The sequence below is a fragment of the Methylobacterium sp. Leaf94 genome, from assembly GCF_001426045.1.
Lineage (GTDB): Bacteria > Pseudomonadota > Alphaproteobacteria > Rhizobiales > Beijerinckiaceae > Methylobacterium.
Map to the genome: position 1 here is coordinate 1 of NZ_LMRM01000056.1, position 52978 is coordinate 52978.

Genomic DNA, 52978 nt, shown 5'->3' on the forward strand with positions numbered 1-52978 from the left:
GACCGTTGGTGGGCGGACCGACGCGCTGGGCACATCGGTCGCTACCAACCTTGGTGGCAGTTCGACCTACGATCCGGGCACGGGAGCTGTCTCGGCCCCGAGCTATAACGTCTACGGATCACCGCAGACCAACGTCGGCAGCGCCATCACCGCTCTGCAAACCGGCGCGCCGGTGCAGTACTCCACAGCCGCCGGTACCCCCACGCCGCTGGTTCCGAGCAACAACGTCACCTTGGTCGGTTCCGCCCCCGGACCGGTCGCCCTGCACAACGTCGCTGCCGGCCAAATCACGGCTACCTCGACCGATGCGGTGAATGGCGCTCAGCTCTTCGCAACCAATCAGCAAGTCACGGCGAACTCGAACGCAATCTCCAACGGTACCATCGGCGTCGTCCAGCGCACATCTACCGCAAACACGGTGGCCATCACCGCCCTGGGCGGGACCGGAGCCAATCCCGGTGCCGCACAGGTCGTGACGAACGTCGCGGCCGGCGCGATCAACTCGGCCTCGTTGCAGGCAATCAACGGAAGTCAGTTATTCGGCACAGCCGGGTCGGTCGCCTCGGCGCTCGGCGGCGGCAGCGCGGTTAACCCCGACGGGACCATCTCTGCTCCGACCTACACGGTCACAGGGAACACCTACAACAACGTCGGAAGTGCCGTCGCGGCCCTCGACGGCAGCCTAGCCAACGGCCAAGTCGGACCATTCCGCTCGAACAATACAACGGGGGCGGCTCAGCCCATCTCGTCTGGGGCCAACAGCTCAGCCGGTGGCTTCGGTGCTTCGGCAACGGGGCTCTCCTCGACGGCGCTCGGCAACGGATCGTCGGCGACAGGTCTGAACTCAGTTGCTCTCGGCGTTGGTTCTACGGATGGCGGGTTCGCCAACGTGGTCTCGGTGGGGGCGCCAGGAGCCGAACGTCGCATCACCAACGTGACGGCCGGAGTTGCCACTACCGACGCGGTCAACGTTGGACAGCTGAACGGCCTGTCGTCGCGCAGCGTGCAGTACGACACGACGCCGTCGGGGGAGATCAACCGGCAGTCGCTCACGCTCAATGCTGGTGCGGGTCCAGTGACCATCCACAACGTATCGGCGGGGGTCGCGCCGACAGATGCGGTGAATGTTGGTCAGCTGACCGGCGCGACTGCAAACGCAGTTCAGTACTCGATGCAGCCCGATGGCACACGCTCGAACACACTGGCGCTCGTTGGCGGGGATCCGACGGCACCGGTGCGTGTATCGAACGTCGCTCCGGCGGTCGCTGCGACTGATGCCGTCAACCTCGGCCAGCTCAAGTCGGCGCTCGGCAACATCGGCGCGGCCTATAATAACTTGGCTCAGGTCGGCACCTATCAGTTCCAGAGCGCCAAGCGTGCGGCTTTCGCAGGTACGGCGATCGCACTGGCGGCAGCGGGTCTTCGCTACGACGATCGTCCCGGCAAGGTCTCGCTAGCACTCGGCGCAAGTGGCTATCGCGGCGCAGCCGGCGTCGCGATCGGCCTTGGTGGCACCTCCGAGAACGGCTCAATGCGTTACCACGTTGCGGCGAGCTTCTCGCCGAACGAAGCCAAGTCGTCGGCCGGTGTATTCGGTGGCCTCAGCTTCACGCTTAACGACTACTAAGCCCAGACGTAAAGCACTCTGCAGATACTTGACTGAAAAACCTATCCGCCCGACCGGGCCGGAGGCCGTCATGCCCCAACCCGGTCGGGACCCTTCATCTTCACACAAGTACTCACCGGAGCACGTCATGCGCATACAGCTTCACGCCCGGAGCCGACCCATCATCCTAGCGTCTGTCGTCGCAACGGGCGCTGTCCTGGGGCTTTTGGTCGCCAACACAGTCCACTCGCAGTCAGAAGCCGCGCCTCCCGAGGTGAAGACCGAGCAGCGGGCTAGGCCGCAGAACGGTTCCGCCCCCCGCAAGCCGGCCGGCAAGATCGTTGAGAAACCGTTGGTGAAGCGAACCGACGAAGCGCCTCCTGTCGCAGCACGAGAACCGGCGGCGGTGACGGGGAACCTCGCCACAGCGAGTGCGGCTGAGTTCCTAACCGAGACAGCAAAGCACGCCAAAGCCGCGAAGATCGAGCGCTGTGGACCTCTTATTGAACAAGCTGCGCGCGGCAGCATCACGACAAAATCCAGCGCGTTCTCTCTGTGGTCTGAGAAGCAGCCCGACGCGCATATGTTCCAGTCGATCATCGCTCTCGACTTTGAGAACGCGATTGCGCCCAGGGCGGCGGCTGTCCTCGCCGCCGCGCCGGAGACATCAGGGTGTGAAGCGACGTTGGTGCAGATCCACCCTACCCAACGGTCCTGCACGGATATCCAAGCTGATTTGAACCGTAAGAACGCGACCTCGACACAGCTAGCGGGAATGGCGCTAATGCAGGCTGGTGGCGAGCGACAGCTGCTCATTCCGTCCCCGGGGTCAGGCTGCGTGATCGTCGCCGTCAGTCTGGCGCTGCGTCCATGACCTCGCTTCCGAAATCTATTTTCGGAGTGCTCTGCTTCGGCCTAGTCTGCAGCGGCACTGGAACTAGCGCACAGACCTCGGCGCCCAGCTTAGCCACGGCAGCCGTCGACACTACGCTGTATCGCGAAGGGGAAGTGCGACGCCGAAACGAGCGTTTTGGCGCATGGTCGCTTGATTGTGACGAGATTGTTCGACTGCATCGCCGGTTCTGCAGCTTACGCACACTCGCGCTTAGCGCTGGAGGCACGGCAATTGCCAAGCTAACGGTCTCGACTGACGCTAAGGGTAATCCTGCCGCCTTGATAAGCTTGCCTTTAGGCGTCGACCTGTCCCGGCCTGTAGATATTTCCCCAAGTATGAGTTTAGTCTTAGGAAAGCCATCGGCGGCGGTTGAGTTATCGACAAAAGAAATATTCAGACAAGCTAAATCTTTAAGAACTAAAAATTCTAGTATCACTACAAAAATTTTGCAGGCAAAGGTTAGTATTAGCTTGTGTGATCAAACTGGCTGCCATGCTGTATGGTCGTTGAGTGCTGCTGACATCGCAGCTTTACGGGCGGGAGCTGAAATTAGATTGAGTTACGATTTCAATGCAAATTTCAAAGGCATCTTTGAGCTTCCAATAAGTTATAAATTTAAAAGCGAAATCGGAATTATCTCGAGCGATGGGTTTGGTGATGCTATCCAAGCATCACTAAAATGAAATCAACATGCGATATATGAGTACTACATAATGATTCGCTATAAGTTAGAAATAGCAACGCATATCAATAATTCTATCTAAGTTTTACATTCTATTTTCAATGAATAAGCCCGATGTAATACTGGAGTTATGTGCTTATGCTCATTTTAGTTTCTCTTGTAATCATTGGAGGGGTGGCTGCAAAATTTTACGGGTCGAAATTCTTAGTTTTTATTTCAATATCTATTTTCGCTACGCATCTATCCAGTTGGATAATTTATAGCTGGATAGAATTAGCTTCGATCATTACATTATTTTCGCATCTTTGCGCAGTACAAGGTGGGTACCTTATTGGTGGGTATTATTTTCACGGCAGGAGCGTATGACGGCGAAAGGCGACGACGACCGCCTCGTCCTCCGGTGACAGCACCGTCGACCGCGGAACCTTCGGCCCCGTTCGCTGGTTTCCAACCGAGGTCCGCTGCCGCCACTTGGCGACCGTCTTATGGTTGATCCCATAGCGCTTCGAGAACGCTCTCAGGCCAGCTTGACTATGCTGGATCGCTCGACGGACCGCCCCAGTCGTCGTGGCGCTGCCGTGAAGAACCTTACCCATAGCGCGTCCCTCCACTCGGGCGTGAAGATTGCACCATTAAACTCCGGGATCAAACATCTAGCGGGCTACTTGAAAAGTCTTGAGGAGGAGGAAGACCTCCCGCAAGGCGATGTTCGATGTCTTGAGCTGAAACGACCGACATCCTGTCACGGCCGAAGGCCTCATTCTAGCGGGACATTCGATCGGTCTGGGGATAATTGTTCTACCTAGTCAGACTTTTTAAGCAGCCTACTTTGGGTTTTTAATTGCTGTGCTGGATAAAATATTTTTTAAATCATTAAATTTGTTGTTATAAATACAAAATGATCTCACCCTTCAAGTAACATGAGATGGAGAGTAGAAAAAACGACAGCAAGACCGCTGAAATGCCGAGGTTGCGCTTGTTTCTTGGGGTCACTGATTACACATCCGTATACATAATGCGAAGTGCTTAAAATTTGCAAATCCGGCGAATTAATGGCAGACCTGAAGCTTCAGCGACCTTTATATGGCTGAATGGTTCACGCTGCAGGCGAATTTACCCGAAGCATCCAAAATATAAAATAAAAGTGGATGCTATGTCTTGCAAACGCATTACTAAAGAAAAAATTGCCTCCAATGCGGCTGGCGTAGAGTGGGACGATTGTGGATAGCAACTACAGTAAGATGGGTGTGCCTCCAATAAAACTTGCGAGAATAACCCCGTCCCGAAGCCGGGCTGAGCCATTGCGGTCATCTAGAATTTCGGAAGCGAGGTGGGGTCACGATCGGCGCCGGTCGTGACCCCACCCCAACTTCGCATATCATCGGAGTATCGAAGACTTAGAGAGATTTCTGCTAGCGTCAAACTTCAGTGCATGTAGACACCTGGTGCTCCAGGCATGACAGGTCGATGTCGGCGCGCCGCTTAATTGCGATGTCGGTGGAACTGGCAGTCCGGTCGGTGATGGTTTGGCAGCCGCCCGCGACCTCGTGGGCGGGCGTGCCCACGCCAGCGCGGACTAAGATGGTGATCGGACGGCCGTCGCCGACGGGGCTGAGGACGTGCAGCGCCAGGGGCATGCCGACCTCAAGGACGGTGGGCATAACCTACTCGATCTAGGTCAGGGGATCGACGTCGGACAAGGGGGCTCTCGCTGGCTACGAGGCAGTGTCCCCTTCCGCCCGTCACGCGTTCCACGTCACGCGCGGAGGCGCCTCGACGCCGGCCGGGGCCGCTGCCATGGTGCGCCCAACAGGGGGGATGCATGGGCTGGTTCGGGAAGAAGGCGCCGGGGCCGGCGAAGGCCCCGACGCGGTGGACGCCCGAGCTCTGGAACGACGTCGCTTCCGGCGCCGGGGAACGCTTCGACGCCGCGGTGATCATTCGGGCGATGAAGGAGAGCGGCGAGTGGATCTACAGCCAGCGCCGCATGGACCACAACGTCGAGTACCGCGGGACGCTCGAACGGATGCCGGACCATCCGCTCGCCGACGTGCCCGTCGACCTGCGGTTCGACATCGACGCCCATCCCACCGGCTCGCGCCACGGGGACAGCCAGACCCTGGGCATCGTCTACACCGGGGCGTACGGCGACGTGCGGACCGGCTTCCCGCTCCTGAGCGTCCGCATCTGGGGCGACGCGGCCGGCGCCGCGGCCTTCGAGGCCGCCTTCATGCGGGCCCTGGCGGGCGGACACGACGGGCTGCGCGTGTGGCTCTGGGCGGACCGAATTGCGCCCACGAACCCGGAGAGCCCCTCCGGGTTCGCAGCCATCCAGCCCGTGACGCGGATCAAGTTCGACCAGTCCATCCGCCTCGGAGGGCGCGACGCTAGGTGAGCTGACGAAGGAGCAGGTAGAGGGCCAGCCCGAATGCTGAGAGCCCGGCAAGGCCGGTGACGCCGAACGCGATGATCAGGCGCCCCTGCTTGCGGTTGACCTTCATCGGATCGCCCTGTCCGATCGAGACCGTCAATCCGATGCAGAACGCCATGACGGCGAGAATGAACCTGCACGAGAGCAGGAGGATCGATCTGTTGATCACCTACTTCGTGACGATCTCGATGAGCGTCTTGTAGGTCGAGAGGCTTGTCGTGCCGATGCCGATGAGCAGCGCGCTGCCGGCCCGCACGAACGCCGATCCGAGGCGATCCGGAAACCCAACCGCCCGGGTGTAGATGAACTTCTCGTGCTCCAGGGCGAGCGTCTCGATCTTTCGCTTGAGCTCCATCGTCGCCCGCTCTTCAGCCCGCTCCATGGCGCTCACGGTTTGGCTCCAATCGACTTCGACCATTCCTGAAGCCGCGTCAGGTCGGGAGGAACCCAGAGCTCGGACACCGGCAGGCACACGCCGACGAAGAGGCAGATCGCGGACACGATCGCGTGGAACCCGAACCAGGCGGTCGCCCGGCCGGAGACGTCGGCCGACGCCTTCGTCAGGTCGATGTCGCCATGGGACATCGAGGTCGCATCGAGGAAGGCGACGGCCGCGAAGGCCAAGCCGATGAGGAACAGGGTCGTCGAGTAGCCGAGGTTGGGCTTCCCCACCACATCAATCAGTTGCTTGTAGTAGGTGAGCGAGAAGACCAGCGCCGAGGCATTGGCGAGGACGATCGCCGTCGCAATGCGATGCACGCTCAGAACCAGCCGCTCCCGAAACTTCAGGACCTTGTCGAACCGGAACTTGTCCCGCTCCAACTGGAGACCCTGGCGCTTCAGTTCGAGCTCCTCCTCGGCCCGCTCGTCCGCCCTCGTCGTCTCGCTCACGGTGCACCCTCTCGCATCGAGCGGCACCCTACAGGGTCTGAGGCGGGAACGGCAGGCGGGCGGGCGCTCGGACCGGCGATGTCCACCGCCCCGCGAGCCCGGATTTCAGGGGGCGGGCGAAACGCCTCCGGGAAGCATTCGCGATCCGTTCTACAGGTAACGCCGAACGTGAACTTGGTAACGCCCAAACAAGTGCTGAGGAGCGCACGAGCTCAGCACGAGCTCGTGCGCTGGCGTGCCGAGCTCATGCCGGCGTCAGCACGTATCGGCGCAGGCCTCCGGCCGGCCAGTCGGTGGGGGTGCCCATGCGGTGCCGGCCGCCGTCGATGTTGACGAGGTCCGAGCGCCGGAGGACGCCGGCCGCCGCGAGGGCGACGACGGGGGCCGTCCCGTCGGGATCGCCCACGACCGCCACGTCGACCGCCTCCTCGCCGAGGTCGACGGCCGTCAGCTGCGCCAGGGTGAGCTGGAGCTTGAGCATCCCGCCCCCGTCAGCGAGGGGGGACTTGACGGTGTGGAGGGTGGACGCCCCGGCACTGGATGGCGGCGCCGTTGGTCCCGTAGATGTCGCTCCAGCTGTCCTGGATCCCGGACCGCGTGTCCGGCCGGATGAAGTGGGAGACCTTCGTGCTCGCCTCCAGGATCGGGCGGAGCTTCTTGTCGTAGAAATCCTGCGCGTCCTTGTCGGACCGCTCGTAGACGATGCTGTCCTGCCCCTCGTAGGCGGACTTCTTGATGGTCAGGCAGGCCGTGAGGGTGGTGGAGCCCGAGCGCGGGGGCTTCCGCCAGATGATGTGGCTGACCCCGTCGTCGTCGTAGGCGTCGCAGATGGCCCGCTGCACCGGATCGAGCGTCACCGGCCCGGGACGGCTGCCGTTGGGGATGACGAGGTTGTCCTCGATCCAGTCGGCGGTAGGGATCCGGGGGTTGGGCACCAGGTTGCGGGCCCCGCGCCGGATGCCCCGGCGCAGGTTGGCCCGGCCGGGCTCGGTGAGGTCGTGCGCGGCGGCGATGAAGAGGGGGTCAATCCCCGCGAGCAGCATCCAGGGCCTCCATCGCCCGGTCGAGCTCGGCCTGAGCTGTCCTCAGGGCGTTCTCGGCGTGGTTGCGGCTCTCCCCCAGCCACTTGCGGCGCTGCTCCTCGGGCAAGCCACCCTGCTCGCGGTACATCCGTTCGGGGATGGACATGACCGCGATCCGGATGAGGTTCATGACCCGGGCGAAGACGTCCTGAACGTAGGCCCGGGGCACCAGCTCGCCGGCCTTCTCGGCCGCGCGCATGATCTTGAACTGCGCATCGGCCGCCTTGCCGGGGTCGGTGAGGCCCATCCAGCCCTCTAAGGTCCCGGCGGCCGGCGCCTTAGACCGTTCCTCGTCCCGGGCCTGCGCCTCCTTCCACTCGATGAACCGCCGGACCGAGATCGCGTACCCGACGCCGGCGGATCCGCCTTGCTCGATGGGCAGGCCGCGCTTGTCGATCCACGAGGCGATCGTGTCCCGGTCGTAGCCGGTCAGGTCGGCGAGGTCGGACAGGTTGACGAGGCGCCCGGGCGGCGGCTTGTCCCCCTTCGAGGCCGCTGACGGCGGGGTCGACCCGGCCGGCATCCCGGAGGCGGCGGCGAGGACGGGATCGAGGCGGTTCGGGGAGGCCATTGCGGGATCCGGGTCGGTCCGAGGGGGGCGATTTCCGCATTCCGGGGTGGCGGTCCCCCTGCCGGATCAGGGGGTTGGCGCGAATTCGAATGCGGAATGCGGGGTCGTTCGAAAAATTTTCACAAGTAGCGCGGTTTCGGGGGCGAATGCCTCCCCGCAGGTTTCTCCTGCGTCCAGGGGACCCCATGCCCATGGCTGGCGCCGGCGCGCCCGCCAGCCTCACGGCCTCGCTGGGGCGGCGTCGGCATCGGCGGGGCGCATTCGATGCGGGCGCGGCCGGGCCGCCGGACGGGCGGCTCAGACAGGACCGCGCGCATCATGAGGAGGCGCGCCAAGGGTGGGATGGGATGGCGGGGCATCGGTCCGGGGGATCGAGGGGGGCGTGCCCTGGGGTGCGAGGCGCCCCGTCCCGATCGAGGGGACGGCGGCCATGGACGGGGTCGGGCATGCGCCCCGTCGCTCCACGTGTCGGTCTACATCCTCGCCCCCTGGTTCGAGGGGAGTGTCCGACCGCGAGCGTCACGCCTTCCACGTCACGGCCTACCCGAGCCGGCGCATGTCCCGAGGCGGCCGGTTGGCGCGGTACTCGATGGCATCGGCCAGCTCGCCCTCCATGAGCTCGGGGATGCGGTCCACGGCCTTCCGGACCGCCTCGTCGTAGGGGGCCTGCATGACCGGCGCGTACCGGGCCTGCGTGATGGCCCCGAGGAGGATCTTGGGTCGACCCAGGTTGACGACGATGCTGCGCCCGTTCTTGCCGATGGGCGCCTCGCCTCGGAAGGGCCGCGCGATGTAGCCGGCAACCCTGCTGCCACCGACGTCCAGCTCGCCCTTGTAGACCCCCCAGCGGCCGCTCACCCGGCGCTTGCTGGTGGTGCCCGCTGCCTCCCTGGCGAGGCGCGCCGCGACCCCGCCGGGGAGGTTGCCATAGGCGTTGTAGGAGATCCCCTGGGTGTCGCGCAGGTTTCGCCAGTAGGGCACCAGGATCCTGTCCTTGGCCAGGCCGGCGTCACCCGGCCGGCGGATCTGCGGGCCGCTCCCCATGGCGTACTTCAGGACGATGGACTGGGACGGGAGGACCGACACATCGGCCTGGATGATGTCGCCCTTCTTGGTCAGGGCGCGTTTGTACGCGAAGGCGCGGCGCATCCATGGGGTCGGGTTGTCGAAGGCATCCTCGACCGCCTCGTTGGCCCGGTTCCTCGCCTCCTTGGCCACCTCGCTCGTAGTCCACGCACAGGCCCGCCGGTAGCGGTCGAGGGACGCCTCCGAGAGGAAGGCGCGCTCGTAGGCCGCGACCTGGTCGCAGATGTCGCTGAGGACGTCGAGGGAGAGGCCAGCCATGCGGGGACCGTAGGGCAGGTCCCGTCACGGGGAGAACGTCACGCACACCCTGAAACGCCACACCCCCCGACCCGAGGGATCGAGGGGTGCGCTCATGACGTGGTGCATCGTGAGGAAGGCCGGGTAGCCGACGACCCAGAATATACCTGAGGCGTCGGCCATGGACAAGGACAGCGCCCCAATAACAGGGGGCATCGGAGCGGAAATCGCCATCCCCTAGTCTAGGTTCGATCGCTCCGGGAGGAGGGTAATTCTTGACCCACGACCCACAGGAAGCGTCGACGGCGAGCCCTATACAGGGAGGGCGGAGCAGAGCGTCAACCACCCCCAGAGGTAGTTAGGGAGCGGGGCGGGCCACACGACCCCCAGAGGTAGGAAGGGAGCGGGGCGGGCCACACGACCCCCAGAGGTAGGTAGGGAGCGGGGCGGGCCACACGACCCCCAGAGGTAGGTAGGGAGCCCCGGGTCCAAGAGGACCACGGGGGGCCCGGGGGCCCATATGTGGAACCAACTACCCGATTATCGTTGCAGGGGAACGGGTTACGGCGCCGAGCACACCCGCGATGATCTCGTCCATTTTTGCTTCCATCCACGCCCCTTGGGAGGCCGGTACGATGAAGCTGTCGTGGACGGGCAGGCAGGGCACGGATGCCCGCTCGCAGGCCTTCAGGACGTCCACCGCCATGGCGCTATCCACGGCCATGCAACGGATCCCGCGGTCGGCTCCGATGTCCTTGGCGATGGCGGCGTTCCGCGCCACGACGGCCTTGAGCAGGCCTCGGGTGTAGTCCCAACCGTGACCCCAGCTGTCCTTGTCCATGAGGGCCGCGGCCGCCGAGTTCATCGTCCGGGCGTTCAGGGCCACGTTCAAGGCGAGCTTCCCCTCGGACCTCGGGAACACGCCGGTCTCGTAGGGATCGTGGCGCAGGACGTGGCCCCGGGCGGCGTAGAGGATCCTCGGGTGGAGGGTGGCGAAGTCCGGCTCGACGCAGACCTCGCCGTTGATCAGGAGGTCCTTGCGGGAACCCTTGGGGAGGCTCTGCCACCAGCCGTACAGGCGTCCGTGGCGGTCCCAGCGACCCCGGCCGAAAACCCTGTAGACCTCCGGGCTCGGGGTCGGCAACACGCAAGCCCAGGTCCCCCGCTTGTCGTTTCGGGCGCGGACGATCCGCGTTGCGTGCTCCCACCCGTCTCCCGTCGGCATCGTGACGCTGACCTGCCCGAGGAAGGCGTTGATGCGGTCGAGCTCGGCCTCCAGGCGCCGCGTCTGGCGGGTCGGGTCGTAGCCGACGACGTCGCCGGTCTCGTTCTTGAGGATGAGGCGCGACCGCTTGGTCTCGTACTCGAAGGGGGCGTCTTGGTACGCGTGGATCAGGGCGGGCGTGGCCCGGAGCCGGCTCTGCCTACCGGTGGTGAGGTGGTCGCCGGGAGCGGCCCGGACCTCCTCGATGAGGCCGAGGTCGACGAGCTCAGCCACGGCGGCGAGCACGCGGTCGTAGGTGTAGGGGAGGCCCTGGTACCGCGACTGACCGGCGTAGAACGCCTTGCGCCGCGAGTAGCTGACCCAGCGATCCTCGCCGGGCGCCATGTCGGCCGCGATACAGGCAGCCGCGAGGACGCTGCGCCGGGCGATGTCCTGCTTGCGGTCGGGGATGTCGGGGATGCCGGCGGACGCGAGGATGTTCTCGGGCACGCGCCAGTGGAAGTCGAGGGCGCGATCGCGCGCAGCTGTAACGTCGAGCATTTCCCGGGTCTCTCGACGCGTCAGGCACCACACCGCCGCGTCGGAGATGATCATCCCCTCGCCATTAGCCTTGGTCCAGAGGCAGATACCTGGACGCGGAGGCCGCTAGACTTTCATGAACTGGCGTGAATGCTTGGGCGACAGGGTGTGCGTCTACACCCACCGAGAGCACCGTATTTCGCCTCACCCAGCGCTCAGATCGAGATCGTCGGATGAATCCTCCGATGAGGACCCTGGATCGCCAGACGGGCTTCTAATGAGGTCAAAAATAAATCTGGTGGAGCGCTGCCGGAGCCATCGCCAGCCGGCGTCCGCGCGATCGTCACGATCGCGAGGGGAACGATCCTGCGTGGCGTCCCTACCCGAATCGGGGTCGCGGCCGGAACCTGGTCTCCTCAGATCTGAGGAGACCCCCTGTGCGCGCCGTCCCCCTGTCCTCGACCGCCGTCGCCTCGCCCCCGCCGCCGCCCTGCTGCGAGCACGACCGCTCGGGCGGGGTGCGGGCCTATGTGACCCTGCATGCCCTTCGCCGGTTCGGGGACCGCATCTGCGGCCTGGAGGACCAGCTCGCGGGCTTCGACGACCTCGACGCGGTCGACGCCATGCAGGCGGCCGGCATCGAGGTCGGCCGGATCCGCGACTGGCTGGCCTTCTACGGCGGCGTCGGGGCCCGCCATGGCGCCGATGCGGTCTGCCGGGACGGGGTCGGCATCGTGCTCCAGGGCGATCGCGTCGTCACCGTCCTCTCGCGCCGGGGGATCCGCCGGTGAGCCGCAGGACCCCTGACGAGACCCGAGCCGACGTCGTCCGCCTTCGAGCCGAGGGCCTGACGCAGGTCGCCATCGCCGCGCAGGTCGGGATCGGGCAGCCGCTGGTCTCCGTCATCCTCGCCGATGCCGGGCGCCCCGGGCATCTCCCGTCCCCCGAGCGCGATCGCCGGGCCGAGCGGATCCTGAGGCTCCGGGCCGAGGGCCTGACCCAGGCGGAGACCGGCGCCCGCGTCGGGTTGGGTCAGGCGCAGGTCGGCCGCATCCTCCGCGGGGTGGACGCGGCGAGCCGGGCGGTCATCGAGCAGCACGCCCACGTGCGCGCGACCCGTGCCAGGGCCAGCCACCACGACGTCCTCGATGCCTGGGCGGACGGCCTCGGGCAGTACGACATCGCCCTGCTGACGGGGCGGTCCGAGGGGGCGGTCCGGCAGATCGTGTTCCGGGCGCGGCTACGGGGCGACCCCCGCGCGGTGATGAAGGACAGCCACGCCCGGGCTGTCGCGCTGCAGGCGGCGTGAGGGGGACGGCAAGGTTCCAGGGCACGGCCTCGGCACCTCTGCGCACGAGCTCGTGCCGAGCTCGTGCGCTTCTCAGCACTTGTTTGGGCGTTACCAAGTTCACGTTCGGCGTTACCTGTAGAGCGCAACCGGAATACTTCAGGAGGGCGTGCTGCCCGCCCCCTGAAATCGGGCTCGAACGGTCGATCCCGTGACGTGGAACGCGTGACGGGGTGCCCAGCACCCTGAGGCATCCCGGCCGCGCGTGGCGGCCTCCGAGGCCTCCCCCGTGCATCGCTCCACAGCCGACATCCACACCAGCTTCTCGACCCAGGGCGTTCAGGCCGTCGCCGACGCGGTCGCCTCGATCGCCGAGCGGCCCATGGAGCCGACCTGCTCCGACCCGGCGGACTGCGGCTCCGAGTGGACCGCGGGCATGGACCTCGGCGCCACCGGCATCGCGGTGATGTGCACCCGCTGCGGGCGCACCGGTCACCTCGATCCCGAGACCGCGGCCGAGTTCCGTGTCGCCGCCGCCGAGGCCACCGCCCGTGGCTAAGGTTCAGCTCCCCGCCGCCTACGCCTGGCTCGCCCGCGAGACCGGGCCCCGCGTCCTCGTCGAGGCGCTCGACCTGTTCGGAACCCGCGAGACCCCCGGCGCCGCATCCAACCCGGCGATCCTCGGCTGGGCGAAGGAGGTCGGCGTCGCCGGCGCCTACGTCAACGACGGCATCGCCTGGTGCGGGTTGATGACCGCCGTGGTCGTGAAGCGCGCCGGCTTCGAGCCGGTCAAGGCGCCCCTCTGGGCCCGGAACTGGGCCGCGTTCGGCACCAAGGCCGCCGTGCCCTCGCTCGGCGACGTCCTCGTGTTCGAGCGCCCGGGCGGCGGCGGCCACGTCGGCATCTACGTCGGCGAGAACGCAAGCGCCTTCTACGTCCTCGGCGGCAACCAGGGCGACGCCGTCAGCATCGCCCCGATCGCCAAGGGCCGCCTCCTCGCCGCCCGCCGGTGCCCTTGGAAGCTCGCCCAGCCCGCCGGCGTCCGCCCCATCCGCCTCGCGGTGAGCGGCGCCCTCTCCACGAACGAGGCCTGAGCCGTGACCCAGGTCCTCGGCCTTCTCGGATCCGGGCTCGGCCCCGCCGGCATCGTCGCCGCCCTCGTGGCCGCGACGGTCGCCGCGTGGCTGTACCTCGGCCGGGCCGGGGCCATCGCGGTCGCGGCGCTCGGCTTGGTGCTCGTCGCGTATCTGACGGGCGCCCATCAGGCCACGACCGCCGCCAGGCTCGGGACCGCCTACGCGGACACCGCCCGGGCCATGGCGTCCCTTGCCGAGGAGCGCCGCCAGGTCCTCGCCGCCGCCTCGATCGCCGCGGCCGACGCCCGTCGGGCCATGGCCGCCGAGGACGAGGCCGCGGCGTCAGCCATCCGCCTCCGCGAGCTCGAATCGGCGCTGTCCGAAATCTCGGACACGCCCTGCGCCACGGCCGACGACGCCCGCCGCCTGAGGGGCCTGTGATGCGCGCCGCCGTCCTCGTCCTCGCCCTGACCCTTGGGGCCTGCCAGCCCCGGGAGGCCCTCGACCCCGCAGCCCGGCCGGCCCTTCCGCCGGTGCCCGCCGACCTCGCCGCCTGCTTCGCCAAGACCTTCCCCGAGATCCCGGACGCCGCCTTCGGGCGCGCGGCCGCGGTCCGGATCATCGCAAACGCCAAGCTGCTCGACAGGGCGAAATCCGCCTGCGGGACGCGGGCCCTCGCCTGGATCTCAGACGTCCACGCCGAGTTCGGAGGACACTGACCTTGGACGCCATCCTCACCGCCGCCGTCGGCGACGCCAAGCCCATCGCCGTCATCGCCGCGGTCCTGGCCCTCATCGCCCTCGGGTGGCCGTGGATCCGGAAGGCGCTCAAGGACATCTCCAACGAGGACGCCATCCGGATCGCCGGCGATGCCCTCCGCAAAGAGCTCGGGGACCTGCTCGACAAGGAGCAGGCCCGGGTGGCGACGCTGACCGGCGCGCTGGAGGAGGCCTCGACCCAGGTCCGCGCCCTCCGGGGAGAGAACGGCGGGCTTCAGGCCGAGATGAACGCGCTGCGCCGCGAGGTCCGGGCCATGGTCCGCATGTGCCTCTCGATGCGCCGGGCCATGCAGCGCGCCGTCGCGACCGGCGACTGCGCCCCCCTGCAGCTCTGGCTCGACCTCAACCCCGAAGAGGGCGCCGAGCCCGAGAGGCCGGCGGCGTGATCCCGTCGGCCGCCCTCGTCGCCCTGGCCTGCTACGCGGCCGAGCCCGCTCCCCTCGTCGGGGACGCGGTGCACCGGGCCCTGCTCGGCGCGCCGGTTGCCGCTGCGCCTACCCGGGCGGACGTGGCGGCCGCGCTCGCCGCCGTCGCCCCGATGCGGAGACGTCGCCATGGCCGCTGAGCACGCCGCCGCCACCGCCGCCGTCATCGAGGCCGCCAACCGCCTGGTGAGCTGGCGCAGGTGGTGGCTCGAACTCCCGCCGGACCGGGACCTGCCCGAGGATCTCGCGGCCGCGCTGGAGCGGGCCCTGTCCGCCCTGGAGCGGATCGAGACCGCCAGGGCCTCGGCATGACGCCCGCCGACCAGTCCTACCTCCTGACGATCGCCGGCCTGCTGCGCGCCGGGATCCTCGCCGACCCGGTCCCCGGCTACGACCGGCCCACCTGGCGCCGGTTCGCGAGCCGCGTCCATGCGAGCTGACCGGCCCCGCAGGTCCGCCCACGAGGAAGACTGGGAGGCGCGCCTGCGTCCCACGCCGACGGCCGCCCGTGTCCGCGCGACGCTGGCGAGCGAGGGCGCGGAGGGCGTCATGGCGAGGTGGGGAGGCCGACGGCCGTCGGAGCTGCTCCGCGCGGCCGCCCGGATCCGGAAGAGGCCTACTCGCTTGGCAGGGGCGGCGGCGTCTGTGGCTCCGAATACCGGCGCGTGACCGTGCACACCGTGTAGTCGGCGTTTGCCTGGAAGGTTATCCCCATGCCGAGGTAGGCACCAACCAAGGTATTGAGGGACGCTAGACTGCATCGCCTGGCCTCGACCGCGATCATGGTCTTCGGGCTCACGCCGGCTCGTCGGCCGATCTGGTCCTGGTTCATGCCTAGGATCGCCCGAGCCGCCTTGAGCTGGTCGACCGACGGGTTGGCGGAATTGTCTCGAAATACGGCGTTCGGGGCGGTCAGGTCATTCGTGGTCATGGCGCTGTCACCGGATCATTCAGACGACGACGGCGCTTGAGCGGCGCCGGCGGATACCCCTCCGGCACCCGCACCGCGCTCATTGCAGATTCGATGCTTCTACGCTACCGTTCTCCTGCCCCAAGAAGGGCCACCCACCGCGGCGCTCGAACGCCGCGATGGGTGAGGCAGCACACCGGAGTTCACCCGATGTCCCACCCGTCCGACCACGATACCACGCCCGCGAACGATCCGCTGTCCCCCAAGGACGCCAGTGCCAACGCCATCCTCGACCGCCTGGACGAGGCCGCCTTCTACGCCACGATCGCCGCGATGACGGCCGACGATCCCTACGCGGCGCAGCGCATGATGCTGGAGCGGAACGTGGAGCCGATCTACTACCCGCCCCTGCGCGAGCAGGCCTTCGCCTCCATCAAGCGCAGGATCGCGGACGTCGCCGCCGCGGCCGCGGCGGAGCTGCCCACCGGACCCGACGCTCCCGGCGGAGAGCGCGACCAGGCCCGCCAGGCATCCTTCCGCGCCAACCCGGGCTGGCACCTGCCGGGCGCCGAGCCGGCCCCGGTGCAGCAGCTGAAGCCCGACGGCATCGACTACGTGCTGCTCGACGGCCTGGTCTACCCGTGGACCTACGCCAGCCGGTCGTACGTGACGAGCGACCTCGGTGAGCTGGTCGCCTTCGCCGAGCGCGAGGGCTACGGCCGCGGGATCCTCGTCGGCGCCCCCGAGCTCAAGGCCGACCTGGAGGGTATCGACTGGCTCCCGCCGGGGTTCATCCTCGCGACGGTCGACATGGCGTTCTTCGACCTCGGCCGGCGCGCCTGACCGCCAGCGCCAGGACATCCTCCCCGGGGCCTAGGCCTCGGGGATCCACGAGGGGGCCGGGCGACCGGCCCCCTTTTTCGTGCCCGAATTCCCGGTGCAGCGAAAATGTCCCCAACCTCGATTGGGTATCATTCAGGGCATCGACCGGCCTGGCGCCGGTAGCGGACACCATCGTGGAGCAGGCCTCCGCCGGGCAGGACGAAGAGCTCGGTGTCGTAGGGGACGGGCCGGCCTCCGTTGCCGTAGCAGCGGCGGGAGGACAGGCGCCCGGCGGCGAGCCGGACGCCGTGGCACTCCAGGCTGTCGATGCCGACGACGCCCCCGGGCTCGACGACGATCGCTGTCACGTCCCGCCCCACCGGGCAGTAGAGGCCGGGCGCCGGGATGGGATCGGCCGCGGCCGGTGTGGCGAGCAGCAGGCTGAGGATGAGGGCGCGCACGGTCAGATCTCCACGACGAGGGACGGGTCGAAGTCGGGGTTCTCGCCGCGGCGTCCCCTGGGGTTGGCCAGGATCCGGGTCCGCCCGACCTGGTAGTCCGAGCTCCGGTGGATGTGCCCGTGGACCCACAGGTCGGGCGCGTCGGGGCCTTCGAGGACGCGCGTCAGGTCCGAGGCGTAGGCCGCGTCGATCGAGAGCAACGGGCCCTGGCGGCCGAGGCTGGCGGGATGAGGGGCGTGGTGCGTGACGACGACGGTCGGGCCATCCCACGGCTCCGCCAGCGCCCGCTCGATCCGGCCGAGCTGGGCCACGTGCAGCGCGGCGGCCGCGCTCGGGCCGAACGGGGTCGTCTCGCCGGTCCGCGTGCGAACCTTGATCTTGCGGTGGTCGCGCATGCCGGCGCTCCGGTCTCCGCAGGCCGCCATCGTCGTGGTCCGCCAGGCCTCGCCGAGGAGCGCGTAGTCGGTCCAGAGCGTGGCCCCGATGATGCGGACGCCCTCGATGGCGAGGACCTCCCCGACGGCGAGGAGGTGGATCCCGGCCTCCGCGGCCGCGACCCGCCCGCGGTCGAGCTCGCTCTGCCAGCGGACGCCGTAGAGGTCATGGTTGCCCGGGACGTAGACGACGTGCCGGGCGTAGGGGACGACGCACGCCGCGAGCCACGGCAGGGACCGCTTGGTCAGGCCGTCGGCGACGTCGCCGGCGATCACGGCCACGTCGCAGGCCGGGACCGTAGGGCCTTCCCAGGCGTCGGCGTCGTCGTGGATGTCGGACACGATCCAGAGGCGGGTCATCGCGGGTTCCCCTGGTTGGCCTTGACGGCGTGGAAGTCGCAGCAGGTCTTGGCCCACCCTCCGGAGCGGAGAGAGCCGGGTGCCCCGCAGTATTCGCATGTGAAAGCCGACAGGTGTTCGATGCAGTCCACCACGAGGATGGTCGCCTGCTTCTGCGCGATGGTGCCCTTGCTGGACCAATACCACCGCGCCTGCGCAAACTTCTCCTTCGTCTGCTCCGTCCGGAAGGCGACGACGCCGGTCTCGGCGACGAGTTCGGCGCCGGCCTCCCAGAGCCATCGCCAGCCGCCCCAGGAATTGGGGCCGCCCGGATCGAACGTGGCGGGATGGCGAGCCGTCAGGTCCTCCCGCCAGGACCTGGGAACGACGGCCCGGCCCTCGCGCCAGCGGCAAGCCAGGACGCGCGCCAGGACCCCGCAAAGCTCTTGGGTCAGAGGGGCCGTCTTGATGATGCGGCGGTCCCATCGCTGCGCCGGCGAGCCGCCGGTCCACTGGACGAGGGGACCGTGCGCGCTGGGGACGACGCCGGTGACGACGATCGGCACGTGACCGTCGTGCTGGCCACAGGCCCTGTTCGCGATGTCGGTGAACTCGTCGATGATCATGGTGGTCTCCTCAGGAATGGGGATGGGACGGGGGGCCGCGCGCCGATTTCACGGCCTGTCCCCGCGCGTCCCGGGCAGGGCGTCGACGAGGCGGACGACGCCCTGGACGAGGCTGTCGACATCGCAGGGCCCGAGGCGGCCGAGGGCCTGCGCGCGCCGAGCGAGGTTGAGGACGGACAGGCCGGAGAACTCCGCCTCCGAGCGGAGGTCGCCCGTCTCGCGGCGGGCGCGCAGGCGCAGGATCGCCTCGTCGAGGGAGGGGGTCGGGGCGGTATTCGGGCAGGCGTTGGGCATGGGAGGCATCCTTCAGGGGGTAGGGTCTAGTGGCGGGGAGCAGAGCGATCCCGGCCCGTGAGCAGGGTCTCGACGAGGCGGCGCAGGGGGCGGATCGAGCCGCCCTTCCAATGGCGGGACAGGAGGTCGAGCTCGTCCGGCTCCAGGTCCGGCATCCAGCCCTGGGACAGGCCGCGCTCGTCCCGGATCTCGGACACGAGCGTGGCCGCCACGACGGGCAGGTCCTGGCGCCGGGGCAGCGGCATGCGCATGATCCGGAACCGGTCGCGAAGGGGTCCGCTCACGCCGTCTAGGTCGTTCGCGGTCGCGACGTACGTCACGGCCGACAGGTCGAGCGGGCACTCGACGTAGGGGTCGAAGATCCGCTTCGAGCTCTCCCGCTCCAGGAACGGCAGGATCGCCTCGTCGAACCGGCCGTTGCGCCGGTCGTTCGTCCCCTTCTCGATCTCGTCGCAGCAGATGAACGCCGAGCCCGTCGCCATCTGTTGTAGTATTTGCGCAACAACCGAAGGTCTGGCGGATCCCCACTGGCGATTTGTACCGACGAAACTTCCATCGAAAGTTGCATTCACCGAGTAGAGGCGGAACGGCAGCCCGAGCTGCTCGGCGAGCCACCGTGCCAGGGAGGTCTTCCCGGAGCCGGGGCCGCCGACGAGCAGCGTCGGCCGGAGCCAGGCGTACGGGGCGCCGACGAGGTCCTGCGCGATCGTCTCCAGCAGCTCGCGCATCCACGGCGCCCGGGCGACGCCTGCCTCGACGAGGGCGTGCGGATCCGGCGCCGGCGCGAGCGGGAGATCCCGCTCGGCGACGGTCTCCATGAAGGCACGCGGCCCGTCACCCCGGTCCGTCGCGGTCTGGGTGGTCTTCGGCAAGTGCTTGGCGCTGGGGAACACCCGCAGCGTCGCCGCCTTCGGGGCGGCCGCCTTCCGCTCGTCCGGCCAGACGATGTCCGCCAGGCCGTCCGAGATCTCGGACAAGGGCGGGCCCTCGTCCCACACGCCCGCCCCGCCCCGGAGGATCGCGTCCTCGTCCTCGATGGCGCGCAGGGCGTCGCTCGCGACCAGCAGCTGCTTCACCAGGAGGTGGGCCAGCTGGTCATGCGCCGAGAGCCTCGACGGTATCGGTTCCGGGACGTAGCCCGCCTCGTCGATCTCCTCGGTCGCGTCCCCGGCGTAGAGGAACGCGGCCCTCAGCGTCAGCCACACCTTGGCAGGCGACCCTGACCGCAGGGCCGCGTGGCACCAGTGGAGCGCGATCGCGGCGCAGCAGGCAGCCGCCTTCGCGGATCCGAGCGCCGCCTGGGCGAAGAGGAGCTCGTCTGCCAGAACGAGGCAGGCGGACGACACCGCCTCGGGCGTGTTCCGGCCATTGGCGTGACCGCGCAGCGCGCTGTCAACGCGGCCGAGGTTCGCGATCGTCGTCCTCGCCTGCGCCCGCGTCAGCGTGTCGACGAGCCGCGGCGGCAGGCCGGGGATGGAGGACAGGAAGCGCGCCATCCGCACCCGGGCGTCGTCGATGGCGCTGTAGTTCACCTTCTCGCCGCCGTGCGTCAGCTGGCCGAGGTCGACCGGCGTTTCCGGCTGAAGGGGTCCGGTCAGGAACACGGGGTTGAGGAGGGTCGCGCGGGTGGCCGTGACGGCGAGCGCGTGGACGTGCTGGGGGCTGTTCTTCTCGTCGTCGGACATCGGACATCTCGCTGGAAACGGGGGGCGCGCAGGCGGTCCCGAGCCGGTGGGCTCGGGTCAGGCGGCGGTCCGTTTCGAGCGGGTCTGGGTCACGGCGGCGTTCTCGCTGGTTGATGCACTCCATGTGCACTACAGGGATTCACGGTGCAACTGTCAGCCGCGAGCCTGGTTACCTCATCCACAACGCGATGGCTCAGATCAGGTGGAACACGTCGTCGACCTTCTGGTCCTCTTCCTCACGCATGAGGTCGTCGATGGTCGGGCGGCCCTGGTTGTAGACGGTCAGGCGCATGTCGATGCCGAGGACGTGGAGGCACCGCAGGACCCGGTGGAGCGACGGCTCGAAGCTGTCGCCCCGCTCGAAGCGGCTGAGCCACTCGACCGACACCTCGGCCTGGGCGGCGAGCTGGCGCTGCGAGAGCCGGCGGTGGCGGCGGGCGGTGGCGAGCTGCTCGCCGAGGGTGAAGATGTCCATGCCGAGGAGCCTACCGCGGGGGCATGCAAGGGACGATGCGGCTGCCTCGGCGAGGGGCTGCTGCGCCATCCCGAGCGAACGGGCAACCCCGGTTTTGATCGAATCGGCACGGTTGGTACGCTCGATTTCAGGGCACGCTCGAAGGGGGAAGCAGGGTGAAGACGACGACGATCTCGCGGGGCGGTCAGCCCATCCCCGCCGCCTACGCCTCCATGGATCCCGGGCTCCGGGCCCGCTGCCACGCGCGGTTCCCCAACGCACCCTGGTTCGCCCCCATCCCCGAGCCGGCCCCGGCGCCCGAGCCGTCCTCGGCGCCATGGGTCCTCATCCACGACGTGCTGGCGCAGGGCACCGCCGACGGCCTCGACCTGCGCCAGCTCGCGGGCGGGGTGTACGCGGTCATGGCGGCGCATGGGCTTCTGGCGGGGGGGCGGGCGTGAGCTTCGTGCCGCTGAAGCCCAAGATCTACTTGATCTCGCACGGGCAGGTCCTCTTCAGGCCGATCGAGGAGCGCGTCACCACACGCCGCCGTCGCCGGCGTCTCCGGGGCAAGCGGAAGGCGGGCATCCTGCGGCCGTACATGTCGTGGGACTACATCGGCGACACGCCAGGCTTCACGCTCTCCTTCGCCATTCCTAGGCGCCCCGCCTGATGCTGACGCTCACGGTCTCGATGCTGTCCCTTGCCCTGGTCACCTCGGTCGTCGTCCTCGTCGGGATCCTCTCCCGCCTGGACCGCCCGCAGGGAGGGGTGCCCGCGAGCGCCCAAGGCCCGGATTTCAGGGGGCGGGCGGAACGCCTCCGGGAAGTATTCGAAATCCGCTCTACAGGTAACGCCGAAATGGCGGAAGGTAACGCCCAAAAAAGTGCTGAGAAGCGCACGAGCTCGTGCGCTGACGTGCCGAGCTCATGCTGAGGGAGGGAACGATGCAGATCAGGGACCTGGGTGACGAGGCGATCGACGAGATCCTCGCGGAGGCGATCGACGGGATGGACCGGCGGACGGGCAAGGCCTGGCGCCTGGAGCTCAACGGGGAGCACGGCGACCTGAGCATGTCCTGCGGGGGCAAGCACGTGACGACGGCGAACGTCCGGCCGCACATCGCCCCCCAGGACGACCGCGTGCCGGAGGCCATCCGCTTCCGGTCCGCCCTGCGCCGGCTGGTGCTGGAGGCGACCCAGGCGGTGACGCCGGTCCTGGGCGCGGCCGACATCCCGTCGGCGCTGGCCCGGACGTTCAGCGCGATCGCCGCCCTCGACGCCCTGAAGGCGAAGGTCGGCGCCAACGAGGCCATCCCCCTCGGGCACGACCTCCACCGGATCCTCGACCACCTCACCGGGAACGACCACAGCGGCTGTTCGACCGCGTCCTCGGTGTCGGACTTCGGCCGGGTGGTCGAACTCGGGGCTGGCGAGACCCACACCCTGACCAAGGGCTTCCTGATCACCCACGCAGACGGCTCGCAGCGCGTCCGGACCCCGGAGGGCATGGCCGAGCCCAAGCGCGCCGTCCCCCTGCAGGCCGACATCGACGCGGTGCGGGACGCCCTGCAGGAGGCCGAGGCCTGCACGGATCTCGACGATGGTCAGGGGCAGGGTCACATCCGGGACCTGCGGGACACCCTGGACAGCCTGCTGGCCGACCAGCGCCGGGTGGCATGACCGACGTCGGGAGGGACTGATGCCGCGCCTACTGGATGACGTCTTCGAGGAGCGGTACGCGGCGGTCATCGTCTGCGACGAGCCGCCCGTGAACGGACAGCTGGACGCCTTCGCCTACGGCCCCGAGCAGGACTGCCCGTTCTGCGAGGAGCCGGGCTGCCGGGCCTGGGAGTTCTACGAGGGGGTCGTAGGCGTGGAGCATCGCCGGCCCGAGTTCGAGGAGCACGCCGCCATCCGCATGGTCGGCGACTGCCGGGGCGGCCACGACGACGAGCCACGGGATGCGGCCGGCGGCCTGATGCGGCCCTGAGGATTTCGCCAAATCGACGCGTCCAGGGATCGACTCACGCGCCGATTTGTTCTCTATCCGTTCTCATGGACGAGGCGATGGAGACGGCCGTGGACGAGCTGGAGCAGACCTACCTGGAGGCCTCGGACGGCGACGCCCGGGACGCCCTGAGGCGCGCCCTCGGGGATGCCCTGACCGAGCTGGCGGCCGTGTCGAGCCAGGTCTCCAGAGGCTTCGTGCGGGCGCAGCGGCCGGCGGACCTGGCGAGGAAGCTGGGGCCCGAGCGCCGGGCCCGGGAGGCCTCGCGGTAGGGCCGATCCGCAGGGGACGGTTAACCGGGCGGGTGGCATCATGGCCGGATGTCCGAGCCTTCGACCCCTCTCGATCCCGTGGTCTTCCTCGTCCGCCGGTACGACCCGGAGGACGCCCCTGACGCGCGGATCGAGTTCGCCCCGTTGCCCGTCGAGGAGTTCCTCAAGCACGAGATATTCCTGAAGGCCGAGATGAGCGGCCAGAACCGACGGCGGATCCGCGAGGAGGCCAGCGAGGTCCACACGATCCGCGTGGACACCGACCCCGTCATCGGCCTGCACGTGCGGTTCAAACCCGGCGCCGACGGCCTCCCGGTGCACCTGACGCATCTCGCCAAGCGAGAGCCCCAGGTGTGCCGAGGGCTCTCGATCTTCGCCAACACCGAGTACCGGATCGACAAGGATTGGCGCAGGGAGCGCGCGGTCACGCGTGTGCTGGATGTCTATGGGATCCCTCCGATCCCCGAGGACCCTATACCGGAGGACGACGAGATGGCCCTGGCGTCCCTCGCCCCGGAAAGCCCGACGCCGAAGCCCCCCTCGCTGTTTACGACGCCGCCGAAGAAGCGCCCTCGCAAGTACAGGCCGAAGCCGCCAGACCCCGAGTGAGCCCGGGGATCGATGCGATTGCATAGATCGAGGCGAACCCGCCCGGATCTATGCAATCGCATCGATCGCGGCGACGTCCTCGGCCGGGGGCGCGTCGGCCCAGTCCGCCCGGATCTCGGCCGCCCGGCGCTCCATGTCCTCAGCGATCCTGATCGCGATGCGCTTGAGCGGCTCGATCAGGACCATGGGGACCGCGCGCTCCCCTGAGACCCATGCCGAGATCTGGGACTGACGGACCTTCCGGCCCGCCTCCAGCGACAGGGCCGCCGCGAGGTCGGTCTGCCAGCGCGGGCCGAACGCCCGCTCACCGAGCGTGACGACGCCGCGGCGGATGGCGACCTGGTCGGATGTCAGGCCGCTGAGGTCGACCCGGGCCTCGCGGCGGGGCTTCGGGGGAACGACGAGCATGGGGGTCTCCTGTGTGGGGGGCGAGTGTGCGGGGCTGCCCCGGGGCGGGCTAGGCCTGGGGATCGGGAGCGATGCCGGCGAGGCGGTCGGACGTCGTCGTGCTGCCCGCGGCGATCGCGTCGTCGTACGTCCGGGCGTGCCAAATCGGGTCCTCTGTCTGCTGCTGGAAAACCCACCGCAGGAACCGCGTCCCGAACTCGGCGCCTTCCAGGTCGGTGACGGCAAGGCAGGTCGCCGCGACGAGGGCCGGGGACGCCCGCTCCAGGAGGGGCCACACGAGCTCGTAGTAGAAATCCCCGGCCTTGGCGCACTTGATGTACACGCCGGCGACGTGGACCGCCTCCTCGGCCAGGGGGATGCGCAGGCGGGCCTCGAAGGTGGTCGGCCCGTTGATGCCGCCGTCGGCATAGGGCGGCCGGGCCATCGTCGCGAGCGTGGACGTGAGGGTGTGGGGCACGGGGCGGATGCTGCGGATGGAGGCCATGGCGTCGTCCTGGTGATGGCGATGGAGCGCTCGGCTGAGGCCCGTGCGAGGCCGGCGTGATCCGCGATGCGCGGCGCCGGCCACGAGGCAGGCGTCAGCCGCGGTAGTTCTCGTAGCGCCGGCGCAGGTCGTTGATGCCGAGCGTCTCGGCTCCGCGGCGGAAGGCAGCCTCGTCGGCCTCGGCGGCGAGGTCGGTCCGCGCAAGGCGCGGCGACGTCCAATCCAGCACCTCACCGAGGTCGTCCAGCTCCGAGCCAAGCGCGAGCAGGCTTGCGCGGAACGTCGGGAAGGCCTCGCGGAACAGGGCGTCGGCCATCTCGATGTCGACCTCGCGCTGCGGCTCGCCCTCATGCCAGTCCATGTGGCTCGTCGCCCGACGGGCGGCGGCCTCCACGTCGACCTCGTTCAGCAGCACCCGTAGGCCGAACAGGGACGCCGCCACGTCGTTGCGCAGGAGATGCAGGACGACCCCATCCGCGAGGTCGATGTCCACGCAGGGCGCGCCGGCGGTCACGAGGTCCTTGGCTTCCGCCCGGGTCAGCAGCCGGTGGTGCTGCATGAACGGCTTCACCGTCTTGAGGCTGGCCTTCGTGCGCATGGCCGATGCGGATGCGACCTGCAGCAGGGCGAAGGTGGTTGCGTCCACACCGTAGGCACCGTCGGCCGACGAGCAGGTGTCGATTACGGCCTGCAGGAAGGCGGTCAGGATGCCCTTGGCCTGCGCGTCGATCGACAGGCGCACGTAGCCACGGGCGGCCAGGAGCGACTGGAACTCGGGATCGGCGATGCTGCCGCCGGCGACAGTGGAGATGAGGAGGTCGGGATGGGCCTTCATGGTGGCGGTCCTTGGTGCGGAGGGTGGGTCGCTCGGTTCTGAGGCCCGTGCGATCCTCCCTGGTCCCCGCCGAGCGGGAGGGAGGATCGAGGCAGGCATCAGCTGACGACGCGGAGCTTGCCGGTGAGATGGACGAGATCCCTCATCCCGCGGGCCAGCTCGGAGAGGGCGAACTCGCGGCTCGCCAACGGGATGGTCAGGAGCTTCATGCCCTTGGGGAGCGTGCTGGGCAGCGCCTCGGCGACCCAGAGGCCGTCCCTGTCCCGGGTCACCCTCACGAGGTAGATCCGCTCGGGGTCAGGGTCGTGGTGGTAGGGGGTCGAAGCCATCAGGCCTCGTCCCCCGCCTCGGCGGCCTCGATGGCCTCGGCGATCTCGGTCCAGTAGGCGAGCTCCTCCCGGCAGGTGGCCTCGATGCCCTCGGCGACGTCGATCCAGAAGGCCTGGTCCCGGGTGGTGGTGGCGGTGTCGGTGGAGGGGTGGGTCATGGCCTGGTTCCCGTGCCGGAGGAGACTGCCTCGCTCCATTGATGGTTAGATTACCACCAGGTTTACCAAGCGCAAGGGCTGGTGGTTAAAAAACACCAGAAAGTTCGGGTGGGGTGCGTAGGCTGGAGAGGACGACGCCGGGTTTGGGGCTGACAACCGCGCGTGAGACCGTCGGATCGTGACCATCCAGGACGGGGCTTCGAGCCCGGATCCCGCGTCGCCGACCACCCCGCCGGACCTCGTCCGAGCGGGGTAAAACGCATTATCGGTTCCGGTTTCGGTTCCGGTAGCCCGTCCGAGCGAGGCTCAAGAGGGGCTCTGGGAGGCATTTCCCTAGGGGAATAGTGGTGGGCCCGGCAGGACTCGAACCTGCAACCAGACCGTTATGAGCGGGTCCGCGCTACGTCAATCCGTAGAGGGGAACAGAGGGAAAATGGTCTCCGGGATGCGTCCTCATCCCCCTTTGTTCACGGTCATTCTGTTCCCCTCCAGTACCCCTAGAACGGATGGGGTCACGCCGCCCGGCGGGTGAAGGCGTCCTCGATGTCGAGGGTCTCGACCGGGCGGCGTCCGCCCTTGTCCAGCGCGCCGGCGGCCTCCTTCTGGAAGTCGGGACGGTGGTGGCCGTACGTGCTCTCCAGGATCTGCACCGTCATCCCGAGGAAGGCGGCCGCCTGCCACAGGTCGACGCCGGCCTGCATCATCCATGTCGCGCAGGTGTGGCGCAGGGAATGCGGCGTGACGTCGGGCCCGAGCCCGGCCGCGGCGACCACGGCGGCAAAGCCTTTGTTCACCTCCGAGACCGGCTTGCCCCGGAACTCGACGACGTACTCGGGCATCGTGCCGTCCTTCCGCGGTGTGCGGGCCCAGCGCCGGATGTGGGCGAGGAGGCGGTTCGGGAGGCGGACCGGGGGCTGCCGCTTCTTCGTCTCGGCCGCGCCGACCTTGCGCCGGTGGAACACGCCCCGCTTCAGGTCGATCCAGCCACGGCCCTCGGCGGGGGCGAACCCCGCGCTGCAGATCGCGGCCGCGCGGGTGCCCGTGTAGATGCCGACGAGCGTGAACCTCGCCAGGTGCCGCGCCGGGCGCTTGGCGGTCTCGATGACCTGGCCCTTGCGGGGGCCGCGGTGGACGGTCTGGCGCTCGGGCATGTGGAGCATGGTCCGCAGGAGGCCGGCGGCCTCGTTCCGCTCCAGGTAGCGGTCCTTCGGGACGCTCTTGGCGGGCAGCGGGATTCGCACGACCTCCCTCATGTGGCCCTCCTTGAGGTAGTGGTTGAGCGCCGCCTGGAGGTCCTCAAGCTCGCGGCGCACGCCGGCGTCCCCGACCGTGCGGGCCTTCTTGCCCGTCGCGTCCGGACGGGCCGACTTCCACGCCTGCTTCTTCCGCCAGTCGCCGTAGGCCCGGACGCTCTTGCCGTCGACGGCGGACACGGCCTTGCCGTCCCACCATGTGCCAAGCTGGATGAGGCGCGCGGCCGTCTTCTCCGGCCGGGCATGCTTGGGTGCCACGTCCTCGCCGTAGACCGTCAGGACGTCCGTCACGAGGATGTCCCGGAGCGGGCGCTCCTTGTCCCGGGCGGGCCGGTACTTAGCCTGGATGTAGTCGCCTAGCGCTTTTTCAGCGCCTGGGCGGTCCTCTGGAGCGCAGCCAGTGACGACGACGATGTCGCCGTCTCTGATCCACCAGACCGACTTCTTCCTAAGCTTGCCGGTGGCCTTGTCCCGTTCCTCGGGCTTGAGCCAGAGCCTGGGGCCTTTTGCGGTGCGCGACACGTCTCTCTCCACTCCATCAACTGCCGCCGGCTCACGAGGATCGCCCGACCGTGCCGCTCGGGGCGCAGGTCGCCTCGGCCGATGGCCGCCCTGAGCATCCCGACGGTCACCGCGGGGAATCCGAGCATCCCCGCGATCTCCGGTGCCCAAACCGCGGTCTCCAGGGTCAGGGGCGCATCGAGGGCGGCGGTCCGCGCGAGCGCGTGGCGCCCCTCAGAGGAGGAGTGCCGCACGTCGACGTCGGCGATGATCGCGTATTCGGTCATGAGGAATCGTGGACGCCTTCGGGGTACAGATCAACGGCGAGCGGCGCAGGTTGAGTGCCTAGGGTTAATGTCGTTGCCCTACCGGTCCCTATGCAGGACCGGCAGGGCCGATCACGCGGCCTGTTGGGCGGCGGCGGAGAGGCGCTGGGCGAAGGTTCGGAACCGGGCGGCATCCGGAGCAAAGCGCTCCGCCGTGATCGCGGACGCCTTCGCAGCGCACCAGGCGGCGAGCGCGACCGGGTCGCACCGCAGCGTGGTGCCGTAGCCTTCGTGGGGGCATCCCTGGAAAACCCAGGCTCGGGGGACCCAATAGGTTTCGCCGAGGATCTCCGCGATCTGCTGCAGCGGCAGCGCCCCGAGCGTCACCGGGTCGATGGGGCCCATGCCGTCGGCGATGACCCGCGCCCTCTCGATGAGGCTCCCCCGCTCCTCGTCCGAGGCGACGTCCGGAAAGTCGGCGGCGACCTCGACGGCGAAACCATCCCCACCGATACGGAGGGCGTGTACGAGCGTCGCCACATGGTCCGGCCAGGCGTCTGAGGCAGTTTGCTCGACGATGATGTCGTTCGTTTCGCTGCGGGTCATGGATCAGTCCTTCCCTGCCAGTTCGGTCCACAAGACGATGAGATGGGCCCGCCCCCAGATCCGGGCGGACGCGCCCGGATCGGTGACCGCCTCGACGGCCCGGGCCGCGGCGGGGCCGTCCCCGGCTAGGAGCGCGTCCGCCAGGGCGTCCACGATCACGGACTCGGCCTGCCAGTTGTACCCGGTCATGGCGTGCCCCCGACGCGTAGGCTGGCGACGTCCGCGCTGAGGGCGAAGCTCCCCCAGGGACTGCGCTCCGTCTCGTCGACGGTGACGAGGAGCCGGGCGCGGACGCGATCCATGACGGCTTCGCGGGTGGTCCTGGGCGCCGGCGGAATGCGTGGGCTCTCCCAAAGGATCTCGACGTCCTGGAAATCGTCATGGAACGCGATGCGGCCGCTGAGCGGGGAGACGCTGAAGTCGTCGCGCTCGACGAGATCGACGCCTCGGGCGGTGACCGCGGCCACCTTCGCGCCGTGGCCGAGGAGATGGACCATCGCGCACCGGACCTCGGGGAGGGACTGGATGCGGACGGAACCGGCGGCATCGTCCGCCGGCTGCAGGGCCATGACCTTGCCGTGAAGGAGCCCGCCCGGGTCGATCAGGCTGCCGTCCCGCACGGCGATGGCGGCGGTCTCGGCGGCGGTCAGCGGGATTTCCTGGCCGTCCTGCAGGCTGAGCGTCATGCCGGTTCCGGCGCCCCTCGACCTCATCGCGATGAGCGGGTTCGGGAGGTCCTCGAACATCCTGAAGATCGGATGAGGGGGCGGGCCGATGCGGTCCCCGCCGGGAGTGAACGTCATCAACCAGGCGTGTTCGATCTGGGCGATCAAGGGGCGGAGGGGAGCCTCGCTGGAGCGGAGATCGACGCCATCGAAGCTGATGGAGAACTCGCCGACGTCACCCAATGGCCGGAACCGGGCCGGCCCTCCCTGCGTGTCGACACCGACCGTGCGGATCATGACCTGGCCTCGGCCGAGCCGATAGACCGGCTCCGTTGCGCGACGTTCCTCGGCCTCCCGCATCCGACGTGCGCGAGCTTCCTCGGCCTCCCGCCTTGCCGCATCCAATTCGGCCTGCACGTCGGCCGGGACGCGGTCCTGTCGGAACGTTCGCCCATCCGGGGCGAGGACGATCTGCGTGATCGGCAGCATGGTCAGATTACTACCGGCCGCCTTGAAGGCGGACACCAGGTGTCGGACCTGCATGGAGGCGTGCTTGCCGGGATCGTGATTGTGCGGGCCCTTAGCGCTGTCGATGTCGTTGTCTGTGATCTGGACCGTCAGGCGTGAGGCGCCCTCGGCGTCGCGGAGGCTCCAGATGGCGTCGTCGGTGAGTTCCTCCCCGCCGCAAAGGTAGGCGTGGTCGCCGTCGCCGACGCAGTGGGACATGGCGGCGCCCTCGCGCTGGAGCGCTTGCCGCGTCATGAGGCGGACCCAGAATCAACCACGGTCCGCCTCGATCCGGTCGACGGTGCCCTTCTCGCCCGCCTTGGGCAGCGCCGCGGCGGTCACTGACGCGTCCCCCTCTCGTCGGCCAGCATCAGCTCGCGGAAGACGTCGTTCGCGATGGCCTCGTTGGAGATGGCGACGTTGTCGACCACGTCCTCCGCCGGCGGGATCACGCGGGTCAACGCGACGGCGCGGATGTCCTCCCTGATCCAGGCGATGGCGTCGGCCCGACTGAGACCCTTCAATGCCGCGATGTCGACTGCGCGACCCAGGTCATGCAGCCCGAGCGGCGCCGTGGCCTGGATGTGGGCGACGACGGCCACGGCCTCCTCAGGGGCGAGCGCGCCGTACGGGCCGACCGGGCGGGACGGGGCGACGGGCTCCGGGGCGACGGGCGCGGCGGGGACGTCCGCCGGTGCGGCCTCCTGCGGCGCCGGCTCGACGACCTGTTCCTCGGCCTGGCGCTGGGCGGCGCCCAGGCCATCCATGCGGCCGCGGCCGGACAGGTTCATCTTGCGCCAGTGCGCGTAGAGCGACGTCGGCGAGATGCCGTAGCGGGCCGCGAGGGGGACGAGGTCGCCCCCCTCGGCATGGTCGCGACGGATGATCGAATCGTCAGGCGCGCGACGATGGATGTGGGGCGTGTGGTCGGGCGTGGTCTCGGACACGGCGGGCACCTCGGCGGGGGGAGTGGGATCGGGAAGGGGAACAGCGACGGGGACGTCCTCCTCGGCCGGAACCTCGGCGGGGGCGACGAGGGCGAGGTCCGGGAACACGGCCTCGATGGCGGCCTGGTCCTGCCCGGAGAGGGCGGCGCGCAGGGCGTCGTCGACCGGGGGAAGCAGGTAGCGTCCGAACTCTGGCTGGGTCGGCACAAGCGCGAGGGCGGTCCGGAGGACTTGCCCGACGGCGAGTTCGTGGGCGTACCGCTGCTCCCGCTCGGCGATGGCGTCGGCGTTCCCGGCGTTGGCGAGTGAGCCGATGCTGGCGGCGCGGCCGCGCTCCTCCGGGGTGATGCAGACGTAGTCGAGGCCGCGACGAGGAAAGAGGCCTTGCGTCACGTTGTGGCCGATTTCGGCGGCCCGCTCGCCGCGTGTCCCCGACCCGAGCACGAACGCGGCCTCCACGCACACGGCGGCGTCCATCTCGGAATACGAACGGCTTTTGACAGCCCGCCGGATCACCTCGCCCTTGGCGGCGCGCCCGGCCTGGGCGAGCGAGCCGAGTGTGCGCTCGTCCATCCAATGCCACCTGCCAGCGGCCGCCTCCATTCCATGGGAGGCCACGAGACACGCCACCTGCGCGGGCGAGGGCCTCATGTAGACGCCTGTGTCGACCGAGCTCACGGGCGGCCTCCCACACGAACGATGCGGCGCTCCAGGCCCAACGCGTTTAGCAGCCGCGGCGAGGCGGGGCGGTTCCCGTTCCGGACGTCGAGCACGTATGCCGCGCTCACACCGAGGCGGCGGGCGACTGCGCTGGCGGACCCCTCGGCGTCAATGGCAAGGCGGAGGATCTCGACGGGGTCCACCGCAACCTCCCGTCTCACGCGGTGTTGTCTGCAAGTCCTCATCTCGGTCTCCAGGCTATCGCGACGAATCCGTCGGCGCTTGCCAAAAGACTCAGCCTCCGAGCCCCGTATTGCCATGCGTCCCGATGCCTCGGATCCAGTATGGGCAACCGTAAAAGACAGGTTCAGGAGGAGAAACGAAGGATTGCTCATCTAATCCTTCGACTTTCGAAGGATTAAAGGGCCGCCGCACTACTTGCTATCGCGGGCGACTTCGGCATGCTTAGTCGATTGCCAATCGACGAAGGACACCCCCGCCGTGCTGACGCTCCTCCTCCTCCTCATCGGTCTCGCCCTTGTCGTGGCGCAGGCCTACGCGGCCTCGGCCCGGCCGCTCCCCGTCGCCGAGGCCATCCCCCTCACGGCGCTGGGCCTGACGTGGCGCCAGCAGCGGTCCGTCAAGACGAAGCATGGCGACCGCGTCCTCTGGCTGGGCCTCGGCGACCCGGCCATCTATCGCCGGGCATACAACTTGGCCCGTGCCCCCCTGCGCGACGCCGGCTACTCGTGGGCGGACGACCGCTCGGATGTGCGCGAGGGCGACTGGACGCCCTGCTGCTGGGAGCCGGTTCCGTCCGATGAGGCCGCCGCCGAGCGGGGCATCGCCGCCGCCGAGGCCGCAATTGTCGCCGACGACGAAGGCAAGGCCCGCGTGCAGGCCTATCTGCGCCAGCGGGAGATCGAGGAGGCGGAGGCGAACGGGCCCGGACGGCAGGCCGCCATCGAGGCCATGAAGGTGTCGCTCAACAAGTTCCATTGGGCTTGGCCCAAGGCGAAGCGGGAACTCGCCGTCGCGGTTCTGCAGCATCCCATGGGCGTCGGCGGGTATCCGCACCCGGACGTGGCGCACATGGCCCGGCAACTCGTCCGCCAGGTCGACAAGGCCATCGAAAAGGTCCGCGAGCGCCTCGCCCGAGATCCGGTCCACGACTGGTTGGCCCGGGCGCAGGAGCCAGGCGTGCTCCAGGCGGTCCACGTCGGCGTCAAGTTGCTCTGCGGCTACGACGAGGACCGCGCCTCGATCTGGACCGACAGCGGGTGGGGCAAGTCCCACAGCCATGTCGGACATGTCCTCGGATCGCTGAAGGAGCTCTCAATCGTCGAGGGCAGCCAAGCGCTTGCCGCCGTGTGGAGGCACCGGCGGCAGCTTCCCCCGGAGCTCCGGGCGGAGATCTTCGGGTCGGCGGCGGCCTGATGTCCGCCCCCTCGCGCCCCCTCCTGCGGTGGTTCGGCGGCAAGTGGCGCCTCGCCCCTTGGGTGATCTCCCACATGCCGCCCCACGCGCTCTACTGCGAGCCGTTCGGCGGTGCCGCGTCCGTGCTAATGCGCAAGCCCAAGGTGCGCGTCGAGGTCCTCGGCGATCTCGACGACGAACTGATCACGCTGTTCCGCGTGGTCCGCGACCCGGCCATGTGCGCCCGCCTCGCGTTCCTCCTGGTGATGACGCCGTGGAGCGATGCCGAGTTCGAGCTCGCCTACCAGCCCGTGCCGGCGGATGAGCCGGTCGAGCGTGCCCGGCGCCTGCTCGTCCGGCACGCAATGGGCGTCACAAACGACGTCCGGCTCGGGCGCACCCGGACCGGGTTCCGGCGCTACACGGCCATCGCGTCGTCCACGCCGGCGCTGGACTGGCACACGTTCCCGGACGCCCTGCCGGCGGTGCGCGAACGACTGCGCAGCGTCGTCATCGAGCGGTCGGACGCGGTCGACACGATCCGCCGCCACGACCGGCCCGACGCCCTGTTCTATGTCGACCCGCCCTACGTTCCCCGCACTCGCCGGGATCCGGCACGGGGATACGCCCACGAGATGGACGAGGCGGCGCACTCGCGCCTGCTCGATTGCCTGGGCGCGATCAAGGGAATGGTCATCGTCTCGGGCTACGCGGATCCGCTGTACGAGGACGCCCTCCGCGGATGGAAGCGGGTCACGAAGGACTCGGCCGACATCAGGGGGAAGGTCCGCGAGGAGGTCCTCTGGATCTCGCCCAAGGCCGTTGAGGCCTTCCTCAGGACGGCGCGCCAGCCGGACCTGTTCACGATGGACGCCGCCTGATGACCCAGCTTTCCTTCATGGACGCCGTCGACGCGGCCCCCGCGCATCCCACCTCCCACGGCACCTGGTGGTGGCACACCTGGACGCAGGGCCACATCCTCCCGCCGGGCTGGCGCATGCCCGCCCCAGAGGCGCATGTCCCCAGGCCGCGGCGCGAGGCCGTGGTCCTGCCCGGCGTCGAATGCACCGACGCCGACCTGGATATCGCGAAGGCCATCGGTAAGTGGCTGCCGCCGGGGATGCCGAGCCCCATCGTCGGCATCCACGAGATGCGGCGCGCCGAGGACGGCACAATCCACGCGTGCCTGGAGGCCTTTGACGGCGGCCTCGGCCACGTGTCCGTGCGAGACGGCGTCCTCACGTGGGGGCACGTCCCCGGGGCGGGGGCGCTCGTCCCGCAGGAGGGCACGACGGAATGGATGCGCCTCCCGGCCCGGGAGTCCTGGGACGCTGAGACCCAGGACTGGGTGCTGAACTGGACGGCGACGTGGAAGCCGGGCGATGCAATCCCGCCGGGCCTGACGCCTCCCGTCGCTGGGGAAGCCCTGCCGACCTGGTATGCCGACTACGATGGCGTAGTCGACGAGCAGGTCGCTTCGGTTGTCTGGCTGGCGCTCTTAGACAGCCAGCCTCCGGGTGTCCCATTTCCGTTCGGGGCCGTCGCCGAGACGCACGTCCTCCCTGACGGGGCGTTGTGGGCCTGCCTGACGGTCGCGCACGACGGAGGCCTGTGCCACGTCGTGCTCCGGGGTGGACAGATCGAGTTGTCGGAGGCGCCGGGGGCCGGCCTGCTCGTCTGGAGGGAGGACGCTAGGACGTGGGGGCGCCTGCCGGCCAAGGATGCGTGGGACGCCGAGGCTCAGGCGTGGGTACCGAGGGCCGCCTCGACCGAGGCGGTGTCCGCACCTCCGGACGTGGAGGTCATTGAGACGTCGGCGTCCGATCTCCCGGACGTTGCCCCGGTTGCCGCCCCGGTGGCCGCCCTCCAGCCGTCGGGCGGCATCGCGGCCTTCCTGCACGCCACCCATTTGGCGACCGACGCAAGTTGGAAGGGCCTTGCGGTCAGCCTGTCCCGCACGACTCCCGGTGACGTCCGTAACGCGGTGGCCCGGCACTTCTCCGGGGGGAGCCTATCGGCGGCCAATGCCGCGGCGCTGCTGGCGCGCCTCGACGCCGCCGAGGCGCCGGCAGAGGATGTCGCCCCCGAGGCCGAGGTTCCGGACGTGGACTCGGACGTGGACCCGGTCTACGGCACGCGGCCCGTCCCGCGTGCCTCTCCCGATTTCCTTGAGAAACTGCTCCAAAAGCACGAGGCCAGCAGGCGCGCCCGGCATGAGCGATGGAAGCCGCTGGAGGCCCTGGAGGAGGCCGGGCTCGCCACGATCAAAAGGGAGGGAGAGCGGGGGACGAAATCCTTCCAATGCCACATCGCCCTCGCCCCGGCGGTCTCCGACGCGATGACGCTCTGGTTCAGTCAGACGGGGGGCTACCCGGAGAACGTCACGCTGCTACTGGCGCCCGACACAGATCCCGACAGCGAGATCGTCAGGAGCGTCACGGCGATCCTGGGCATGGGCGTCACCGTGCGGCCAGCGGAAAATCCGCGACCGGCGACCGGGGGCGCAGCGTGACGACGACGTCGTAGCCAAGGCTGTTGGCCACGGCGAAAAGGCGGTCCCATCCCCAGCGGGACAGGTTTCCGGCCCTGAGCTCGCCCCGGGTCTTCGGGTCGGCCTCAGTGGCTCCCGTGCGAGCACTTTCCGTGATCGGACAACGTCTCGATCACCCGGCATTCGCCGACGCGGCCCTGGCCGCATTCCGAGATCATCCGGTCGAGCTCGCCCCGCAGCGCCATGAGACGCTCGATCCGCCGGTCGACCTCGGAAAGGTGGCGGCGGGCGATCAGGTCGACGTCGGCGCATGACCGGTCGGGGTGCGCGTTCATCGTCAGCAACTCCCGGATGGCGTCGACCTCGAAGCCGAGCTCGCGGGAGTGGCGAATGAAGTTCAGCCGCGCGACATCGGCCTCGCCGTAGCGGCGCTGCGACCCGGCCGACCGGGGCGGTACCGGCATGAGCCCAACCTGCTCGTAGTACCGGATCGTGGGTACCTTCACGCCGGTCCGCCGGGACAGCTCCCCGATTGCGATGTCCATGATTTTCCGCTTGCACCTCTAGCCGCTAGAGGTTGTAGCGTCGCCTCCGACCGATGGGAAGGAGACGTGATGAGCGAGCATTGCTGCGGGACGACCAAGGCCGCCGCCTGCTGTTCCCCTCCCGAGCTCGCGTTCCCCGGGACCCCCACGCAAACGCCGGTGCACGACAAGGCCGGCGGCTCATGCTGCTCGGGAGGCGTGCCGGTCTTCGACGGCGTCGACCCACGCTACAAGGCCGTCCTCTGGACGGTGATCGGCATCAACGGCGCGATGTTCGTGACCGAGATGGCGGCAGGCCAGCTCGCCGGCTCGCAGGCGCTCAAGGCCGACGCCCTCGACTTCCTCGCCGACACCGTCACCTACGGGCTGAGCCTCGCCGTGATCGGCGCATCGCTGGCAGTCCGCTCGAAGGCGGCCCTGTTCAAGGGCGCTTCGCTGTTCCTGATGGCGCTCTGGGTCTTAGGCAGCACCGTCTACCAGACGATGGTCCTCGGCGTGCCCAGGGCGGAGGTCATGGGCGTCATCGGGGTCTTGGCGCTGGCTGCGAACCTCGGATCGGTACTCCTCCTGCGTCGCTACAAGGACGGCGATGCGAACGTGCGCTCGGTCTGGCTGTGCTCGCGCAACGACGCCATCGGCAACGTCGTGGTCATGGTCGCCGCGCTCGGGGTGTGGGGTTCCTCGTCCGCCTGGCCCGACCTCGCCGTAGCGGCGGTGATGGCGGGGATCTTCCTGACCTCGTCTGTCCAGATCCTGCGGCAGGCGTGGGCCGAGCACCGCGAAGGCACCGTCGCGACCCATCCCGCACCGGCCGAATAGCCCCCCGCAATCCATCGACCGACACCGCCACGAACAGGACGCCATGACGACGCACGACGCACACGCCGGCCACGATCATGGATCGCATGACCACGAGGCCCATTCGGCCGAGGGCCATGCCGGCCATTCACACGGGCCGGGCCATTCCCATGCCCCCGCGAGCTTCGGCAAGGCGTTCGCCACCGGCATCGCCCTGAACGTCGGCTTCGTCGCCGTCGAGGCCACCTACGGGGTGCTGGGGAACTCGATGGCCCTGCTGGCCGATGCCGGCCACAACCTCTCGGACGTGCTCGGCCTCGTGGTGGCCTGGGTCGCCATGGTGCTGGCCAAGCGCGCCCCGAGCGCCCGCTACACCTACGGGATGAAGGGGTCGTCGATCCTGGCGGCCCTGTTCAACGCGGTGTTCCTGCTGGTCGCGGTCGGCGCCATCGCCTGGGAGGCGATCCAGCGCTTCGGCGAGCCCGTCCCAGTCGCCGGCAAGACCGTGATGGTCGTCGCGGCGGTCGGCATCCTGGTGAACGGCATCACCGCCTGGTTGTTCGCCTCGGGCGCCAAGGGCGACATCAACATCAAGGGCGCCTTCCTGCACATGGCCGCAGACGCCGCCGTCTCGGCGGGCGTGGTCATCGCCGGCCTCGTGATCCTGTATACCGGGTGGACCTGGCTCGATCCCGTCGTCAGCCTCGCCATCGTCGCGGTCATCGTCTGGAGCACCTGGGGACTCCTGCGGGACAGCCTCACGCTGTCCCTCGCCGCCGTCCCGCCGGGCATCGATCCGGCCGCCGTCCGCAGCCATCTCGAAGGACTGCCCGGCGTCACCACCCTGCACGACCTCCACATCTGGGCGATGAGCACCACCGAGACCTGCCTGACCGCCCATCTTCTGATGCCCGGAGGACGTCCCGACGACGTCTTCCTCATGAACGCGGCCGCCGGCATCAAGGAACGGTTCGGCATCGGCCACACCACCCTGCAGGTCGAGACGAGCGCCGACACCGCCTGCGCCCTCGCTCCCGCCAACGTCGTCTGAGCCATCGGAAACATGCCCGACCCGAAGGGAATGCCTTAACCTGTGCGACCGGAGGAGCACTGCATCCGCGTGCCGTGAGATCAGTTCGGTACTTTCGTCAGCCGATGAATGAACGGCGGTTTCAGGCTTCGTTCAACCGTCGAAGCCGATCCTGACGGCATCATCCCTTGAGGAACGAGCCATGCGTGTCCGCATCCCAGTCCTGATCGCCGTCAGCCTGATCCTCGCCCCGGGCGCGGCGTCCGCCCAATACTACGGCGGCGACTTCGACAGGCGCGGAGACGTCCATGTCGACCGCTACCACCACGGCGACCACGACGATGTCGTCATCCACCGGCCGCATCGGGATTACGGCGACCGGGCCTTCTACGGGGAGCGTGGGTTCTACGGCGAGCGCAGGCACCACCATCATCATCACGACGACTATTGAGGCGCGAGCCACGTCTCGGGTCACCCGGCATGTACGGGTGGCCCTGAATCGTTCATAAGGCGACCATGACCACGGGACCCCGGATCAGGGCCTACGAGACGATGCTTGGCTGGTGGGCGTCCACCGTCCGCGCGCTCTCGCTCGTCCTGGTCATGGCTCTCGTCGTCCCCGGCGCGATCCATTCCGCCGAGGCTCACCGGTCCGTCAGCCACGAACTCTCCATGTCGGCCCCGGCGGACGGCTCCAGGCCGGACCACGCCGATACCTGTCCGGCCTGCCATGCCAATTGCGGCTGCCACCAGGCCCTGAACGTCGACGGGACGCCCACGCTGCCGTCCCGCGGGACCGCGCGCGCCTCCTACGCGACCGTGACGACCCCCATCGGATCGGTCTCGCCCGACCGCCTTCCCAGGCCGCCTCGCGCCTGAGGCGACGTCGCCACGTCCGTGGCGCGTCCCGGCCGGCCCCCCGCGGGCCCCGGCCGCCTCACCATCGCGATCACCCAGTACGGGACCGTCCCTGACCGCACGAGCGGCGGCGACGTCCCTGGCGGACCCGGCCCATTCCCATGCGTGCATTCCTTTCCGTGGCCTTCCTGGCCATCGGCATCGCCATCGGCGGTGCCTTCCCCCGTGTGTCCGAGGTCGTGCAGGGTGCGCTCGCCGCCGCCGGCCTGACGAACGCCCGGGCGACGCTGCCGACCAACGCAGCCATGACCAAGCCGGCGACACCCGCAGCCGACGATGGCCACGAGCATGCCGACGACGAGCACAAGCACTCGGAGGGCGAGGCCAAGCCGGAAGCCGGAGGCCACAAACACGCCGAAGGCGAGGCGCACGGCCACGATCAGGAGGGCGAGGGCAAGATCAAGATGTCCGCCGAGCAGGCCGCCGAGCAGGACATCAAGCTCGCCACGGTCGAGGGCGGCATCCTCTCGCGCCATCTCCTGGTGCCCGGCACCATCGCCCAGGACGCCGACCGGATCGCTCGCGTCCCCGTACGGGTCGTCGGCACCGTGGCCGAGATGCGCAAGCGCCTCGGCGAGGAAGTTTCCAAGGGCGAGGTCGTGGCCGTCCTCGACAGCCGCGAGGTCGCCGAGGCCAAGAGCGACTTCCTCACCGCGACGGTCAAGGCGGACCTGGAGAAGACCAACTTCGACCGCCAGCAGGCCCTCTGGGACAAGAGGATCTCCGCCGAGTCCGCATTCCTGACGGCGAAGGCCGCCTACTCCGAGGCGACGCTTCGGGTCGACCTGGCACGCCAGAAGCTATCGGCCCTGGGGCTGAACGCTGCCGAGGTCGCCACGTCCGCCAAGAAGGACGAGACCACCCCGAACCTATCGTCGCTGCGCCGCTACGAACTCAAGGCCCCGCTCTCCGGCCGGGTGGTCGAGCGCAAGGTCGACGTCGGAACCGCCGTCGGCAAGGAGGGCGATCCGGCCGACGTCTACACCGTCGCAGACCTCTCCTCCGTGTGGATCGAGCTCGCCATCCCGACCACGGAGCTCTCGAAGGTCCGGGAGGGCGCCAAGGTCACCATCGTCGGAGGCGACGACGCCTCCCGCGGCGTGGGCAAGGTCGTCTTCGTCAGCCCGATCCTCAACCCCGAGACGCGCTCGGCCCGGGTCATCGTCGCCCTGCCGAACAAGGACATGGCCTGGCGCCCCGGGACCTTCGTGACCACCGAGGTCGAGATCGCCCGGGACAAGGTCGGGGTCCGGCTGCCGAAGTCCGCGATCCAGACCATCGGCAGCGAGAAGGTCGTGTTCGTCCGCACTGCGGAGGGCTTCGAGCGCCGGGACGTGACCATCGGCAAGGCCGACGACGACGCCTTCGAGATCCTCACCGGTTTGAAGCCCGGCGACGAGGTCGCTGTCGCCAACTCCTTCGTCCTGAAGGCCGAGCTCGGCAAAGCCGAAGCCGACCACGACCACTGAGGGCGGCCATCATGATCTCGAAGATCCTCGACTTCTCCGTCCACCAGCGTTGGCTCGTGGTGCTCCTGTCGCTGCTCGCGGCTGCCTTCGGCGTGTTCTCGCTGACGAAGCTGCCCATCGACGCGGTGCCGGACATCACCAACAACCAGGTGCAGATCAACACGACCGCGCCCTCGCTTTCGCCGGTCGATATCGAGAAGCAGGTGACATACCCGGTCGAGACCGCGCTCGCCGGGATCAAGGGCCTCGAATACACCCGCTCGCTCTCGCGCAATGGGTTCTCCCAGGTCACCGCCGTCTTCTCGGAAAAGCTCGACATCTACTTCGCGCGCCAGCAGGTCGCGGAGCGGATCGGCGAGGCGAAGTCGACCCTGCCGCCCGGGGCCGAGCCGCACATGGGCCCGATCTCCACGGGCCTGGGCGAGATCTACATGTGGTCGATCCATTACGCCCAACCGAAGGAGCGCAAGGTCTCCCCGGACGGCAAGGCCGGCTGGCAGTCGGATGGCAGCTACCTGACCCCCGAGGGCCAGCGGCTCGCGACGGAGCTCGAACGCACCGCCTACCTGCGCACGGTCCAGGACTGGATCATCCGTCCCCAGGTGAAGACCGTGCCTGGGGTCGCCGGCGTCGACAGCATCGGCGGCTTCGACAAGCAGTACCACGTCCAGCCCGACCCGATGAAGCTCACCGCCCTCGACCTGTCCTTCGCCGACATCGGCCGGGCGCTGGAGGCCAACAACGCGAACCAGGGCGCCCGCTACCTGGAGGACAACGGCGAGGGCTACGTCGTGCGCGCCGCCGGCCGCCTTGAGACCATGGAGGACATCGGCTCCGTCGTGGTGACCACGCGTGGCGGCGTGCCGGTCCGCATCTCGGACATCGCCGAGGTCCGGATCGGGCGCGACCTGCGCACCGGGTCGGGTAGCGAGGACGGACGCGAGGTCGTCATCGGCACCGCCCTGATGCTGATCGGCGAGAACAGCCGCACGGTCTCAGCCGCCGTCGACGCGCGCATGACCGAGATCCGGCGCACGCTCCCGCCCGGTGTCGAGGTCCAGACCGTCCTCAACCGGACCCTGCTGGTCGAGGCTACGATCAAGACCGTGGCCAAGAACCTGGCCGAGGGTGCCGCCCTCGTCATCGTCATCCTGTTCCTGCTGCTGGGCAACATCCGGGCGGCCATCGTCACGGCGCTGGTGATCCCGGTGGCGATGCTGATGACCATGACCGGGATGGTCCAGGGTCGGATCAGCGCCAACCTGATGAGCCTCGGCGCCCTCGACTTCGGCCTCATCGTCGACGGCGCCGTCATCATCACCGAGAACGCCCTGCGCCACCTCGCCGAGAGACAGGGGGAGCTCGGGCGCAAGCTCGACCTGGAGGAGCGCCTCGTCACCGTGCGCGCCTCGGCCGAGGAGATGATCAAGCCGTCCCTCTACGGGCAGGCCATCATCATCCTCGTCTACGTGCCGCTCCTCACCTTCACCGGGGTCGAGGGCAAGATGTTCGAGCCGATGGCGCTCACCGTCATAATCGCCCTCGTCTCGGCCTTCGTCCTGTCGCTGACCTTCGTGCCGGCGATGATCGCCATCGTCATCACCGGCGAGGTCACGGAGAAGGACAATGTCCTCATCCGCTGGATCAAAGCCGCCTACCGACCGGTCCTCGGCGCCGCCCTGCGGGTCCCGATGACCTTCGTCGCGGTCGCCCTGGTGCTGCTCGTCGGCGCCGGGTTCCTGTTCACCACGCTCGGGCAGGAGTTCATCCCCCAGCTCGACGAGAAGAGCATCGCGCTGAACGCCCAGCGCATCCCCTCGACCTCCCTGACCCAGTCGCAAGCGATGCAGCTGAAGGTCGAGCAGGCGATCAGCCGATTCCCGCAGGTCGCCTACGTCTTCTCGAAGACCGGCACCGCGGAGGTCGCATCCGACCCGATGCCCCCGAGCTCGTCCGACACCTTCGTCATCCTGAAGCCGCAGGAGGAATGGCCAGACCCGGACCTGTCCAAAGCCGACCTGCAGGAGCAAATCGAGAAGGCCCTCGGGGCGCTCGCCGGCAACGTCTACGAATTCTCCCAGCCGATCCAGCTTCGCTTCAACGAGTTGCTGGCCGGCACCCGCGGCGACCTCGCCGTGAAGGTGTTCGGCGAGGAGTTCGAGCCGATGCTTAAGGCTGCCAACCAGGTCGCCGCGATCCTGCGGGGGACCGAGGGCGCCGACGACGTCAAGGTGGAGCAAACGGCGGGCCTGCCGTTCCTGGAGATCAAGATCAACAAGACGGAGGCGGCCCGCCTCGGCCTGAGCACGTCCGCGATCCAGGACGTCATCGGCGCGGCCATCGGCGGCCGCGAGGCCGGCATGGTCTTCGAGGGCGACCGTCGCTTCCCCATCGTGGTGCGCCTGAACGACAAGGTGCGCGAGGACCGCGAGGCGCTGAAAAACATCCCGGTGCCGCTGCCTCCCGGCCTCAACGGACGCGCGGCCTCGGTGCTCCTGAAGCAGGTGGCGAGCTTCTCCGTCACCGAGGGGCCGAACCAGATCTCGCGTGAGAACGGGCGCCGCCGGGTCGTGGTCACCGCCAACGTGCGCGGCCGCGACATCGGCTCGCTGGTGGCGGAGGCGCAGGCCAAGGTCGCATCGGGGGTCCAGCTTCCTGCCGGGTACTACGTGACCTGGGGCGGCCAGTTCGAGAACCTGGCCTCCGCCCGGCAGCGCCTGATGGTCGTCGTCCCGGTGTGCTTCTTCCTGATCTTCCTGCTGCTGTTCTCCGCCCTGAACTCGGCGCGTGACGCCTTGCTGGTCTTCAGCGCCGTCCCGCTGGCGCTGACCGGCGGCATCGCCGCCCTGTGGCTGTGGGGCATGCCGTTCTCCGTGCCCGCGGCGGTCGGGTTCATCGCCCTGTCGGGGGTGGCGGTCCTCAACGGACTCGTGATGCTGACCTACATCAAGCAGCTGATCGGCGAGGGGAAGCCGCACCGCGAGGCGATCCTGGAGGGTGCGATGACCCGTTTGCGGCCAGTGGCGATGACCGCCCTGGTGGCGTCGCTGGGCTTCGTGCCGATGGCGCTGGCGACCGAGACGGGGGCCGAGATCCAGAGGCCGCTCGCGACCGTCGTCATCGGCGGCCTCATCAGCGCGACCCTCCTGACGCTGGTGATCCTTCCCGCCCTCTATGCCCGGTTCGCCCGGACCACGACGGTCGGCTCACCGGCGCGGGTGACGGAGGCCCCGGCGCGCCTCAAGGCGGCGGAGTAGCCCGATGCCGTGCCGTCCAGCGCTCGCCATCGCGGCATGGGCTGCCATTTCGACGCCGGCGGCCGCTTCGGGCGACGAGGCACCGTTCGGTCTCTCGTGGGGACCGGTCGACCGGATCGCGCCGCCTTCCATGGTCGACCGCGAGGCGAACCTGACCGGGCTGTTCTACTTCCACGACCGGCCGCTCGCCTCGGGCACCGACACGGCCCAGGTCATCCTCGTCGTCTGCCGGGAACAGGGCCTGCAGCAAGTGGTCTGGGTCGGGCGCCCGCTCGGCGACGTTGCCGCCGCGTCGGCGTGGGAGGCGATGCGCCGGGAAGGCGTACGGCGCCACGGCGAGCCCCGGATCGGACCTGCCGCGAACGCCCCGGAATGGCCGGAGGCGCGCACCACCCTGGCGATGCGCACGAAGGACGACGGCAACCGCATGCTGGTGATGACGGTCTCGGGTCCGGGCTTCGCGGCATGCTCGCAGGTTCACCGCGCCGCCACTGGCCATCCGGCCGAGTCCCACGTCACGGACCTGCTCGGCAAAAACGGACCGCAGGCCGGCCACCACACGGCGCCGTAGCGAGCGACGCCGATTGATGCATCCCCTCCGGGGGGATAGGATCGTGGGATGGAACATGCCTCGCATCCGGATATCGTCAAGCGCCTGAAGCGCGCGCACGGCCACCTCGCCGGGGTGATCGCGATGATTGAGGAGGGCCGCCCCTGCGTGGACCTCGCCCAGCAACTGCATGCGGTCGAGAGCGCCATCACGAACGCCAAGCGCGTCCTCATTGAGGACCACATGGAGCACTGCCTCGCGGACGGCGTCGGGCAGGGAGGCAAATCCACCAAGGACGCCCTCGCCGAGTTCAAGCTGCTCGCGAAGTACCTGTGAGGCGCGCCCGATGCTGAGCGTCCTCGCCCACCGTACCTACAGGCACCTGTTCGCGGCCCAGGTCATCGCCCTGATCGGCACGGGCCTGCTCACGGTCGCCCTCGGGCTTCTTGCATTCCGGATCGCCGGTGACCGCGCCGGCACCGTCCTCGGGAAGGCGCTGGCCATCAAGATGGTCGCATACGTCCTCGTCGCCCCTGTGGCCCAGGCCTTCACGAGCCGGTTGCCACGACGCGCATTCCTGGTGGGCACGGACCTCGTCCGCGCCGCCATCGCCCTGACGCTGCCCTTCGTCGATCAGGTCTGGCAGGTCTACGCCCTGATCTTCGTCCTGCAATCGGCCTCGGCGGCGTTCACCCCGGCCTTCCAGGCCACCATCCCGGACATCCTGCCGGACGAACGGGAGTACACCCGCGCCCTCTCGCTCTCGCGCCTCGCCTACGACCTAGAGAACCTGCTGAGCCCGACCCTGGCGGCCCTTCTCCTAACCGTGGTGCCCTACAACGCGCTGTTCGGCGGCACGGTCGTCGGCTTCCTCTGCTCGGCGGCCCTGGTGGTGTCCGTGATCTTGCCAACCGCCACCCGGACCGACCGGCAAGGCGGCGTCTACGACCGCACGACGCGGGGCCTCAGGATCTACCTCGCGACGCCGCGCCTGCGCGGGTTGCTCGCCCTGAACCTCGCGGTCGCCTCGGCCGGCGCGATGGTCATCGTCAACACCGTGGTGATCGTGCAGGGCCTGCTGGAGCGACCCCAGGCCGACGTGGCCCTCGCCCTCGGCCTGTTCGGGGGCGGCTCCATGATCGCCGCCCTGACGCTGCCGCGCCTGCTCGACCGGCTATCGGACCGCGCAATCATGATCCCGGCGGCAGCCCTGCTCGGCGTGGTTCTCCTGGGTGTTGCGGCCATGACATGGGGCGGGACCATCGGCTGGCCGCTTCTCCTCGGGACATGGCTGATCCTCGGCATCGCCTACTCCGCCGTGCAGACCCCCACCGGCAGACTCCTGCGCCGCTCGGCGACCCCGGAGGACCGGCCGGCCGTCTTCGCCGCCCAGTTCGCCCTGTCCCATGCCGCATGGTTGCTCACCTATCCGCTGGCCGGTTGGCTGGGGCCGTCCGTGGGGATGCCTGCCACGCTGGCGATCCTCGGGGGAATGACGCTTGCCGGCGTCACCACGGCGGCCCGGCTATGGCCGCCAACGGACCCCGACGTGATCGAGCACGCCCACGCGGACCTCGACGTCCGGCACCCGCACCTGCATGGAGGCCGCCGTCACGCCCACGCCTTCGTCATCGACGATCTGCATCGTCAGTGGCCGGCCAGGGCGGGGTGAGTGCCGTTCGATGTTATTGCCAGCTGGGTCGAAAAGTGGGGCTGGCCGACCAGCGCAACGGAATTCGAATGTTCCGTTAGGCACGCGAGATTGAGGAGAACGTACCCCGCGGAACGGTCTTGGAAGCGGAGCCGTTCTCAAGGCTCGGGTGCCGTCGTTTTCGACGCATTGCCGACAACGACGTGAGGAAGCCCATGAGAAAGTCCCTTTTCGCCGCCGCCATCCTGGCAACCCTGGGCGCCGCTTCGGTCGCCCCCGCCTCGGCCGCCCCCGGCATGATCGGTGCCGTCGATGCCCCTACCGCCGTGACTGAGGTCCGGATGGACGGCATGCACGGTCATCGCGGCCATGGCATGCGCCATCACCATCATCGTGGGCACATGATGCGGCACCACCATCACCACCGTGGCCACATGATGCGCCACGGGCATGGCCATCGCCACCATCGTATGTGATCGGCAGGGGCCCTTCGGGGCCCCTTATCGTAACCGACGACACCCGGGCCTAGGTGTCGCGACGTGATCGCATGGACCTGACATAGTATCCCCCGCAGTCCAGGCGCGGTCCGTACTTCCAAAAATTCAATTCCATCAGGGGAAGAAAGCGTAATAGTTCGACCAGCCTCATCCCGCCCTGCAAGGCTAGTGTTAGAAATCTAACACTGGGTATCGCCATGAACGTCCGGGATGACTGGAGAGCGGACCTTAACTTTTCGCCTCGGAGCGGACGTGCCGTATCCAACCCGAGCCGGTCGTACAGGACGCTTGGCGGATTTCCTAAAAGCGGCCGTATATCGACTGTCCAGCAAAGTCGGCTCGGGATGGATAGGCGACCTTGGTTCCTCCTTGAACCGAACGTCCGGTATCGCGACAGTCTCAGTTGCTCCGAAGCGCAAGCAGGGCCGCCAGAATCGCCCGACCGCGGCTCCCGGCCACTAAAGCCTTTGACTTCGGACTATCTTGGAGTCACTCTCATTCGATGCTGAACAAGATCGTAATTAGAAATGTCGGTCTACTTAAAGCTTTTGATACGCCAAACGCACCGAAGTTGAACCAGCTCACGCTATTCTACGGGCGCAATGGGCGTGGTAAATCGACACTTACATCCGTCTTGCGAGCGGCGCGAGACGGGGCAGCAGCTACTGTGCTGGGAAGGCAGTCGCTCGGAAACAGCGGCGCTGCACCGAAGGTCACGCTAGTTTCAACTCAGGGCAATATACTTTTTGAGAGAGGCGCCTGGAACACAAAAGGCGCGCCTCTAGAGGTCTTTGACACGACGTTTATTGCTGACAATGTCTTCGCCGGGGAATTAATCGACCTTAGCCATGACCGTGGACTTTTCTCGGTCATCATCGGAGCGGAAGGAGTCCGGCTGGCAAGTCATCTTGAGAAATTCAACGTTCTTGCGAAGACGTGTACCACGGCGCTGAGGGAAGCAGAGATCGCATTCGCTGACGACATGCCTACTGGAATGAGCAAGGAGGAGTTCTTCGCGCACGCTCCCAATTCTGACGATGAGAAGCTGCTCCAGAGGGCAGAACTAGCACTCAAAGCCGTTCAGCAGGCGGACAAGATCGCAGCGTTGCAGGCGCTGGAGATTCTCACACTGCTCGACATTCCTGACAACTTCTCTGCAGTTCTTCTAAGCACTATTGCCGACATAAGTACGTCGGCGCGAGAGCGCCTCCGAGAGCATTTCAAGCGCTTCGGCTTCGATGGGAAGGGCGAGGCGTGGATTAGCTACGGCGTCGAACACATACATGAGGATGCATGCCCCCTGTGCGGCCGCGACCACGTGGACGCCGAGGGCATGGTGACGCTCTACGGGCAAATATTTAGCGAGACGTACAAGGCACATCTTGCCACGATCACAAAAGCGGCGTTCGAGTTGGAAGAAAGGTTGGGCGAGGGCGCTCGCACTGAACTGGCGCGTAAGGCTTCCACAAATGCGGAGCGGGCGACGAAGTGGGCTCAGTACGTTGCTTTGGGCAGTAAGCTGCCTGACGTGTCAGCGCTCGGGAAATACATCGCTGACGCTCATAGAGACGCAAAGGCTTTGACCGATCGGAAGCGATCTTCCCCGCTTCACGTGATTGGAGCGGTTGATGAACTCGCGCTGGTGGGTAAGTCGCTCGCCTCCGCCAGAGAGCTCCTGGAACGGTACAACACTGCGGTTAGAGCCATCAACGAGGCCACCACTAAGGCCATCGCGACGGCGCCTACGACCGTGGATGCTGCTACTCTAGATCGCGACAGTCTGAAAAAGCGCATGGCGCGGCACGACCCCGGTGTGCGGGGCCGGGTGGACGCCTACCTTCGGGCAAAACGGCGCAACGAGCGAGCCCGTAAAATTCGGACCATGATCCAAAAGGATCTAAAAAAGGCGAATGACAGTGCCGCCGAGCATTATCATCAGCGGGTAAATTATTATCTCGGCAGGTTCAGCGCACGTTTCAGCATCTCAAAGATAACTAATAGCATGCATGGGAACGCCGGACAGGCAGATTACGGTCTGTTCATCAAAGGCGAAGCTGTCGCGCGCGGCCGTGGTCGGCAGGCCGAAGCGCTGCCGACCTTCAGAAACACCCTCTCTGCAGGCGACAAAACTACGCTTGCGCTCGCGTTCTTCCTGGCGAAAGTCGATCACGATCCAGGGTTGAGTTGTAAGACACTCGTAATTGATGACCCCCTAAGCAGTCACGACAGCCAACGACGGCGCGAGACTGTGAGCGCGATCAGGGATCTGTGTGCTCGTTGCCGACAGGTCATCGTGCTTTCGCACGACGAGTTTCTATTGCGTGAGGTCGAGCGACGCTGCGTGGGCATTCCATGCGTTGCCTTCCAGATCGAATTTACCGGCGGTGACGAGTGGTCATCCGCGTCGGCTGTTGACCTCGACCAGCTATGCCGCGCCGAGCACGTCAGACTTGTGGACGAGATCGGCGCCTTTGTTAATGAAAATAGAGGAAGCGCGGACCACGTTGTTCATCATCTGCGGCGGGTACTGGAAACGCACTACCGACGTTCTTATGCGGCGTACTTCCCGCACGATCGAAATCTCGGTCAGATTGTTAATGACATTGCGACAGCGGGGCCTTCGCATCCTTGCCACCGGGACCTCGGGCGCCTCGATAACTGCAACAATGCGACATGCGATATGCACCATGGCGACGACGCCATAGTGGTCACAAAGCAAGGTATAGACCCCGACAGCCTTCGAGTTATAGCAAGTGACGCGCTTGAGCTTATTGGGGCTAAGCGACGATAAGCCGTTGCTTCGCCAAATCACCCTCAATGTCCGCCGGAAATCGCTGACGCTTGGTTTCTGCTTCACACATCCTCGGATCGCTGACCCAGCAAGCTGCCGTCTGTACGCTACATAAATAATACTTGGCCGCGCCAGCCTTATAAATTGCCGATAATAAAAATTACTGAAGGTCTGAATACCATCGCAGGCGAGCGCGACAGTATCGTCTATTTATTGCGAAACTCGGCCGAAAGCGGACTGTCGCCAAACCACCCGACGTGGTCATACAAATCGGTTCATCAGATCGCTAGGAAGCAGACGCTTCTAACGTCGTTCAGGGTCAAACGAGCTGGGCAGCCGAAGATTTATTCAAGGTGCCCTGAGCCGGAACAGGCTGGTCAAATCCTCAGTGCGTTCATCCGTCCTGCAAGACGCGGTACACTTGCATTCGCGAGCAGCCAATCGCCCGCGCGATTGATGAAGCGCCATTCCCTTCGGCATGCAGCAATTTGATCCGCTCACGATCAAGCCTGCGCTTGCCGCCAGCATAAATGCCTTCAACCTTAGCCCGCTCAATACCCTCGCGCTGTCTCTCCTTGATGAAACGGCGCTCCATTTGCGCCACCATGCCGAGGACTGTGAGTATAACGTGCCCCATCTCGCCTCGCGTTGAGACGTGAGGGTCGAGGACAGTGACGAAAGCACCGCGTTGCTCGACCTCATGGATGATGTTGAGGACGTCGCGGGTATCACGGCCGAGCCGGTCCAAGCGGGAGACCAGCAACTCATCACCAGCTCGAAGGAACTCGATTACCGTGGCCAACTCGGTGCGACCCTCGCGCGAGCCGCCCGAGACCTTCTCGGCGCGTACGATGCCACAGCCTTCGGCCTTCAGGCGGGCGAGTTGGGTGTCGAGATCCTGGTCGAGGGTGCTGACTCGGGCGTAACCTATGCGGGCCATGGGATGTCACCTCAGGGTTGGTAAGCCCGGCCCACACACCACACCCGCAATAGGCAGCGTCAAGGATCAGTTGCGCTTCAGCGCCAAGCTCTTCAAGCGGACATTCTCTGCTGCAGCTTCGATGATGACATGGACCCCCTCCAGCGCTTTTGCATGCTGATGCCACGATGCTCCAGCGGCGACCTGCTCAGGTCGATTGCCGAAAATAATCAGGCGAGGCTCAGCATCCATCTCAAGCGCTCCGCCAGCTGTAACTTCGGCAACAAGGGGGGATATTGTGGCTCCTCGCATGCGAGCGAACTCGACGTGTAGCGCACAGGCTTCCTTGTAGGCTGCCAGCACCTGTGCACGCCGGTCGGGGGCAGAGACGTAAGAGCGGTAACGGTCAAGCTGTTGGAGGACCCGCGGCTTGAAAGTGCGGGCCCGTAGCTCGCCGTTCGAGAACAGTTTGGCTTCATAGAATGCCAACGAAGCTGTCCCGGCTGCGTTTCGCTCCAGAGCGACGATGTCCATTCGGTTGGCAACGCGCGTGTCCGTTGGACTGACGGCTGCATTGGCCGGCAGAGCCATCTCGACGTCAATCACCTCGGGGTGGTTCAGGGTGATTACGGCAACGCCCTTCTTCTCGTCCCCTGACCAGTCTCGCGCAGCTTCAACCCAGCTTCTCAGCGTCCCCGGTCCATCATAGGACGCCACTCTCGTGCCATCGCTCGAAGTGACCTGTTCGCCGTCAAATACGAGGTAGCCGTTACCGGCTTCCCCTCCCTGGACGTATTTGCGGTGGATCCTCCCGCGCAGCCTGACATCCCCCGAACGCCGGACATCGAAGCCGATCTTCAAAACTGACTGCCCCTCAGCGTAGACATTGAGGTAGCCGTCCCGCACGGCAATCAACAGGGGCTGCATGCCCCCATCGGCTTCGAAGCGATAGGCGAGCACATCCTGCCACCAGGGCGGCATGGCCTTGAGGAAGGTTAGGCCCTCGAACGGCAACCCACGCCGAAACTCCGACACTGCCATTTTCGTACCTCCCACGGTTCAGTACCGTTTCGATGTGTGCGGGGAACGTACGCACTCGTTTGAGGGCGAGTAATAGCTTGGGCTGTCACCCCAGGGTGTAAACTCGAGCAACCGGTTGTCACATAAGCCGTTCACCACTCACAAGTGACGTGGGAAGCGAGGCATGAAGTGACGTCACGCTGGGGTATACCCTGACGTGCTGTCGATGAAGCAACTTCGGCAATGCGCCACGAGCGGAAGTTGACCCTTCGCGTGAAAGCGGACGCGCGGCTTTCGACCCAATGTCGCCATTGATGGCCACGTCCGGGCATCTCGAAAGCGGTCGTTCGTCGGTGGACATCGTCGCGGTCGGGGCTTCCCCGGGCTCTGTGACATAGCTTGAGCGAGTGCTTCGTAGCCACGCTCGAAAATCGGGTCTGGCAGACGGTGTTCAGGGACAGGAGTGGTGCAAGGCCGAGGTTCCGAAAGGTGCTACTCGGAAACTTGCACCCCATGTCACATCGGGCCGCAGTGCATCGTCACTCACGTGAAGCAATCACGTGGGAGAGCTCGATGATCAGGACGATTCCGGTACTCGCCGCCATCCTCGGCGCGGGCCTGGCCGGAAACGGCATCTTCATGCTCTCCTCGCCCGAGGCATGGTACTTCGCGGTGCCGGGCGTGACGACGACTGGCCCCTTCAATCAGCACTTCCTGCGCGATATCGGTCTGATCTTCGTGTTGATCGGGTTGGGTTTCGTGTACGGGGCCGTGAGACCCGGATTGCGTGTCCTACTCTGGTGCATGGGTGCGATCTGGCTCTCGGGCCATGCGCTGTTCCATTTCTGGGAGGTTGCGGTGGGCATCTGCGGGCCGGAGGTTCTGTCCCGAGACTTCCCCGCGGTGACGCTTCCTGCACTTATCGCGGTCGCCCTCAGCGTCTGGTCGTTCCGCCATGCCGACCGTTGATGATCCGACCCGCGTCTTCGAGCAGGAACGGGCGCGGCTCGTCCGACTTGCCTACCGCATGCTCGGGTCCCTCGGCGAAGCCGAGGACGTCGTACAGGACGCTTGGCTGCGCTGGCGCCACGTCGACCATTCCGAGGTTACCTCAGCCGGCTCTTTCCTGTCGCGGACGGTGACGCGTCTCTGCCTGGACGTGATGAAGTCCGCGCGGGTCCGGCGTGAGACCTATGTCGGCACATGGCTACCCGAGCCTGTCGCCCTCGTCCCAGACGAAGCCCCTGGCGACGATCTCACTCTCACGCTGATGCTGGCCCTTGAGCGGCTTTCACCGCTTGAGCGGGCGGCGTTCATCCTGCACGACGTCTTCGCGGTCCCACTCGCCGAGATCGCGGCCACCCTCCAGCGTGAACCACCGGCGGTCCGTCAGCTCGCCGCAAGGGCCAGGAAACACGTGCAGGCCGCACGCCCGCGCTTTCCTGTCGAGCAGGAAGAGGGCGCGCGCATCGCGAAGGCCTTTTTCGAGGCATCGGCGACCGGCGACATTGCGGCGCTACGCAGCATGCTCGCCGATGCCGTCGTCGTACACTCCGACGGAGGCGGAAAGGTTCTCGCCTTCCCGCGGCCGATCATCGGCATCGACAAGGTCACGCGCATGTTCGAGGGGGCTGCGCGCAAGGCGTGGATCCAGCATGCCCGGAAGCTGCAGGACCTCTGGATCGACGGCCTGCCGGGCTATTTCAGCCTGGAGCCCGGTGGAATGCTCCAGACCGTCGCTCTGGAYATCCAAGGTGGATTGATCGTCGGCATCTACTTCACCCGGAATCCAGACAAGCTTGAGCGTCTGGCGAGGCGGTTCGGAGGAGCGGCGGAATCACTTTCGCCCCACTGAGCCTTAACGGCGGGCGATTGCCAGTTCCGGCGTGGATCCAGCATGCCCGGAAGCTGCAGGACCTCTGGATCGACGGCCTGCCGGGCTATTTCAGCCTGGAGCCCGGTGGAATGCTCCAGACCGTCGCTCTGGACATCCAAGGTGGATTGATCGTCGGCATCTACTTCACCCGGAATCCAGACAAGCTCCAGCGAATGGCGAAGTTGTTCGGAGGATCCGAGACAGTGCCGACGCCTCACTGAGCCTCAACGGCGGGCGATTGCCAGTTCCCTGCGGCAAACGGTTGAGAACGCGCAGAGCGGGTCGAGGCCGCTACCGTGGCGGATGTCCGCGAAGGCGGCGAGATCCTTGTTCGGGGCGAAGTAGGTCTCGCCGATGCGCTGCATGACCCGCTCGGCTTCCTGGAGCGTGTCCGGCTCTCCGAAGAGCCGGATCTTGTTCAC

General features: G+C 67.5%; 68 protein-coding genes and 1 pseudogene (1 of these 69 cut by a window edge). 37 read left to right on the forward strand and 32 right to left on the reverse strand.

All coding sequences use genetic code 11. The features are described from left to right. The 3 genes from ASG63_RS24705 to ASG63_RS25625 form a co-directional block, all read left to right on the forward strand. Positions 1-1627: YadA-like family protein (locus ASG63_RS24705; protein ID WP_200957569.1), on the forward strand; the 1627-nt coding region annotated here is incomplete at its 5' end. Between the two features lie 253 nt (positions 1628-1880). After that, positions 1881-2480: a hypothetical protein gene (locus tag ASG63_RS25620; RefSeq protein ID WP_156394272.1), complete on the forward strand. Its 600-nt coding sequence runs from the start codon at positions 1881-1883 to the stop codon at positions 2478-2480. Beyond that, positions 2477-3184 carry an invasion associated locus B family protein gene (locus ASG63_RS25625; RefSeq protein ID WP_156394273.1) on the forward strand — a complete coding sequence of 236 codons (708 nt, stop codon included), beginning with the start codon at positions 2477-2479 and terminating at the stop codon, positions 3182-3184. Before ASG63_RS25620 ends, ASG63_RS25625 begins: the two co-directional genes overlap by 4 nt. Positions 3185-3533: 349 nt before the next feature. Here ASG63_RS25625 and ASG63_RS24710 read toward each other — a convergent pair. Both ASG63_RS24710 and ASG63_RS19815 read right to left on the reverse strand, forming a co-directional pair. Then, a pseudogene (locus tag ASG63_RS24710) lies at positions 3534-3779 on the reverse strand (IS481 family transposase); the annotation flags it as partial. A gap of 822 nt (positions 3780-4601) precedes the next feature. Next, a complete protein-coding gene (locus ASG63_RS19815; RefSeq protein WP_056220589.1) occupies positions 4602-4844 on the reverse strand; it encodes a hypothetical protein in 243 nt (80 codons plus the stop codon). A 161-nt stretch (positions 4845-5005) separates the two neighbouring features. On the opposite strand from ASG63_RS19815, the gene ASG63_RS19820 reads away from it, so the two are divergent. Beyond that, a complete protein-coding gene (locus tag ASG63_RS19820; RefSeq protein ID WP_056220592.1) occupies positions 5006-5578 on the forward strand; it encodes a hypothetical protein in 573 nt (190 codons plus the stop codon). On the opposite strand, the gene ASG63_RS19825 is transcribed toward ASG63_RS19820, so the two are convergent. The 8 genes from ASG63_RS19825 to ASG63_RS19865 form a co-directional block, all read right to left on the reverse strand. After that, positions 5571-5783 carry a hypothetical protein gene (locus tag ASG63_RS19825; RefSeq protein ID WP_056220596.1) on the reverse strand — a complete coding sequence of 71 codons (213 nt, stop codon included), beginning with the start codon at positions 5781-5783 and terminating at the stop codon, positions 5571-5573. The two genes, ASG63_RS19820 and ASG63_RS19825, sit on opposite strands and share 8 nt — an antisense overlap. Beyond that, positions 5784-6005 (reverse strand): hypothetical protein, encoded by a 222-nt coding sequence (locus tag ASG63_RS19830; RefSeq protein WP_156394274.1) that lies wholly within the window; start codon positions 6003-6005, stop codon positions 5784-5786. Next, a complete protein-coding gene (locus tag ASG63_RS19835; RefSeq protein ID WP_056220602.1) occupies positions 6002-6505 on the reverse strand; it encodes a hypothetical protein in 504 nt (167 codons plus the stop codon). The genes ASG63_RS19830 and ASG63_RS19835 overlap by 4 nt, the downstream gene beginning before the upstream one ends. Positions 6506-6749: 244 nt before the next feature. Further along, entirely contained in the window at positions 6750-6986 is a 237-nt protein-coding gene (locus ASG63_RS19840; RefSeq protein WP_056220607.1) for a hypothetical protein, read from the reverse strand. 10 nt (positions 6987-6996) lie between these two features. Beyond that, entirely contained in the window at positions 6997-7548 is a 552-nt protein-coding gene (locus tag ASG63_RS19845) for a phage terminase large subunit family protein (RefSeq protein ID WP_056220609.1), read from the reverse strand. Then, positions 7529-8158, reverse strand: a complete 630-nt coding sequence (locus ASG63_RS19850; protein ID WP_056220613.1) for a hypothetical protein — start codon at positions 8156-8158, stop codon at positions 7529-7531. The genes ASG63_RS19845 and ASG63_RS19850 overlap by 20 nt, the downstream gene beginning before the upstream one ends. A 540-nt stretch (positions 8159-8698) precedes the next feature. Beyond that, positions 8699-9502, reverse strand: a complete 804-nt coding sequence (locus ASG63_RS19855) for a hypothetical protein (protein WP_056220616.1) — start codon at positions 9500-9502, stop codon at positions 8699-8701. 511 nt (positions 9503-10013) lie between these two features. After that, positions 10014-11246, reverse strand: coding sequence for a hypothetical protein (locus tag ASG63_RS19865; protein WP_056220622.1), 1233 nt, complete (start codon positions 11244-11246; stop codon positions 10014-10016). 416 nt (positions 11247-11662) lie between these two features. Here ASG63_RS19865 and ASG63_RS19870 point away from each other — a divergent pair, with 416 nt between their 5' ends. From ASG63_RS19870 to ASG63_RS26890, 10 genes are all read left to right on the forward strand, one after another. Beyond that, on the forward strand, positions 11663-12016 hold the full coding sequence (locus ASG63_RS19870) for a hypothetical protein (RefSeq protein WP_056220625.1): 354 nt from the start codon (positions 11663-11665) through the stop codon (positions 12014-12016). Continuing rightward, on the forward strand, positions 12013-12534 hold the full coding sequence (locus ASG63_RS19875; RefSeq protein WP_056220630.1) for a helix-turn-helix domain-containing protein: 522 nt from the start codon (positions 12013-12015) through the stop codon (positions 12532-12534). Before ASG63_RS19870 ends, ASG63_RS19875 begins: the two co-directional genes overlap by 4 nt. 268 nt (positions 12535-12802) lie before the next feature. Beyond that, positions 12803-13072, forward strand: coding sequence for a hypothetical protein (locus ASG63_RS19880; protein ID WP_156394276.1), 270 nt, complete (start codon positions 12803-12805; stop codon positions 13070-13072). Further along, the gene (locus ASG63_RS19885; RefSeq protein ID WP_056220636.1) at positions 13065-13607 is read left to right on the forward strand and encodes a TIGR02594 family protein; all 543 of its coding nucleotides are present in this window, start codon (positions 13065-13067) and stop codon (positions 13605-13607) included. Before ASG63_RS19880 ends, ASG63_RS19885 begins: the two co-directional genes overlap by 8 nt. Before the next feature lie 3 nt (positions 13608-13610). Continuing rightward, on the forward strand, positions 13611-14030 hold the full coding sequence (locus ASG63_RS19890) for a hypothetical protein (protein ID WP_056220640.1): 420 nt from the start codon (positions 13611-13613) through the stop codon (positions 14028-14030). Next, positions 14030-14308: a hypothetical protein gene (locus ASG63_RS19895; protein ID WP_056220644.1), complete on the forward strand. Its 279-nt coding sequence runs from the start codon at positions 14030-14032 to the stop codon at positions 14306-14308. Before ASG63_RS19890 ends, ASG63_RS19895 begins: the two co-directional genes overlap by 1 nt. 2 nt (positions 14309-14310) lie before the next feature. Further along, a complete protein-coding gene (locus ASG63_RS19900) occupies positions 14311-14754 on the forward strand; it encodes a hypothetical protein (RefSeq protein WP_056220647.1) in 444 nt (147 codons plus the stop codon). Further along, on the forward strand, positions 14751-14933 hold the full coding sequence (locus ASG63_RS19905) for a hypothetical protein (RefSeq protein WP_056220651.1): 183 nt from the start codon (positions 14751-14753) through the stop codon (positions 14931-14933). The genes ASG63_RS19900 and ASG63_RS19905 overlap by 4 nt, the downstream gene beginning before the upstream one ends. Then, positions 14923-15105 carry a hypothetical protein gene (locus tag ASG63_RS19910; protein WP_056220654.1) on the forward strand — a complete coding sequence of 61 codons (183 nt, stop codon included), beginning with the start codon at positions 14923-14925 and terminating at the stop codon, positions 15103-15105. The genes ASG63_RS19905 and ASG63_RS19910 overlap by 11 nt, the downstream gene beginning before the upstream one ends. Then, positions 15102-15233 carry a hypothetical protein gene (locus ASG63_RS26890; protein ID WP_274534748.1) on the forward strand — a complete coding sequence of 44 codons (132 nt, stop codon included), beginning with the start codon at positions 15102-15104 and terminating at the stop codon, positions 15231-15233. Before ASG63_RS19910 ends, ASG63_RS26890 begins: the two co-directional genes overlap by 4 nt. A 176-nt stretch (positions 15234-15409) precedes the next feature. Here the strand turns inward: ASG63_RS26890 and ASG63_RS19915 are convergent, their stop codons facing one another. Beyond that, the gene (locus tag ASG63_RS19915; RefSeq protein ID WP_056220657.1) at positions 15410-15724 is read right to left on the reverse strand and encodes a helix-turn-helix transcriptional regulator; all 315 of its coding nucleotides are present in this window, start codon (positions 15722-15724) and stop codon (positions 15410-15412) included. Between the two features lie 189 nt (positions 15725-15913). Here ASG63_RS19915 and ASG63_RS19920 point away from each other — a divergent pair, with 189 nt between their 5' ends. Further along, a complete protein-coding gene (locus ASG63_RS19920) occupies positions 15914-16546 on the forward strand; it encodes a hypothetical protein (RefSeq protein ID WP_056220660.1) in 633 nt (210 codons plus the stop codon). 128 nt (positions 16547-16674) lie between these two features. On the opposite strand, the gene ASG63_RS19925 is transcribed toward ASG63_RS19920, so the two are convergent. From ASG63_RS19925 to ASG63_RS25850, 6 genes are all read right to left on the reverse strand, one after another. After that, positions 16675-16986, reverse strand: a complete 312-nt coding sequence (locus ASG63_RS19925; protein ID WP_056220663.1) for a hypothetical protein — start codon at positions 16984-16986, stop codon at positions 16675-16677. A gap of 2 nt (positions 16987-16988) precedes the next feature. Next, positions 16989-17780, reverse strand: coding sequence for a metallophosphoesterase (locus tag ASG63_RS19930; protein WP_056220666.1), 792 nt, complete (start codon positions 17778-17780; stop codon positions 16989-16991). After that, complete coding sequence (locus ASG63_RS19935) at positions 17777-18385, reverse strand: hypothetical protein (RefSeq protein ID WP_056220668.1); 609 nt, start codon at positions 18383-18385, stop codon at positions 17777-17779. Before ASG63_RS19935 ends, ASG63_RS19930 begins: the two co-directional genes overlap by 4 nt. A 48-nt stretch (positions 18386-18433) precedes the next feature. Further along, a complete protein-coding gene (locus ASG63_RS19940) occupies positions 18434-18679 on the reverse strand; it encodes a hypothetical protein (protein WP_056220671.1) in 246 nt (81 codons plus the stop codon). A gap of 26 nt (positions 18680-18705) precedes the next feature. Further along, positions 18706-20364, reverse strand: a complete 1659-nt coding sequence (locus tag ASG63_RS19945; RefSeq protein WP_056220675.1) for an AAA family ATPase — start codon at positions 20362-20364, stop codon at positions 18706-18708. A gap of 193 nt (positions 20365-20557) precedes the next feature. Continuing rightward, complete coding sequence (locus ASG63_RS25850; RefSeq protein ID WP_056220678.1) at positions 20558-20839, reverse strand: helix-turn-helix domain-containing protein; 282 nt, start codon at positions 20837-20839, stop codon at positions 20558-20560. Between the two features lie 155 nt (positions 20840-20994). On the opposite strand from ASG63_RS25850, the gene ASG63_RS25855 reads away from it, so the two are divergent. The 7 genes from ASG63_RS25855 to ASG63_RS19980 all read left to right on the forward strand — a co-directional run bounded on the left by ASG63_RS25855 (position 20995) and on the right by ASG63_RS19980 (position 23709). Beyond that, complete coding sequence (locus ASG63_RS25855; RefSeq protein WP_056220681.1) at positions 20995-21279, forward strand: hypothetical protein; 285 nt, start codon at positions 20995-20997, stop codon at positions 21277-21279. Next, positions 21276-21491, forward strand: a complete 216-nt coding sequence (locus tag ASG63_RS19960; RefSeq protein ID WP_156394277.1) for a hypothetical protein — start codon at positions 21276-21278, stop codon at positions 21489-21491. Before ASG63_RS25855 ends, ASG63_RS19960 begins: the two co-directional genes overlap by 4 nt. Beyond that, positions 21491-21754: a hypothetical protein gene (locus tag ASG63_RS25630; protein ID WP_156394278.1), complete on the forward strand. Its 264-nt coding sequence runs from the start codon at positions 21491-21493 to the stop codon at positions 21752-21754. The genes ASG63_RS19960 and ASG63_RS25630 overlap by 1 nt, the downstream gene beginning before the upstream one ends. Positions 21755-21765: 11 nt before the next feature. After that, positions 21766-22500: a hypothetical protein gene (locus ASG63_RS19965; protein WP_156394279.1), complete on the forward strand. Its 735-nt coding sequence runs from the start codon at positions 21766-21768 to the stop codon at positions 22498-22500. A 19-nt stretch (positions 22501-22519) separates the two neighbouring features. Continuing rightward, positions 22520-22810: a hypothetical protein gene (locus tag ASG63_RS19970; protein ID WP_056220692.1), complete on the forward strand. Its 291-nt coding sequence runs from the start codon at positions 22520-22522 to the stop codon at positions 22808-22810. Positions 22811-22887: 77 nt separating this feature from the next. After that, positions 22888-23100 (forward strand): hypothetical protein, encoded by a 213-nt coding sequence (locus ASG63_RS19975; protein ID WP_244479985.1) that lies wholly within the window; start codon positions 22888-22890, stop codon positions 23098-23100. Between the two features lie 48 nt (positions 23101-23148). Beyond that, positions 23149-23709 (forward strand): hypothetical protein, encoded by a 561-nt coding sequence (locus ASG63_RS19980; RefSeq protein ID WP_156394280.1) that lies wholly within the window; start codon positions 23149-23151, stop codon positions 23707-23709. A 48-nt stretch (positions 23710-23757) separates the two neighbouring features. On the opposite strand, the gene ASG63_RS19985 is transcribed toward ASG63_RS19980, so the two are convergent. The 10 genes from ASG63_RS19985 to ASG63_RS20030 form a co-directional block, all read right to left on the reverse strand. Then, a complete protein-coding gene (locus ASG63_RS19985) occupies positions 23758-24117 on the reverse strand; it encodes a hypothetical protein (protein ID WP_056220701.1) in 360 nt (119 codons plus the stop codon). Between the two features lie 49 nt (positions 24118-24166). After that, positions 24167-24601, reverse strand: a complete 435-nt coding sequence (locus tag ASG63_RS19990; protein WP_056220704.1) for a hypothetical protein — start codon at positions 24599-24601, stop codon at positions 24167-24169. Positions 24602-24695: 94 nt separating this feature from the next. Next, complete coding sequence (locus ASG63_RS19995) at positions 24696-25436, reverse strand: hypothetical protein (protein ID WP_056220706.1); 741 nt, start codon at positions 25434-25436, stop codon at positions 24696-24698. Positions 25437-25534: 98 nt separating this feature from the next. Then, positions 25535-25765, reverse strand: coding sequence for a hypothetical protein (locus ASG63_RS20000; protein WP_056220708.1), 231 nt, complete (start codon positions 25763-25765; stop codon positions 25535-25537). Next, a complete protein-coding gene (locus ASG63_RS25635) occupies positions 25765-25923 on the reverse strand; it encodes a hypothetical protein (RefSeq protein WP_156394281.1) in 159 nt (52 codons plus the stop codon). Before ASG63_RS25635 ends, ASG63_RS20000 begins: the two co-directional genes overlap by 1 nt. A 512-nt stretch (positions 25924-26435) precedes the next feature. Then, positions 26436-27698, reverse strand: a complete 1263-nt coding sequence (locus tag ASG63_RS20005) for a site-specific integrase (protein ID WP_244479986.1) — start codon at positions 27696-27698, stop codon at positions 26436-26438. A gap of 377 nt (positions 27699-28075) precedes the next feature. After that, positions 28076-28549, reverse strand: a complete 474-nt coding sequence (locus ASG63_RS20015; protein ID WP_056220718.1) for a hypothetical protein — start codon at positions 28547-28549, stop codon at positions 28076-28078. Between the two features lie 3 nt (positions 28550-28552). Then, entirely contained in the window at positions 28553-28738 is a 186-nt protein-coding gene (locus ASG63_RS20020) for a hypothetical protein (protein WP_056220722.1), read from the reverse strand. Continuing rightward, positions 28735-29976, reverse strand: coding sequence for a hypothetical protein (locus ASG63_RS20025; protein ID WP_056220725.1), 1242 nt, complete (start codon positions 29974-29976; stop codon positions 28735-28737). Before ASG63_RS20025 ends, ASG63_RS20020 begins: the two co-directional genes overlap by 4 nt. Before the next feature lie 83 nt (positions 29977-30059). Next, positions 30060-31241: a hypothetical protein gene (locus ASG63_RS20030; RefSeq protein WP_056220727.1), complete on the reverse strand. Its 1182-nt coding sequence runs from the start codon at positions 31239-31241 to the stop codon at positions 30060-30062. 588 nt (positions 31242-31829) lie between these two features. Between ASG63_RS20030 and ASG63_RS20040 the strand changes: the two genes are divergently transcribed. The 3 genes from ASG63_RS20040 to ASG63_RS20050 are packed head-to-tail and all read left to right on the forward strand — an operon-like array spanning position 31830 to position 35256. Continuing rightward, positions 31830-32765: a hypothetical protein gene (locus ASG63_RS20040; RefSeq protein ID WP_056220732.1), complete on the forward strand. Its 936-nt coding sequence runs from the start codon at positions 31830-31832 to the stop codon at positions 32763-32765. Further along, the gene (locus ASG63_RS20045) at positions 32765-33625 is read left to right on the forward strand and encodes a DNA adenine methylase (RefSeq protein ID WP_056220735.1); all 861 of its coding nucleotides are present in this window, start codon (positions 32765-32767) and stop codon (positions 33623-33625) included. The genes ASG63_RS20040 and ASG63_RS20045 overlap by 1 nt, the downstream gene beginning before the upstream one ends. Beyond that, positions 33625-35256: a hypothetical protein gene (locus ASG63_RS20050; RefSeq protein WP_056220738.1), complete on the forward strand. Its 1632-nt coding sequence runs from the start codon at positions 33625-33627 to the stop codon at positions 35254-35256. The genes ASG63_RS20045 and ASG63_RS20050 overlap by 1 nt, the downstream gene beginning before the upstream one ends. A gap of 104 nt (positions 35257-35360) precedes the next feature. On the opposite strand, the gene ASG63_RS20055 is transcribed toward ASG63_RS20050, so the two are convergent. Then, the gene (locus ASG63_RS20055; protein WP_056220741.1) at positions 35361-35780 is read right to left on the reverse strand and encodes a MerR family transcriptional regulator; all 420 of its coding nucleotides are present in this window, start codon (positions 35778-35780) and stop codon (positions 35361-35363) included. A 69-nt stretch (positions 35781-35849) separates the two neighbouring features. On the opposite strand from ASG63_RS20055, the gene ASG63_RS20060 reads away from it, so the two are divergent. The 9 genes from ASG63_RS20060 to ASG63_RS20100 all read left to right on the forward strand — a co-directional run bounded on the left by ASG63_RS20060 (position 35850) and on the right by ASG63_RS20100 (position 45474). Further along, positions 35850-36599 carry a cation transporter gene (locus ASG63_RS20060; protein ID WP_056220744.1) on the forward strand — a complete coding sequence of 250 codons (750 nt, stop codon included), beginning with the start codon at positions 35850-35852 and terminating at the stop codon, positions 36597-36599. 43 nt (positions 36600-36642) lie between these two features. After that, the gene (locus ASG63_RS20065) at positions 36643-37629 is read left to right on the forward strand and encodes a cation diffusion facilitator family transporter (RefSeq protein ID WP_056220747.1); all 987 of its coding nucleotides are present in this window, start codon (positions 36643-36645) and stop codon (positions 37627-37629) included. A 181-nt stretch (positions 37630-37810) separates the two neighbouring features. Further along, on the forward strand, positions 37811-38059 hold the full coding sequence (locus ASG63_RS26070) for a hypothetical protein (protein ID WP_056220750.1): 249 nt from the start codon (positions 37811-37813) through the stop codon (positions 38057-38059). Positions 38060-38124: 65 nt separating this feature from the next. Continuing rightward, the gene (locus ASG63_RS20075) at positions 38125-38487 is read left to right on the forward strand and encodes a hypothetical protein (protein WP_238280960.1); all 363 of its coding nucleotides are present in this window, start codon (positions 38125-38127) and stop codon (positions 38485-38487) included. 140 nt (positions 38488-38627) lie between these two features. Further along, positions 38628-39995 carry an efflux RND transporter periplasmic adaptor subunit gene (locus ASG63_RS20080; RefSeq protein ID WP_056220753.1) on the forward strand — a complete coding sequence of 456 codons (1368 nt, stop codon included), beginning with the start codon at positions 38628-38630 and terminating at the stop codon, positions 39993-39995. Between the two features lie 11 nt (positions 39996-40006). Further along, positions 40007-43252: an efflux RND transporter permease subunit gene (locus ASG63_RS20085; protein ID WP_056220757.1), complete on the forward strand. Its 3246-nt coding sequence runs from the start codon at positions 40007-40009 to the stop codon at positions 43250-43252. Positions 43253-43256: 4 nt separating this feature from the next. Next, positions 43257-43823: a hypothetical protein gene (locus ASG63_RS20090; protein ID WP_056220760.1), complete on the forward strand. Its 567-nt coding sequence runs from the start codon at positions 43257-43259 to the stop codon at positions 43821-43823. 48 nt (positions 43824-43871) lie between these two features. After that, positions 43872-44138 carry a metal-sensing transcriptional repressor gene (locus ASG63_RS20095; RefSeq protein WP_056220763.1) on the forward strand — a complete coding sequence of 89 codons (267 nt, stop codon included), beginning with the start codon at positions 43872-43874 and terminating at the stop codon, positions 44136-44138. A gap of 10 nt (positions 44139-44148) precedes the next feature. Then, positions 44149-45474: an MFS transporter gene (locus tag ASG63_RS20100; RefSeq protein WP_056220767.1), complete on the forward strand. Its 1326-nt coding sequence runs from the start codon at positions 44149-44151 to the stop codon at positions 45472-45474. Positions 45475-45611: 137 nt separating this feature from the next. Here ASG63_RS20100 and ASG63_RS25640 read toward each other — a convergent pair whose 3' ends face one another. Next, the gene (locus ASG63_RS25640; RefSeq protein ID WP_156394282.1) at positions 45612-45911 is read right to left on the reverse strand and encodes a hypothetical protein; all 300 of its coding nucleotides are present in this window, start codon (positions 45909-45911) and stop codon (positions 45612-45614) included. 541 nt (positions 45912-46452) lie between these two features. On the opposite strand from ASG63_RS25640, the gene ASG63_RS20110 reads away from it, so the two are divergent. After that, positions 46453-48741, forward strand: a complete 2289-nt coding sequence (locus ASG63_RS20110; protein WP_082559426.1) for an AAA family ATPase — start codon at positions 46453-46455, stop codon at positions 48739-48741. Between the two features lie 394 nt (positions 48742-49135). On the opposite strand, the gene ASG63_RS20115 is transcribed toward ASG63_RS20110, so the two are convergent. Beyond that, entirely contained in the window at positions 49136-49681 is a 546-nt protein-coding gene (locus tag ASG63_RS20115; protein ID WP_056220777.1) for a recombinase family protein, read from the reverse strand. Between the two features lie 66 nt (positions 49682-49747). Then, positions 49748-50701 (reverse strand): hypothetical protein, encoded by a 954-nt coding sequence (locus ASG63_RS20120; RefSeq protein ID WP_056220780.1) that lies wholly within the window; start codon positions 50699-50701, stop codon positions 49748-49750. 552 nt (positions 50702-51253) lie between these two features. On the opposite strand from ASG63_RS20120, the gene ASG63_RS20125 reads away from it, so the two are divergent. Both ASG63_RS20125 and ASG63_RS20130 read left to right on the forward strand, forming a co-directional pair. Beyond that, a complete protein-coding gene (locus ASG63_RS20125; RefSeq protein ID WP_056220783.1) occupies positions 51254-51649 on the forward strand; it encodes a hypothetical protein in 396 nt (131 codons plus the stop codon). Further along, the gene (locus ASG63_RS20130) at positions 51636-52535 is read left to right on the forward strand and encodes a sigma-70 family RNA polymerase sigma factor (RefSeq protein ID WP_056220786.1); all 900 of its coding nucleotides are present in this window, start codon (positions 51636-51638) and stop codon (positions 52533-52535) included. The genes ASG63_RS20125 and ASG63_RS20130 overlap by 14 nt, the downstream gene beginning before the upstream one ends. Before the next feature lie 245 nt (positions 52536-52780). On the opposite strand, the gene ASG63_RS20140 is transcribed toward ASG63_RS20130, so the two are convergent. Beyond that, positions 52781-52978 carry the 3' end of a hypothetical protein gene (locus ASG63_RS20140; RefSeq protein WP_056220791.1) on the reverse strand. It continues 243 nt past the right edge of the window, so only the last 198 of its 441 coding nucleotides appear in the window; its start codon lies beyond the right edge, outside the window; its stop codon occupies positions 52781-52783.

Excerpts from the sequence above, each read along its gene's own strand:
- ASG63_RS25625 (WP_156394273.1), top strand. The coding sequence starts at position 2,477 with ATGACCTCGCTTCCGAAATCTATTTTCGGAGTGCTCTGCTTCGGCCTA.
- ASG63_RS19815 (WP_056220589.1), bottom strand. The coding sequence starts at position 4,844 with ATGCCCACCGTCCTTGAGGTCGGCATGCCCCTGGCGCTGCACGTCCTC.
- ASG63_RS19820 (WP_056220592.1), top strand. The coding sequence starts at position 5,006 with ATGGGCTGGTTCGGGAAGAAGGCGCCGGGGCCGGCGAAGGCCCCGACG.
- ASG63_RS19840 (WP_056220607.1), bottom strand. The coding sequence starts at position 6,986 with ATGCTCAAGCTCCAGCTCACCCTGGCGCAGCTGACGGCCGTCGACCTC.
- ASG63_RS19845 (WP_056220609.1), bottom strand. The coding sequence starts at position 7,548 with ATGCTGCTCGCGGGGATTGACCCCCTCTTCATCGCCGCCGCGCACGAC.
- ASG63_RS19850 (WP_056220613.1), bottom strand. The coding sequence starts at position 8,158 with ATGGCCTCCCCGAACCGCCTCGATCCCGTCCTCGCCGCCGCCTCCGGG.
- ASG63_RS19855 (WP_056220616.1), bottom strand. The coding sequence starts at position 9,502 with ATGGCTGGCCTCTCCCTCGACGTCCTCAGCGACATCTGCGACCAGGTC.
- ASG63_RS19865 (WP_056220622.1), bottom strand. The coding sequence starts at position 11,246 with ATGCTCGACGTTACAGCTGCGCGCGATCGCGCCCTCGACTTCCACTGG.
- ASG63_RS19895 (WP_056220644.1), top strand. The coding sequence starts at position 14,030 with ATGCGCGCCGCCGTCCTCGTCCTCGCCCTGACCCTTGGGGCCTGCCAG.
- ASG63_RS19910 (WP_056220654.1), top strand. The coding sequence starts at position 14,923 with ATGGCCGCTGAGCACGCCGCCGCCACCGCCGCCGTCATCGAGGCCGCC.
- ASG63_RS26890 (WP_274534748.1), top strand. The coding sequence starts at position 15,102 with ATGACGCCCGCCGACCAGTCCTACCTCCTGACGATCGCCGGCCTGCTG.
- ASG63_RS19915 (WP_056220657.1), bottom strand. The coding sequence starts at position 15,724 with ATGACCACGAATGACCTGACCGCCCCGAACGCCGTATTTCGAGACAAT.
- ASG63_RS19920 (WP_056220660.1), top strand. The coding sequence starts at position 15,914 with ATGTCCCACCCGTCCGACCACGATACCACGCCCGCGAACGATCCGCTG.
- ASG63_RS19930 (WP_056220666.1), bottom strand. The coding sequence starts at position 17,780 with ATGACCCGCCTCTGGATCGTGTCCGACATCCACGACGACGCCGACGCC.
- ASG63_RS19935 (WP_056220668.1), bottom strand. The coding sequence starts at position 18,385 with ATGATCATCGACGAGTTCACCGACATCGCGAACAGGGCCTGTGGCCAG.
- ASG63_RS19940 (WP_056220671.1), bottom strand. The coding sequence starts at position 18,679 with ATGCCCAACGCCTGCCCGAATACCGCCCCGACCCCCTCCCTCGACGAG.
- ASG63_RS19945 (WP_056220675.1), bottom strand. The coding sequence starts at position 20,364 with ATGTCCGACGACGAGAAGAACAGCCCCCAGCACGTCCACGCGCTCGCC.
- ASG63_RS25850 (WP_056220678.1), bottom strand. The coding sequence starts at position 20,839 with ATGGACATCTTCACCCTCGGCGAGCAGCTCGCCACCGCCCGCCGCCAC.
- ASG63_RS25630 (WP_156394278.1), top strand. The coding sequence starts at position 21,491 with ATGCTGACGCTCACGGTCTCGATGCTGTCCCTTGCCCTGGTCACCTCG.
- ASG63_RS19965 (WP_156394279.1), top strand. The coding sequence starts at position 21,766 with ATGCAGATCAGGGACCTGGGTGACGAGGCGATCGACGAGATCCTCGCG.
- ASG63_RS19970 (WP_056220692.1), top strand. The coding sequence starts at position 22,520 with ATGCCGCGCCTACTGGATGACGTCTTCGAGGAGCGGTACGCGGCGGTC.
- ASG63_RS19975 (WP_244479985.1), top strand. The coding sequence starts at position 22,888 with ATGGAGACGGCCGTGGACGAGCTGGAGCAGACCTACCTGGAGGCCTCG.
- ASG63_RS19980 (WP_156394280.1), top strand. The coding sequence starts at position 23,149 with ATGTCCGAGCCTTCGACCCCTCTCGATCCCGTGGTCTTCCTCGTCCGC.
- ASG63_RS19985 (WP_056220701.1), bottom strand. The coding sequence starts at position 24,117 with ATGCTCGTCGTTCCCCCGAAGCCCCGCCGCGAGGCCCGGGTCGACCTC.
- ASG63_RS19990 (WP_056220704.1), bottom strand. The coding sequence starts at position 24,601 with ATGGCCTCCATCCGCAGCATCCGCCCCGTGCCCCACACCCTCACGTCC.
- ASG63_RS19995 (WP_056220706.1), bottom strand. The coding sequence starts at position 25,436 with ATGAAGGCCCATCCCGACCTCCTCATCTCCACTGTCGCCGGCGGCAGC.
- ASG63_RS20000 (WP_056220708.1), bottom strand. The coding sequence starts at position 25,765 with ATGGCTTCGACCCCCTACCACCACGACCCTGACCCCGAGCGGATCTAC.
- ASG63_RS25635 (WP_156394281.1), bottom strand. The coding sequence starts at position 25,923 with ATGACCCACCCCTCCACCGACACCGCCACCACCACCCGGGACCAGGCC.
- ASG63_RS20015 (WP_056220718.1), bottom strand. The coding sequence starts at position 28,549 with ATGACCCGCAGCGAAACGAACGACATCATCGTCGAGCAAACTGCCTCA.
- ASG63_RS20020 (WP_056220722.1), bottom strand. The coding sequence starts at position 28,738 with ATGACCGGGTACAACTGGCAGGCCGAGTCCGTGATCGTGGACGCCCTG.
- ASG63_RS20025 (WP_056220725.1), bottom strand. The coding sequence starts at position 29,976 with ATGACGCGGCAAGCGCTCCAGCGCGAGGGCGCCGCCATGTCCCACTGC.
- ASG63_RS20030 (WP_056220727.1), bottom strand. The coding sequence starts at position 31,241 with ATGGACGAGCGCACACTCGGCTCGCTCGCCCAGGCCGGGCGCGCCGCC.
- ASG63_RS20045 (WP_056220735.1), top strand. The coding sequence starts at position 32,765 with ATGTCCGCCCCCTCGCGCCCCCTCCTGCGGTGGTTCGGCGGCAAGTGG.
- ASG63_RS20050 (WP_056220738.1), top strand. The coding sequence starts at position 33,625 with ATGACCCAGCTTTCCTTCATGGACGCCGTCGACGCGGCCCCCGCGCAT.
- ASG63_RS20055 (WP_056220741.1), bottom strand. The coding sequence starts at position 35,780 with ATGGACATCGCAATCGGGGAGCTGTCCCGGCGGACCGGCGTGAAGGTA.
- ASG63_RS20060 (WP_056220744.1), top strand. The coding sequence starts at position 35,850 with ATGAGCGAGCATTGCTGCGGGACGACCAAGGCCGCCGCCTGCTGTTCC.
- ASG63_RS20065 (WP_056220747.1), top strand. The coding sequence starts at position 36,643 with ATGACGACGCACGACGCACACGCCGGCCACGATCATGGATCGCATGAC.
- ASG63_RS26070 (WP_056220750.1), top strand. The coding sequence starts at position 37,811 with ATGCGTGTCCGCATCCCAGTCCTGATCGCCGTCAGCCTGATCCTCGCC.
- ASG63_RS20075 (WP_238280960.1), top strand. The coding sequence starts at position 38,125 with ATGACCACGGGACCCCGGATCAGGGCCTACGAGACGATGCTTGGCTGG.
- ASG63_RS20080 (WP_056220753.1), top strand. The coding sequence starts at position 38,628 with ATGCGTGCATTCCTTTCCGTGGCCTTCCTGGCCATCGGCATCGCCATC.
- ASG63_RS20085 (WP_056220757.1), top strand. The coding sequence starts at position 40,007 with ATGATCTCGAAGATCCTCGACTTCTCCGTCCACCAGCGTTGGCTCGTG.
- ASG63_RS20090 (WP_056220760.1), top strand. The coding sequence starts at position 43,257 with ATGCCGTGCCGTCCAGCGCTCGCCATCGCGGCATGGGCTGCCATTTCG.
- ASG63_RS20095 (WP_056220763.1), top strand. The coding sequence starts at position 43,872 with ATGGAACATGCCTCGCATCCGGATATCGTCAAGCGCCTGAAGCGCGCG.
- ASG63_RS20100 (WP_056220767.1), top strand. The coding sequence starts at position 44,149 with ATGCTGAGCGTCCTCGCCCACCGTACCTACAGGCACCTGTTCGCGGCC.
- ASG63_RS25640 (WP_156394282.1), bottom strand. The coding sequence starts at position 45,911 with ATGGCCATGCCCGTGGCGCATCATGTGGCCACGGTGGTGATGGTGGTG.
- ASG63_RS20110 (WP_082559426.1), top strand. The coding sequence starts at position 46,453 with ATGCTGAACAAGATCGTAATTAGAAATGTCGGTCTACTTAAAGCTTTT.
- ASG63_RS20115 (WP_056220777.1), bottom strand. The coding sequence starts at position 49,681 with ATGGCCCGCATAGGTTACGCCCGAGTCAGCACCCTCGACCAGGATCTC.
- ASG63_RS20120 (WP_056220780.1), bottom strand. The coding sequence starts at position 50,701 with ATGGCAGTGTCGGAGTTTCGGCGTGGGTTGCCGTTCGAGGGCCTAACC.
- ASG63_RS20125 (WP_056220783.1), top strand. The coding sequence starts at position 51,254 with ATGATCAGGACGATTCCGGTACTCGCCGCCATCCTCGGCGCGGGCCTG.